At 75.1% G+C, this 56,778-nt stretch carries 53 protein-coding genes (1 of these 53 running past the window's edge); 43 read left to right on the forward strand and 10 right to left on the reverse strand.

The genetic code is table 11. The annotated features are described in order from the left end of the window. On the forward strand, positions 1–732 hold the 3' portion of the coding sequence (locus ACI769_RS02065) for a Vms1/Ankzf1 family peptidyl-tRNA hydrolase (protein ID WP_034655925.1). Its footprint begins 468 nt before the window's first position; only the last 732 of its 1,200 coding nucleotides appear in the window; its start codon lies beyond the left edge, outside the window; the stop codon is at positions 730–732. A gap of 73 nt (positions 733–805) precedes the next feature. On the opposite strand, the gene valS is transcribed toward ACI769_RS02065, so the two are convergent. Then, positions 806–3,613, reverse strand: a complete 2,808-nt coding sequence (gene valS, locus ACI769_RS02070) for a valine--tRNA ligase (protein WP_409141098.1) — start codon at positions 3,611–3,613, stop codon at positions 806–808. A 206-nt stretch (positions 3,614–3,819) separates the two neighbouring features. Between valS and ACI769_RS02075 the strand changes: the two genes are divergently transcribed. From ACI769_RS02075 to ACI769_RS02090, 4 genes are all read left to right on the forward strand, one after another. Further along, positions 3,820–5,748 carry a DUF4914 family protein gene (locus ACI769_RS02075; RefSeq protein WP_085388146.1) on the forward strand — a complete coding sequence of 643 codons (1,929 nt, stop codon included), beginning with the start codon at positions 3,820–3,822 and terminating at the stop codon, positions 5,746–5,748. Positions 5,749–5,850: 102 nt separating this feature from the next. Beyond that, complete coding sequence (locus ACI769_RS02080; protein ID WP_085388145.1) at positions 5,851–6,849, forward strand: TIGR03557 family F420-dependent LLM class oxidoreductase; 999 nt, start codon at positions 5,851–5,853, stop codon at positions 6,847–6,849. Next, complete coding sequence (gene cofE, locus ACI769_RS02085; protein WP_085388144.1) at positions 6,846–7,769, forward strand: coenzyme F420-0:L-glutamate ligase; 924 nt, start codon at positions 6,846–6,848, stop codon at positions 7,767–7,769. Before ACI769_RS02080 ends, cofE begins: the two co-directional genes overlap by 4 nt. Positions 7,770–7,835: 66 nt before the next feature. Next, on the forward strand, positions 7,836–8,225 hold the full coding sequence (locus ACI769_RS02090; RefSeq protein ID WP_085388143.1) for a hypothetical protein: 390 nt from the start codon (positions 7,836–7,838) through the stop codon (positions 8,223–8,225). A gap of 28 nt (positions 8,226–8,253) precedes the next feature. Here ACI769_RS02090 and ACI769_RS02095 read toward each other — a convergent pair whose 3' ends face one another. The 4 genes from ACI769_RS02095 to ACI769_RS02110 all read right to left on the reverse strand — a co-directional run bounded on the left by ACI769_RS02095 (position 8,254) and on the right by ACI769_RS02110 (position 11,019). Next, positions 8,254–8,619: a VOC family protein gene (locus ACI769_RS02095; RefSeq protein ID WP_085388142.1), complete on the reverse strand. Its 366-nt coding sequence runs from the start codon at positions 8,617–8,619 to the stop codon at positions 8,254–8,256. Between the two features lie 102 nt (positions 8,620–8,721). Beyond that, entirely contained in the window at positions 8,722–9,933 is a 1,212-nt protein-coding gene (locus ACI769_RS02100; protein ID WP_171467739.1) for an AI-2E family transporter, read from the reverse strand. 61 nt (positions 9,934–9,994) lie between these two features. Further along, complete coding sequence (locus ACI769_RS02105) at positions 9,995–10,588, reverse strand: HhH-GPD-type base excision DNA repair protein (RefSeq protein WP_043654769.1); 594 nt, start codon at positions 10,586–10,588, stop codon at positions 9,995–9,997. Next, a complete protein-coding gene (locus ACI769_RS02110; protein WP_043654772.1) occupies positions 10,585–11,019 on the reverse strand; it encodes a hypothetical protein in 435 nt (144 codons plus the stop codon). The genes ACI769_RS02105 and ACI769_RS02110 overlap by 4 nt, the downstream gene beginning before the upstream one ends. Positions 11,020–11,069: 50 nt before the next feature. On the opposite strand from ACI769_RS02110, the gene ACI769_RS02115 reads away from it, so the two are divergent. Next, the gene (locus tag ACI769_RS02115) at positions 11,070–11,573 is read left to right on the forward strand and encodes a metallophosphoesterase (protein ID WP_085388140.1); all 504 of its coding nucleotides are present in this window, start codon (positions 11,070–11,072) and stop codon (positions 11,571–11,573) included. A 4-nt stretch (positions 11,574–11,577) separates the two neighbouring features. Here ACI769_RS02115 and ACI769_RS02120 read toward each other — a convergent pair whose 3' ends face one another. After that, positions 11,578–12,528 carry an AraC family transcriptional regulator gene (locus ACI769_RS02120; protein ID WP_085388139.1) on the reverse strand — a complete coding sequence of 317 codons (951 nt, stop codon included), beginning with the start codon at positions 12,526–12,528 and terminating at the stop codon, positions 11,578–11,580. Between the two features lie 131 nt (positions 12,529–12,659). On the opposite strand from ACI769_RS02120, the gene ACI769_RS02125 reads away from it, so the two are divergent. From ACI769_RS02125 to ACI769_RS02140, 4 genes are all read left to right on the forward strand, one after another. Beyond that, positions 12,660–13,595 carry an NmrA family transcriptional regulator gene (locus tag ACI769_RS02125; RefSeq protein WP_232322586.1) on the forward strand — a complete coding sequence of 312 codons (936 nt, stop codon included), beginning with the start codon at positions 12,660–12,662 and terminating at the stop codon, positions 13,593–13,595. Next, positions 13,592–14,059: a DUF1772 domain-containing protein gene (locus tag ACI769_RS02130; RefSeq protein ID WP_409141099.1), complete on the forward strand. Its 468-nt coding sequence runs from the start codon at positions 13,592–13,594 to the stop codon at positions 14,057–14,059. Before ACI769_RS02125 ends, ACI769_RS02130 begins: the two co-directional genes overlap by 4 nt. A gap of 67 nt (positions 14,060–14,126) precedes the next feature. Further along, positions 14,127–14,570, forward strand: a complete 444-nt coding sequence (locus tag ACI769_RS02135) for a CoA-binding protein (protein WP_021483339.1) — start codon at positions 14,127–14,129, stop codon at positions 14,568–14,570. Continuing rightward, positions 14,570–14,995 carry a TIGR03667 family PPOX class F420-dependent oxidoreductase gene (locus ACI769_RS02140; RefSeq protein ID WP_085388137.1) on the forward strand — a complete coding sequence of 142 codons (426 nt, stop codon included), beginning with the start codon at positions 14,570–14,572 and terminating at the stop codon, positions 14,993–14,995. Before ACI769_RS02135 ends, ACI769_RS02140 begins: the two co-directional genes overlap by 1 nt. A gap of 7 nt (positions 14,996–15,002) precedes the next feature. On the opposite strand, the gene ACI769_RS02145 is transcribed toward ACI769_RS02140, so the two are convergent. Genes ACI769_RS02145 through ACI769_RS02155 form a run of 3 tightly spaced genes read right to left on the reverse strand, consistent with a single transcriptional unit; the run spans position 15,003 to position 17,967 of the window. After that, complete coding sequence (locus ACI769_RS02145) at positions 15,003–15,824, reverse strand: putative F420-0 ABC transporter ATP-binding protein (RefSeq protein ID WP_076406592.1); 822 nt, start codon at positions 15,822–15,824, stop codon at positions 15,003–15,005. Further along, the gene (locus ACI769_RS02150; RefSeq protein ID WP_186325287.1) at positions 15,821–16,915 is read right to left on the reverse strand and encodes a putative F420-0 ABC transporter permease subunit; all 1,095 of its coding nucleotides are present in this window, start codon (positions 16,913–16,915) and stop codon (positions 15,821–15,823) included. Before ACI769_RS02150 ends, ACI769_RS02145 begins: the two co-directional genes overlap by 4 nt. Then, positions 16,912–17,967: a putative F420-0 ABC transporter substrate-binding protein gene (locus tag ACI769_RS02155; protein WP_409141100.1), complete on the reverse strand. Its 1,056-nt coding sequence runs from the start codon at positions 17,965–17,967 to the stop codon at positions 16,912–16,914. The genes ACI769_RS02150 and ACI769_RS02155 overlap by 4 nt, the downstream gene beginning before the upstream one ends. A gap of 196 nt (positions 17,968–18,163) precedes the next feature. Here ACI769_RS02155 and ACI769_RS02160 point away from each other — a divergent pair, with 196 nt between their 5' ends. The 32 genes from ACI769_RS02160 to ACI769_RS02315 all read left to right on the forward strand — a co-directional run bounded on the left by ACI769_RS02160 (position 18,164) and on the right by ACI769_RS02315 (position 54,544). Then, a complete protein-coding gene (locus ACI769_RS02160) occupies positions 18,164–19,003 on the forward strand; it encodes an SDR family oxidoreductase (protein WP_085388804.1) in 840 nt (279 codons plus the stop codon). An 88-nt stretch (positions 19,004–19,091) separates the two neighbouring features. Then, positions 19,092–20,660, forward strand: a complete 1,569-nt coding sequence (locus ACI769_RS02165) for a molybdopterin-dependent oxidoreductase (protein ID WP_409141101.1) — start codon at positions 19,092–19,094, stop codon at positions 20,658–20,660. 345 nt (positions 20,661–21,005) lie between these two features. Next, the gene (locus ACI769_RS02170; protein WP_085388135.1) at positions 21,006–21,257 is read left to right on the forward strand and encodes a hypothetical protein; all 252 of its coding nucleotides are present in this window, start codon (positions 21,006–21,008) and stop codon (positions 21,255–21,257) included. A gap of 245 nt (positions 21,258–21,502) precedes the next feature. Beyond that, positions 21,503–24,952 (forward strand): isoleucine--tRNA ligase, encoded by a 3,450-nt coding sequence (gene ileS, locus ACI769_RS02175; protein WP_085388803.1) that lies wholly within the window; start codon positions 21,503–21,505, stop codon positions 24,950–24,952. Beyond that, positions 24,949–26,370, forward strand: a complete 1,422-nt coding sequence (locus tag ACI769_RS02180) for a folylpolyglutamate synthase/dihydrofolate synthase family protein (RefSeq protein ID WP_085388134.1) — start codon at positions 24,949–24,951, stop codon at positions 26,368–26,370. The genes ileS and ACI769_RS02180 overlap by 4 nt, the downstream gene beginning before the upstream one ends. A 144-nt stretch (positions 26,371–26,514) precedes the next feature. Continuing rightward, positions 26,515–27,510 (forward strand): dihydroxyacetone kinase subunit DhaK, encoded by a 996-nt coding sequence (gene dhaK, locus ACI769_RS02185; RefSeq protein ID WP_043658407.1) that lies wholly within the window; start codon positions 26,515–26,517, stop codon positions 27,508–27,510. Between the two features lie 69 nt (positions 27,511–27,579). Then, positions 27,580–28,224: a dihydroxyacetone kinase subunit DhaL gene (gene dhaL, locus ACI769_RS02190; RefSeq protein WP_085388133.1), complete on the forward strand. Its 645-nt coding sequence runs from the start codon at positions 27,580–27,582 to the stop codon at positions 28,222–28,224. After that, positions 28,221–28,958 carry a dihydroxyacetone kinase phosphoryl donor subunit DhaM gene (gene dhaM / locus ACI769_RS02195; RefSeq protein WP_085388132.1) on the forward strand — a complete coding sequence of 246 codons (738 nt, stop codon included), beginning with the start codon at positions 28,221–28,223 and terminating at the stop codon, positions 28,956–28,958. The genes dhaL and dhaM overlap by 4 nt, the downstream gene beginning before the upstream one ends. 97 nt (positions 28,959–29,055) lie before the next feature. Continuing rightward, positions 29,056–29,724: a TetR/AcrR family transcriptional regulator gene (locus tag ACI769_RS02200; RefSeq protein ID WP_232322585.1), complete on the forward strand. Its 669-nt coding sequence runs from the start codon at positions 29,056–29,058 to the stop codon at positions 29,722–29,724. Between the two features lie 133 nt (positions 29,725–29,857). After that, complete coding sequence (locus tag ACI769_RS02205; protein WP_085388130.1) at positions 29,858–31,579, forward strand: MDR family MFS transporter; 1,722 nt, start codon at positions 29,858–29,860, stop codon at positions 31,577–31,579. Positions 31,580–31,583: 4 nt separating this feature from the next. Continuing rightward, the gene (locus tag ACI769_RS02210; protein WP_306303334.1) at positions 31,584–32,078 is read left to right on the forward strand and encodes a DUF4233 domain-containing protein; all 495 of its coding nucleotides are present in this window, start codon (positions 31,584–31,586) and stop codon (positions 32,076–32,078) included. Between the two features lie 77 nt (positions 32,079–32,155). After that, the gene (gene ndk / locus ACI769_RS02215) at positions 32,156–32,608 is read left to right on the forward strand and encodes a nucleoside-diphosphate kinase (protein WP_031317103.1); all 453 of its coding nucleotides are present in this window, start codon (positions 32,156–32,158) and stop codon (positions 32,606–32,608) included. A 135-nt stretch (positions 32,609–32,743) separates the two neighbouring features. Continuing rightward, positions 32,744–36,298, forward strand: coding sequence for a chromosome segregation protein SMC (smc, locus tag ACI769_RS02220; protein WP_198163076.1), 3,555 nt, complete (start codon positions 32,744–32,746; stop codon positions 36,296–36,298). 151 nt (positions 36,299–36,449) lie between these two features. Continuing rightward, the gene (locus ACI769_RS02225; RefSeq protein ID WP_043660617.1) at positions 36,450–36,833 is read left to right on the forward strand and encodes a hypothetical protein; all 384 of its coding nucleotides are present in this window, start codon (positions 36,450–36,452) and stop codon (positions 36,831–36,833) included. Between the two features lie 29 nt (positions 36,834–36,862). Beyond that, positions 36,863–38,044 carry a signal recognition particle-docking protein FtsY gene (ftsY, locus tag ACI769_RS02230; RefSeq protein WP_085388129.1) on the forward strand — a complete coding sequence of 394 codons (1,182 nt, stop codon included), beginning with the start codon at positions 36,863–36,865 and terminating at the stop codon, positions 38,042–38,044. Positions 38,045–38,326: 282 nt separating this feature from the next. Next, positions 38,327–39,640 (forward strand): ammonium transporter, encoded by a 1,314-nt coding sequence (locus tag ACI769_RS02235; protein WP_085388128.1) that lies wholly within the window; start codon positions 38,327–38,329, stop codon positions 39,638–39,640. After that, entirely contained in the window at positions 39,637–39,975 is a 339-nt protein-coding gene (locus tag ACI769_RS02240) for a P-II family nitrogen regulator (RefSeq protein ID WP_021483028.1), read from the forward strand. The genes ACI769_RS02235 and ACI769_RS02240 overlap by 4 nt, the downstream gene beginning before the upstream one ends. A 16-nt stretch (positions 39,976–39,991) precedes the next feature. Continuing rightward, a complete protein-coding gene (locus ACI769_RS02245; protein ID WP_085388127.1) occupies positions 39,992–41,839 on the forward strand; it encodes a [protein-PII] uridylyltransferase in 1,848 nt (615 codons plus the stop codon). Positions 41,840–41,950: 111 nt separating this feature from the next. Next, on the forward strand, positions 41,951–43,564 hold the full coding sequence (gene ffh / locus ACI769_RS02250; protein WP_034652454.1) for a signal recognition particle protein: 1,614 nt from the start codon (positions 41,951–41,953) through the stop codon (positions 43,562–43,564). Between the two features lie 149 nt (positions 43,565–43,713). After that, a complete protein-coding gene (locus tag ACI769_RS02255) occupies positions 43,714–44,835 on the forward strand; it encodes an amidohydrolase family protein (RefSeq protein ID WP_085388126.1) in 1,122 nt (373 codons plus the stop codon). Positions 44,836–45,014: 179 nt separating this feature from the next. Next, the gene (gene rpsP / locus ACI769_RS02260) at positions 45,015–45,452 is read left to right on the forward strand and encodes a 30S ribosomal protein S16 (protein WP_021482888.1); all 438 of its coding nucleotides are present in this window, start codon (positions 45,015–45,017) and stop codon (positions 45,450–45,452) included. Then, entirely contained in the window at positions 45,452–45,691 is a 240-nt protein-coding gene (locus tag ACI769_RS02265) for an RNA-binding protein (RefSeq protein ID WP_021482889.1), read from the forward strand. Before rpsP ends, ACI769_RS02265 begins: the two co-directional genes overlap by 1 nt. Before the next feature lie 136 nt (positions 45,692–45,827). After that, positions 45,828–46,418: a ribosome maturation factor RimM gene (gene rimM, locus ACI769_RS02270; RefSeq protein WP_085388125.1), complete on the forward strand. Its 591-nt coding sequence runs from the start codon at positions 45,828–45,830 to the stop codon at positions 46,416–46,418. A gap of 1 nt (position 46,419) precedes the next feature. Then, positions 46,420–47,238 carry a tRNA (guanosine(37)-N1)-methyltransferase TrmD gene (trmD, locus tag ACI769_RS02275; RefSeq protein ID WP_085388124.1) on the forward strand — a complete coding sequence of 273 codons (819 nt, stop codon included), beginning with the start codon at positions 46,420–46,422 and terminating at the stop codon, positions 47,236–47,238. Positions 47,239–47,511: 273 nt separating this feature from the next. Next, a complete protein-coding gene (rplS, locus tag ACI769_RS02280) occupies positions 47,512–47,871 on the forward strand; it encodes a 50S ribosomal protein L19 (RefSeq protein ID WP_021483307.1) in 360 nt (119 codons plus the stop codon). 143 nt (positions 47,872–48,014) lie between these two features. After that, a complete protein-coding gene (gene lepB / locus ACI769_RS02285) occupies positions 48,015–48,830 on the forward strand; it encodes a signal peptidase I (protein WP_170982093.1) in 816 nt (271 codons plus the stop codon). Next, positions 48,827–49,657 carry a ribonuclease HII gene (locus ACI769_RS02290; protein ID WP_369824901.1) on the forward strand — a complete coding sequence of 277 codons (831 nt, stop codon included), beginning with the start codon at positions 48,827–48,829 and terminating at the stop codon, positions 49,655–49,657. Before lepB ends, ACI769_RS02290 begins: the two co-directional genes overlap by 4 nt. A 50-nt stretch (positions 49,658–49,707) precedes the next feature. Next, the gene (locus ACI769_RS02295; RefSeq protein WP_024840525.1) at positions 49,708–50,007 is read left to right on the forward strand and encodes a DUF2469 domain-containing protein; all 300 of its coding nucleotides are present in this window, start codon (positions 49,708–49,710) and stop codon (positions 50,005–50,007) included. A gap of 113 nt (positions 50,008–50,120) precedes the next feature. Further along, positions 50,121–50,480, forward strand: a complete 360-nt coding sequence (locus ACI769_RS02300; protein ID WP_021483325.1) for a YraN family protein — start codon at positions 50,121–50,123, stop codon at positions 50,478–50,480. Then, entirely contained in the window at positions 50,480–52,018 is a 1,539-nt protein-coding gene (locus ACI769_RS02305) for a YifB family Mg chelatase-like AAA ATPase (protein WP_043653248.1), read from the forward strand. Before ACI769_RS02300 ends, ACI769_RS02305 begins: the two co-directional genes overlap by 1 nt. A 25-nt stretch (positions 52,019–52,043) precedes the next feature. Next, complete coding sequence (gene dprA / locus ACI769_RS02310; RefSeq protein WP_085388123.1) at positions 52,044–53,423, forward strand: DNA-processing protein DprA; 1,380 nt, start codon at positions 52,044–52,046, stop codon at positions 53,421–53,423. A gap of 224 nt (positions 53,424–53,647) precedes the next feature. Next, positions 53,648–54,544, forward strand: coding sequence for a tyrosine recombinase XerC (locus tag ACI769_RS02315; RefSeq protein ID WP_085388801.1), 897 nt, complete (start codon positions 53,648–53,650; stop codon positions 54,542–54,544). A gap of 61 nt (positions 54,545–54,605) precedes the next feature. Here the strand turns inward: ACI769_RS02315 and ACI769_RS02320 are convergent, their stop codons facing one another. Then, entirely contained in the window at positions 54,606–55,295 is a 690-nt protein-coding gene (locus ACI769_RS02320) for a murein hydrolase activator EnvC (protein ID WP_232322584.1), read from the reverse strand. Between the two features lie 431 nt (positions 55,296–55,726). Between ACI769_RS02320 and rpsB the strand changes: the two genes are divergently transcribed. Next, positions 55,727–56,710, forward strand: coding sequence for a 30S ribosomal protein S2 (gene rpsB, locus ACI769_RS02325; protein ID WP_034652460.1), 984 nt, complete (start codon positions 55,727–55,729; stop codon positions 56,708–56,710). Positions 56,711–56,778 lie beyond the last annotated feature (68 nt).

The following is a 56,778-nucleotide window of genomic DNA, read 5'->3' on the forward strand; positions in this document are numbered from 1 at the left end:
AAGGTCCGCACGGGCGGGCTCTCGCACAAGCGCATCGAGTCCCGCGCGGAGGACTCCTGGGAGCGCAACGCCGAGGCGGTCGCCGCGGAGCTGGAGCGCCAGGCGGCCGAGTACCGGCCCGAGCTCGTGCTGCTCACCGGTGACGTGCGTGCCGTGCCGCTCGTGCGGGGCGCGCTCGGGCACGCGATCTCCGAGCTCGTGGTCGAGGTCCCGGGCGGCGGCCGGGGCGCGGGCATCAACGAGGCCTCGTTCGAGGCGAACGTGGCCGACGCGCTCGACAGCTACCGGGAGCGTCGCCGCGAGAAGGTCCTCGCGGAGTTCCGCCAGGAGCAGGGCCGTGAGTCCGGCGCGGTGACGTCCGTGGAGGACGTCGTCGCGGTGCTCGCGCGCGGCCAGGTCAAGGAGCTCGTGCTGGCCGACGAGTACGGGCAGGACGGCGCGCTCGACGGCCGCTCGCTGTGGATCGGGCCCAGCCCGCTGCACATCGCCGCGACCCGCGAGGAGATCGAGTCCCTCGGCGTGACCGACGGCCTGGAGAAGCTGCCCGCCACGGTCGCGCTCGTGCGGGCCGCCGTCGGGCAGGACGCCGGGCTGACGTTCGCGCCCGAGGGCAGCGTCGAGCTCATCGAGGGCGTGGGCGCCACGCTCCGCTGGGCGGACGAGGGGACGCCGCGCGAGGTCGCGGCGACGATGTCCGGCGACGACTCGAGGCTGCGCGGCGAGATCATCTAGGCCCGCCGCCACCGACGACGACGCCCTCCCGGCCGCGGCCGGGAGGGCGTCGTCGTGCTGTCGTCGTGCGGGGTCAGCCCTTCTTGCGGGCCTCGGGCTCGCCGAGCTCGGAGGAGACGACGACGATCCCGCCCTGGACGGCCGGGTCGCCCTGGCCCTCGGCCGCCGCGACGAGGTCGAGCGTGCCGGTGACGCGCCCGCCGTTGCGGACGTCGACGACGGACGCCTCGACGCCGGGGAGCGACGCCGCCGGCACCGCGACCTGCGCCGCGAGGATCGGGGTGCGCATCGACACCTTCGCCTCGGACTTGACCTTGCGCAGCGCCGCGAGCGCGTGGCCCGCCGCGGTGAGGACGGCCGGGTCGGCGTCGCCCGCGGCCGAGCGCGCGACGTCGGGCGTGGGCCACGGCGCGCGGTGGATCGAGCCCTCCGACGCGCGCCACCACGACCACACCTCCTCCGTCGCGAACGGCACGAACGGCGCGAACAGGCGCAGGAGCGTGTCGAGGGCGATGGCGAGCGCGACGCGCGCGGACCGGGTCTCGGGGGAGACGTCGGAGGCCGCGGCGCCGGCGCCGTACGCGCGGTCCTTGACGAGCTCGAGGTAGTCGTCGCAGAACGTCCAGAAGAACGTCTCGGTGACCTCGAGCGCGCGCGTGTGGTCGTACGCCTCGAACGCCTCGGTCGCCTTCTCGACGACGGTCGCGAGGCCCGCGAGCATCGCACGGTCGAGCGTCTCGGTGACGAGCGCCGGGTCGAGGACGATCTCGCCCGTCCCGGTCTCGGCGTCGATCCCGAACGACAGCGCGAACTTCGACGCGTTGAGGATCTTGATCGCGAGGCGACGGCCGATCTTCATCTGCCCGACCTCGAACGCCGCGTCCGTGCCGAGGCGGGCCGACGTCGCCCAGTACCGCACGGCGTCCGACCCGTGCTCCTCGAGCAGGCCCATGGGCGTGACGACGTTGCCCTTGGACTTCGACATCTTCTTGCGGTCGGGGTCGAGGATCCAGCCGGAGATCGCGGCGTTCTTCCACGGCAGCGAGCCGAACTCGAGGTGCGAGCGCACGACCGTGGAGAAGAGCCACGTGCGGATGATGTCCTGGCCCTGCGGGCGCAGGTCCATGGGGAAGACGCGCTCGAACAGGTCGGGGTCGACCTCCCAGCCGCCCGCGATCTGCGGCGTGAGCGACGACGTCGCCCACGTGTCCATGATGTCGTTCTCGCCGACGAACCCGCCCGGCACGCCGCGCTGGTCCTCGGTGTACCCGGCCGGCACGTCGGACGACGGGTCGACGGGCAGCGCGTCCTCGGACGGCACGATCGGGTGGTCGTGGTCGACCTCGCCCGACTCGAGCACGGGGTACCACAGCGGGATCGCGACGCCGAAGAAGCGCTGGCGCGAGATGAGCCAGTCGCCGTTGAGACCGCCGACCCAGTTCTCGTAGCGCACGCGCATGAAGTCGGGGTGGAACGCGAGCTCCTTGCCGCGGTTCAGCAGCTCCTGGCGCAGGTCGCGGGTCGTGCCGTCGGCCGTCGTCCAGTCGCGGCCGCCGTTGCGGATGTACCACTGGCGCGACGTGACGATCTCGAGGGGCTTGTCGCCCTTCTCGAAGAAGTTCGCCTTGCGCTGGGTCGGCACGGGCTCGCCGTCGAGGTCGCCCGCGTCGCGCAGCGCGTCGACGACGACCTGGCGCGCCGAGAACGTCGTCTTGCCCGCGAGCTCGGCGAACACGCCCTGGCCGGCGTGCGAGGTGATCCAGTCCGGCGTCTCGCGCGTGATCCGGCCGTCGCGCGTGATGATCGAGCGCGTCGGGAGCTGCAGCTCGCGCCACCACTGCACGTCGGTCAGGTCGCCGAAGGTGCAGCACATCGCGATGCCCGCGCCCTTGTCGCGCTCGGCGGCCGGGTGGGCCAGGACGGGCAGCTCGACGTCGAACAGCGGCGAGCGCACCGAGGTGCCGAACAGGTGCTGGTACCGCTCGTCGTCGGGGTGCGCGACGAGCGCCACGCACGCCGCGAGCAGCTCGGGGCGCGTGGTCTCGATGAAGACGGGTGCGCCGTCGTCCGGGGTGCCCGGCGCGACGCGGTGGAACGCGACCTTGTGGAAGTGGCCCGGGTACTCGCGCGCCTCGAGCTCGGCCTGCGCGACCGCGGTCTGGAACGTCACGTCCCACAGCCCGGGGGCCTCGGCCTGGTACGCCTCGCCGCGCGCGAGGTTGCGCAGGAACGCGCGCTGCGCCGCGGTGCGGGAGCGTGCGTCGATCGTCTGGTAGTGCTGCGCCCAGTCGACCGAGAGCCCGAGCCGGCGCCACAGCGCCTCGAACTGCTTCTCGTCCTCGGCCGTGAGCCGCTCGCAGAGCTCGATGAAGTTGCGGCGGCTCACCGGCACCTGGTCGGCGGCCTTGACGGACTTGCCCTCGCCGCCCTCGTGCGGGGGCTCGAAGCCCTCGACGTAGGGGAGCGTGGGGTCGCAGCGGACGCCGTAGTAGTTCTGGACGCGCCGCTCGGTGGGCAGGCCGTTGTCGTCCCAGCCCATGGGGTAGAACACCTCGAGGCCGCGCATGCGCTGGAACCGCGCGACGACGTCGGTGTGCGTGTAGGAGAACACGTGGCCCACGTGCAGCGAGCCCGAGACGGTCGGCGGCGGGGTGTCGATGGAGAAGACCTGCTCGCGGGTCTTCGAGCGGTCGAACGCGTACGTCCCCTGCTCGGCCCAGCGCGCGTCGTAGGTGTCCTCGAGCCCGTCGAGGCTCACCCGGTCGGGTACTCCCGCGACCACCGCGCGGACGACGTCACCGGCTACGTGCCCGGCGGAGGAGGTCGTTGCTGCAGCGGGTTCGGCCGCGCCCGTCGGCGCGTTCGTCGGGAAGTCGCTCATGGTCGCCCATTCTCCCAGATCCCGGGGCCGTGCCGGACGCCGTCTCGGCGTCCGGCGGGCGTCGCCGCGGCCGTCCGCGGCGTGCGGACCGAGACGGGTCGAAGGTCCCTGGGTCGAATGGTCATCGAGTCGTAATCTGCACGCAAAGCGACAGGTGCTCGTGGGCGCACCTCGACCCGATCCCCGCGCCGACCCCTGGAGCACCCATGACCGCCACGACCACCGACCGCACGCGCGCCGACGGGGCGATCCCGCCCGGCGTCGTCCTGCCGCCCGCCCTCGCCGCCGCCCTCGCGGCGTGCCCGCGCCTCGTCGTCCCGGCGTCGCGCGACGAGCTCTACCGCCTCGCGCTCGGGCCCGACGGCGGCCCGCGGTTCGCCGTCGAGTACGACGCCGGGGGCGAGCGCGTCGTCGAGGCGGAGGTCGTGCGGTGCCGCAACGGGATCGCGGTGAACTACCCCGAGGACTACATGCGCCGCCGGGACCCGGACTGCATGCGGATCGCCGACGACCTGCCGACCGACAAGCCGCGCTACCGGGACGTCTTCGGTGCGGAGTTCGGCCCGGTCAAGGACGAGACGCTCGCGTGGCTCGCGGCGCAGGAGCTCGTCGTCGTGCCGTTCCGCGCCGGCGGGCGCACGCACGGCTACCCGTCGCTCGCCGTCTGCCCCGTCAACGCGGCGTTCTTCGCGCTCGCCCTCGTCGACCTCCAGGGCTGGGCCACGTTCGACGAGCTCGGCCCGTTCGCGCCGCGCTCGATCCTCTACGTCGCGCCGCCGCTGCGCCACACCCGGTTCGGCGGGCGCCAGGTCGTCGTGCACGACCGCTCCGAGACGCTCCACGAGGTGTTCGCCTACAACCTCTACCCCGGGCCGAGCGCCAAGAAGGGCGTGTTCTCGGTCCTGCTCGACGTCGGCGAGCGGGAGGGCTGGGTCACGGCGCACGCGTCGTCGGTCCGCGTCACCACGCCGTACGAGAACGAGACCGTGATCATGCACGAGGGGGCCTCGGGCGGCGGCAAGTCGGAGATGTGCCAGGACCTGCGGCGCCAGGAGGACGGCAGGATCCTGCTCGGCACGAACGTCGTCACGCGCGAGCCCTACGTCATCACGCTGGGGGAGACGAGCGCGCTCGCCCCCGTCACCGACGACATGACCCTGTGCCACGCCGCGCTCCAGACCGGCGACGGCCGCCTCGTGGTGACCGACGCCGAGGAGGGCTGGTTCGTGCGCGTCGACAACCTCACCGGGTACGGGCAGGACGCGCACCTCGAGCGTGCGTGCATCCACCCCGACGTGCCGCTCGTGTTCTTCAACATCGACGGCGTCCCCGACGCGACCGTGCTGCCCTGGGAGCACTCGCTCGACGCCGACGGCCGACGCTGCCCCAACCCGCGTGTCGTCGTGCCGCGGCACCTGCTCACCGACGTCGCCGGGCCGGCCGAGGTCGACGTGCGCACGTTCGGCGCCCGCATGCCGGCCTGCACGCGCGACCACCCCACCTACGGGATCATGGGCATGACCCACGTGGTGCCCGCGGCGCTCGCCTGGATCTGGCGGCTCGTCGCGCCGCGCGGCGACAAGAACCCGTCGATCGGCGAGTCGCGCACGGCGACGGAGGCGCTCGCCCACGGGGGCATGGTCGCCGAGGGCGTCGGGTCGTACTGGCCGTTCGCGACGGGGACGAAGGTCGCGGCGGCGAACCTCCTGCTGCGCCAGCTCGTGGAGACGGACCGGACGCGCTACGTGCTCACCCCCAACCAGCACATCGGCGCCTACCGGGTGGACTTCGCGGCCGAGTGGCTCACGCGCGAGTACCTCGCGCGCCGCGGCGGGGGCCGGCTGCGGCCGGACGAGCTCACGCCCGCCCGCTGCCCGCTGTTCGGCTACACGCTCACGGAGATGAAGATCGACGGCCAGCTCGTGCGCCCGACCTTCCTGAGGCCCGAGCTGCAGTCCCAGGTGGGGGTCGAGGCCTACGACGCCGGGGCGCGGATCATCACCGACTTCTTCGCGAGCGAGCTCCGGCAGTTCCTCACCGACGACCTCGACCCGCTGGGTCGGCGGATCATCGAGGTCTGCCTGCGCGGCGGCTCGGTCGAGGAGTACGCGGACCTGACGCCGCTGTACGTCTGAGGCGCACCGGTCCGGTCCTCGCCCGGCGAGGGCCGGACCGGTGCGGGACGGGCGCCGGCGCCCGCTCGCCCAGGACGGTCCGCGGAGGGTTAAGGTCGGCCCATGGGTCTGACGATCGGCTACGCCGCCATGCTCGAGCAGTTCCACCCGACCGAGGCCGTCGCGCTCTCGGCCTACGCGGAGGAGCACGGCTTCTCCGGGACCATGGCGGCCGACCACTTCCAGCCGTGGGTCCCGGCGCAGGGCGAGTCGTCGTTCGTGTGGAACGTGCTCACGGCGCTCGGCGAGCGGACCCGGGGCGACCTGGGCCCCGGCGTCACCGCGCCGACGTTCCGCTGGCACCCCGCGATGGTCGCCCAGGCGTCCGCGACGCTCGCCGCGATGTACCCCGGCCGGCACTGGCTCGGGCTCGGCTCCGGCGAGGCGCTCAACGAGCACGTCGTCGCGGGCTACTGGCCCGAGGCGCCCGAGCGCATCAACCGCATGTTCGAGGCGATCGACGTCATCAAGAAGCTGTTCCAGTCCGGGCTCGACAACAAGGACGTCAAGCACTCCGGGCAGTTCTACAAGATGGAGTCCACGCGGCTGTGGACCATGCCCGAGGTCGCGCCCGAGATCCTCGTCGCGACCGCCGGCCCCGTGACCGCGAAGCGCGCGGGCCGCCACGCCGACGGCCTCATCACCGTGGGGGCGCCGCTCGAGAAGATCTCCATGCTGTTCGGCAAGTTCGACGACGGCGTGCGCGAGTCCGGCCGCGACCCCGAGGCGATGCCCAAGGTGCTCCAGCTCCACCTCTCCTGGGCCGCGACCGACGAGGAGGCGCTCGCGAACGCGATGACCGAGTGGCCCAACGGCGGCATGAAGTTCCCCAAGGCGGACATCCGCTCGCCGCACGACTTCGAGCAGATGGCCAAGCTCGTGCGCCCGGAGGACTTCGAGGGTCGCATGGTGATCTCCGCCGACCCGGACGAGCACCGCGCGTACATCCAGAAGTTCGTCGACCTCGGGTTCGACCGCATCTACCTGCACAACGTCGGCCGCAACCAGCGCGAGTGGATCGAGGTCTTCGGTCGCGAGGTGCTCCCGAAGCTCGCGCGATGAGCGAGCACGACGCCGCACCCGGCGGGCCCGACGGCGGCGCGGGCCCCGATCGGTCCGCGCGCCTCACGGTGTGTGCACCCGAGGGCCTCGGCGAGGTCCGGCCGGGCGACGACCTCGCCGCGCTCGTGGGTGACCTGCTGGCGGGGGAGGCGCTCGTGGACGGTGACGTCGTCGTCGTGACGAGCAAGATCGTCTCGAAGGCCGAGGGCCGCGTCGTCGCCGCGGCGGACCGCGAGCAGGCGATCACGGACGAGACGGTGCGCGTCGTCGCGACGCGCGAGCGTCCCGGCCAGCCGCCGCTGCGCATCGTCGAGAACCGGCTCGGCCTCGTCATGGCCGCGGCGGGTGTCGACGCCTCGAACACCCCGGAGGGCACGGTCCTGCTGCTCCCGCTCGACCCCGACGCCTCCGCGCGGGCGCTGCGCGGCGCGCTCCGCGAGCGGTTCGGCCTCGACCGGCTGGGCGTCGTCGTGACGGACACCTCCGGCCGGGCGTGGCGCGACGGCCTCGTCGACATCGGCATCGGGGCAGCGGGGGTCGTCGTCGCGGAGGACCTGCGCGGCGGCGTGGACTCCCACGGGCGGCCGCTGTCGGTGACCGTGACCGCCGTCGTCGACGAGGTGGCGGCCGCGAGCGAGCTCGTGCGCGGCAAGGCGGCGGGGCGACCCGTCGCCGTGGTGCGCGGGCTCGGCCGGTACGTCGGGAGCGAGGACGGTCCGGGCGCCCGCGTGCTCGTGCGCGGCTCGGGCGACGACCTGTTCCGCGAGGGCAGCGCCGAGGCGTACGCCCGCGGGCAGGCCGACGCGCGCCGCGAGCAGGGGGACGACGCCGCGCGGGAGGCCGCGTACGCCGACGGCTACCGGGCCGGGTTCGCCGAGGGGTACCGCGAGGGCTCCGGGAACGAGCCGGTCGCGGACTGAGGCGGGGCGCGCCCGCGGCGGCGAAACCCCTGGCGTGCGCCCCGTCGTCGCCGCTAGCCTGCCCGGATGCTCCCCTCCGACTGGATCGCGCACCGCCGCCCCGACGACCGCGAGCACGTGGGCTGGATCCGCCCCGAGGGCGACGCCTGGGTGGCCGTGTCGCTGCTCGGGCACGAGCTCACCGGCCCGGTCGACTGGCTCGAGGCGGAGGAGGCGCTCGACGCGAGCAGCCTCGCGTGGCTCGCCGACGTCTGGGTGCTCGAGCAGGACGACGCGCCGCCGCTGCGGGTCCGGCTCGTCGAGGTCACGCCGGACGGCGTCGTCGTGCAGACGGACGACTTCGGGGCGATCGACGTCCCCGTCGAGCGCTACGACCTCCCGTGGCCGCCCCCGCCCACGCTGCGGCCGCGCCGGCCCGACGACCCGGACGGCCGCGTGCTGTCGCCCCGACCCTGACGGCCGTGCGGCTGCGCGCCGCGCGCGGTCAGCCCGCGTCCGTCGTGCCCTCGTAGAGACCGATCTGGTTCCCGTCGGCGTCCTCGAACGCGGCCCACCACGAGGTGGGGCTGATCTCCGACTTCTCCAGCACGACCCGCCCGCCGAGCTCACGGACCTTGGCGAGCGTCTCCTCGATGGAGTCGACCTCGACGTAGCTGCGCGGGCTCGTGAACCCCTCGGACCGCGGGGCGAGGCCGCCGCCGCTGATCTTGTTCGGGGCCTGCCACATGGGGTAGCCCTCGAAGCCGGGCACCTCCGCGATCTCCCAGCCGAAGAGCTCGCCGTAGAACTGCGTGGCCCTGCCGTTGTCGCTCACCGGGATGTCGATGTGCGTGATGTCTCCGTGCGCCATGGTTCCTCCCCGTGCCGGTGACGGGCGGACACCCGCCGAGCACCAGCCTAGGGAGGGCGGTGGCGCGCGCACCAGGGCCCGGGGCGGACCGTGCGGCGGGGATCAGCGCTCGTCCGGCGCGGGGGAGCGCTCGACGGCGGAACCCTCAGGCTCCACCTGAGGGTCGGCCTCGGGGCCCGCGGGCTCCGCCGGGGCGGCGTCGTCCTCGTCCGGCACGGCGTCGGCGGCGGGAGGGGAGCCCGTGCCCCGCGGGTCCTCGGCGGGCCGCGGCGCGTCGTCCCCGGAGAGCCAGCGCAGCCAGCCCGAGCCCGGGTCGGGCTCCAGCACGAGGGCCCGGACGAGCAGCGTGAGCGGGATGGCGAGGATCGCGCCGAGCGGCCCGATGACGAACGTCCAGAAGACGACGGAGACGAAGCTCAACGTGAGGCTGAGGTTCACCGCGTCGGCGACGAACTTCGGCTGGACGAGCACCTGGAGCACGACGTTCACCACGCAGTAGACCGCGACGACGGCGAGCGCGAGCTGCCAGCCCCCGACGACGAACGCCATGACGACGGGCGGCACGAGCCCCAGGACGAAGCCGATGTTCGGGATGAAGTTCGTGACGAACGCGAGGATCGCCCACACGGTCGGGGCCGGGACCGACAGGAGCCACAGGGCGACGCCGTCGATCACGGCGACGACGGCGCCGAACGACGCGTTGACCACGAAGTAGCGGCGCACCCCGCCGCTGAACCGCGTCGCCCGGTCGACCGTCGCGGCGCGCTCGGCGCCGAACACCGAGCCGGCGGTGGAGTACCGCGCGGCGTCGGCGGCCATGAAGATCGCGTAGGCGAGCACGAAGAAGAACGCGGTCGCGATGCCCAGGGCCATGCCGGACACGTTGCCCGCGAGGCTGACGACGCGTCCCGGGTCGAGCCACGACGTGGCCGCCTCGGCGATGTCCGTGTCGATGCCGACCGCGGCGAGCTGGTCCACCACGTCGTCGACCGCGCGCACGAGGGCCGGGAGGTACTCGCGGACGAGGTCCACGAACCGGACGCCCGCGAACGCGAGCATCGCGACGAGCGCCGCGAGGATGAGGTACGCGACCGTGACGACGGCGGCCGTCGCTGCCCACCGCGGCCAGCCCCGGCGCTCCAGGGGGAAGCGCACGGGGTGGCAGATGATGACGATGACCGCCGCGAGGAACATCGGGGCGAGGACCTCGCGGGCGGCGTGGACCCCGGCGAGGACGACGACGCCGGCGGCGAGGGCCAGGAGCGTGCGCGTGGCGGGAGGGAGCCCCGGGGCGGGAGGCGTCGTCGTGGTCACGCGCCGACGATAGCCGCCGGGGTGCGTCGCGCACCCGGGCGTCCGCGCGCGGCGCGGCGGGTCAGCCCTTCGCGGCCTTGGCGGCGGCCTTCTGGGCCTTCTTGAACGTGCGGACCTCGGCGAGCGACTCGGGGCTCGTGACGTCGGCGATGGACCGGCGCGAGCCCTCGTCCCCGTAGTGACCGGCGGCCTCGCGCCACCCCGCGGGACGCACGCCCCGCTGCTTGCCCAGGAGCGCGAGGAAGATGCGCGCCTTCTGGTCGCCGAATCCGGGCAGCGCCCGCAGGCGCGCGAGCACCTCCGCGCCCGTCGGCTCGCCGTCCGCGCCCGGCGCGGTCCAGATCCGGGTCGCGTCGCCGTCGTACTCCTCGACGACGACGCGCGCGAGCTCCTGCACCCGGCCCGCCATCGAGCGCCCGTAGCGGTGGATCGCGGGCGGCGTCGTGGCGAGCGTGACGAACGCGTCGGGGTCGGTGTCCGCCACGGTGCGCGGGTCGATCGAGCCGAGGCGGTCGCGGATCTTGCGGGGCCCGGCGAACGCGTGCTCCATCGGGTACTGCTGGTCGAGCAGCATCCCCACGAGGAGCGCGAACGCGTCGTCGCTGAGCAGCGCGTCCGCGTCGGGGTCGCCGGTGATCCAGAGCTGGTCGGTCATGCCCCCATCATGGCAGCCGGCTGGCCGGGTGCCCGGCGCAGCCGTCCGGTCCGGAACTCGTCGACGCCCGCGCGCCGCAGGATCGCGCTCGTCCAGCCGGGCAGGAGCCGCAGGCCGTCCGCGCCGGTCACGCGACGCACGTCGTCGACGACGTACTCCACGCCGCGGCGCTCGAGGACGAACTCCCCGGCCGCCTCGACGTTGCGGACCCAGTCCACGTCGGGGCCGTACGTGAGGGCGAACGCGACGCGGACCGGACCGGTCGGGCCGTCGCGGTAGGCGAACGCGAAGACCGGGGTGCGGTACTCGCGCCCGCTGCGCCGCCCGACGTGGCGGACGACGGCCATCGGCCCGACGCCCGTCGCGACGCGAAGCATGACGGGGTTGAGGAAGCGCCTGTTGCTGCGGGCTACCCAGCGCGGGATCGGCATGGGCCCATCGTCACCCGGCGTGCCCCGGGACCGCGACCTATCGTGGCGGCGTGCCCACCCGACTCCTCCTGCTCAGCGACACGCACGTCCCGGTCCGCGCCCGGGCGCTCCCCGACCAGGTGTGGCGCGCGGTCGACGACGCGGACGTCGTCGTGCACGCGGGCGACTGGGTGAGCGCCGACCTGCTCGACGCGCTGGAGGCGCGCGCGGCGCGCCTCGTCGGGGTCGCGGGGAACAACGACGGCCCCGACCTGCACGCGCGCCTGCCCGAGGTGGCGTGCACCACGGTCGAGGGGCTGCGGCTCGCCGTCGTGCACGAGACGGGCGGGAAGGACGGGCGCGAGCGCCGTGCCGACGCTGCGTTCCCCGACGTCGACGTGCTCGTGTTCGGGCACAGCCACATCCCCTGGGACACGACGTCGCCGGGCGGCCTGCGCCTGCTCAACCCCGGCTCGCCGACGGACCGCCGTCGGCAGCCGGTCGGGACGTTCCTCACGGCCGTCGTCGACGACGGCGCGCTGCGGGACGTCGAGCTCGTGCCCGTCGCGCGCTGAGTGCTCACGCCGCGCCGGCGCGCGCCCGGTGCTCCGCGGGGCTCACGCCGCGCACGCGCTTGAACGCGGCGCTCAGCGCGAACGGCGTCGCGTACCCGACGGCGCGCGCGACCGCGGCGAGCGTCGCGTCCTGCTCCAGGAGGAGGTCGGCGGCCAGGTCGAGCCGCCAGCCGGTGAGGTAGCCCATCGGCGGCTCGCCGACGAGCGCCGTGAAACGGCGCGAGAACGCCGCGCGCGACAGCCCCACCTCCCGCGCGAGCGCGTCGAGCGTCCAGGCGCGCGCCGGGTCGTGGTGGATGAGTCGCAGCGCGGCCCCGACGACGGGGTCGGCGTCGGCGCGGTACCAGCCCGGCGCGTCGTCGCGCGAGAGCCACGTGCGCAGGCACGAGATGAGGAGGAGGTCGAGGAGGCGGTCGAGCACCGCCTCCTGCCCCGGGAGGTCCTGCACGACCTCCCGGGCGAGCATCTCGACGAGCGTCCCGTCCACGTCCCCGCGGCGCAGGACCACGCGCTGGGGCAGCACGCGCAGCACCCGGCGCCCGACCTCGCCGTCGAGCGGGTACGTGCCCGTGACGATGACGGTCTCGCCGTCCGGGTCGTTGCCCCACGACCGCACGCCGAGCACGGTCATGGGGGAGGGGCCGCCGTCGACCGCCCGGCACATGTCGGACGCCGGGCCGACGACGACCTGGGGCGCCGTGGTCGGCGCGTCGGCGACGACGTAGTGGTCCGGGCCGCGCAGGAGCACGACGTCGCCCGCGGCGACGTGCTCGCCCGGGTCGGGCGACGTGCCGTCGGCCCCGGGGCCGACCCACCCGGACCCTCGCAGGACGGGCACGATCGTCAGCGGCGCCTCGTCCTCGATGCGCATGCCCCACGGCGCGCGCAGGTGGCTCCGCAGGAGGAAGGCGCCGCGGGCGCGCGGCCCGTCGAGCAGCCCGGCGACGACGTCCATCGCGCCAGCGTACGCCGGGGCGCGGCGAGACGATCGCGTATGCGTGCGAGCCGGTCGGCCATGGAACGTCTCGCGGCGCGACGGTTGGGTGGGACCCGTACCGCTCCATTACTCGCACCTCGGGAGACACCATGCCTGCCTCGACCCCGCCCACCGCCGCCCCGTCGGCGGCGCCCGCCCGCACGTCGGCACCGACCGCCGCACCGGCACCTGCGCCCGGCACCGTGCTGGTGCTCGGCGCGACCGGCAAGACCGGCCGCCGCGTCGCCGACCGGCTCGACGCGGCCGGCGTCCCCGTGCGCCGGGCGTCGCGCTCCGGCGACGTGCGCTTCGACTGGGACGACGACGCCACCTGGGGGCCCGCGCTCGCGGGCGCCGCGGCCGTGTACGTCGCGTACGCGCCCGACCTCGCGGTCCCCGGGGCCCCGGAGACCGTGGCCCGCCTCGCGGCCCGCGCGCGCGACGCCGGCGCGCACCGCCTCGTGCTGCTCTCGGGGCGCGGCGAGGAGGAGGCGCAGCGCGCGGAGGAGCTCGTCGGCGCGGCGTTCCCGGCGCGCACCGTCGTGCGGTGCGCGTTCTTCGACCAGAACTTCAGCGAGAGCTTCCTCCTCGAGCCCGTGCTCGACGGCGTCCTCGCGCTCCCGGTCGACGACGTCGCGGAGCCGTTCGTCGACCTCGAGGACGTCGCCGACGTCGCGGTCGCGGCCCTCACGGACGATGCCCTCGCGGGGCGCGTCCTCGAGCTCACCGGGCCGCGCGCGCTGACGTTCCACGAAGCGGTCGCGGAGATCGCCGCCGCGAGCGGGCGCGACGTCCGCTACGAGCCCGTCGCCATGGAGGCGTTCGTCGCGGGCCTCGCTGCGGCCGGGCTGCCCGACGACGTCGTCGACCTCATGCGGTACCTCTTCACCGAGGTGCTCGACGGGCGCGGGACCCCCGTGACCGACGGCGTCCGCGTCGCGCTCGGCCGCGAGCCGCGGGACTTCCGCGAGTACGCGGCGCGCGAGGCGGGCGCGTGGGCCGCGGGAACCGGCGCCGGAACGCGCACGGTGGAGACCACGCCATGACCGCGTTCGCGACCCTCGTCGTGGCGGCCGCCGTCGCGACGGGGCTCGCGGGCGGCGTGCTCTTCGCGTTCTCGACGTTCGTGATGGGTGGGCTGCGCCGCCTCCCGCCGGGCGAGGGCGGCGCCGCGATGGTCGCGATCAACCGCGACGCGCTCCGGCCGCCGCTGATGCTCCTGCTCGCCGCGAGCGTCCTGCTCCCCGCGGCGGCGGCCGTCGTCGGGCTCGTCGGCGGCGCGGCCCGGGCGGGGTGGGCGCTCGCGGGCGCGGTCGTCGCGCTCGTCGGGATCCTCGGCGTGACGGCCGTGGGCAACGTCCCGCTCAACGAGCGGCTCGACGCCGCGGCGCGCGAGGGCGACCTGGCGGCGGCGTGGACGGCGTTCCTGCCGCGCTGGCTCGCGTGGAACCACGTGCGGACGGTTGCCGGTGCGGCGTCGAGCGCGCTGCTCGCCCTCTCGCTGGTCTGAGGTGCGCGGGCGCCCGCGCCGGGTCCCGCCGCGGAATAGCCGCGGGCGGGACCCGGTTGCGCACGACATGAGCGACGTCACAGCGGCCGTGCCGGCCGACGAGCAGGACACCGTCCGTCGGGTCCTGGAGGGCACCGAGACCTGGGCCGTCGTCGGCCTGTCGAACAACACCGCGCGCGCCGCGTACGGGGTCGCGCGCGTGCTGCAGCAGCACGGCAAGCGGGTCGTGCCCGTGCACCCGTCGGCGGAGACCGTCCACGGCGAGCAGGGGTACGCGAGCCTCGCGGACGTCCCGTTCCCCGTCGACGTCGTCGACGTGTTCGTGCGGTCCGAGCTCGCGGGCGACGTGGCCGACCAGGCGATCGCGATCGGCGCGAAGGCGGTGTGGTTCCAGCTCGACGTGATCGACGAGGACGCCGCGCGGCGCGTGCGCGACGCGGGCCTCGACATGGTGATGGACCGCTGCCCCGCGATCGAGCTGCCGCGCCTCGCGGCGGCCGAGGAGGCCTGATGCCGGCGGTCGACACCACGACGCGCCTCGGCTCACGCGCTGCGGCGCGGCTCGCCGACGAGCAGGTCGTGTGGCTCGTCACCGTGGACCCGCACGGCACGCCGCAGCCGACGCCGGTCTGGTTCCGCTGGGACGGTGCCGACGAGATCGTCGTGAAGTCCCAGCCGCGCACGGCCAAGCTGCGCAACGTCCGTGCGAACGCCCGCGTCGCGGTGCACCTCAACAGCACCCCGTCGGGCGGGGACGTCGTCGTGCTCACCGGCACGGCGTCGGTCGACGACGACGGTCTCTCGGCCGCGGAGCGCGCGGCGTACGACGCGAAGTACGACGACGGCATCCGCGGCCTCGGCACGACGCCCGACGGCTTCCACGACGACTACGCCGTGACGCTGCGCGTGCGCCTCGAACGGCTGCGCGGCTTCTGAGGCTTCCTCAGGCCGGGGGCTCGAACGTCAGCACCGGCCTGCCGGTGCGCGGGTGCGTGAGGACCTCGCACCGCACGCCGTAGACCGGGTCCAGCACGTCGGGCACGAGCACGTCGTGGACGTCGCCCGCCGCGACGACGCGGCCGTCCGCCAGCACGACGACGTGGTCGCACGTCTGGGCCGCGAGGTTGAGGTCGTGGAGCGCGGCGAGCACGGTGACGCCGTCGTCCGCGAGGTCGCGCAGGACGCGCATCGTGTCGAGCTGCGCGGCGATGTCGAGGTGGTTGGTCGGCTCGTCGAGCAGCAGGAGCGCGGGCTCCTGCGCGAGGGCGCGCGCGAGGTGCACGCGCTGGCGCTCGCCGCCGGAGAGCGTCGCGACCTCACGGTCCGCGAACCCCGCCATCCCGACGCGGGCGAGCGCCGCCCGGGCGAGGTCGCGGTCGGTCGCGGAGTCGCCCGCGAGGAGCGAGCGGTGCGGGATGCGGCCGAGCAGCACGGCGTCGAGCACGGAGAGCGGGAGGTCGGTCGTCGCGTCCTGCTCGACGAGCGCGAGCACCCGCGCCCGCTGGCGGCGCGGCAGCGCGAGCAGGTCGGCGCCGTCGAACCGCACGCGGGCGCCGTCCCGGCCCGGGCCCGCCGACGGCGCCCGGACGCCGGCGAGCACACGCAGGAGCGTGGACTTCCCGGAGCCGTTCGGGCCGAGCAGCCCGCTCACCGCACCCGGGGGCGCGGTGCAGTCGACGCCGTCGAGGACGAGGCGACCGTCGACCGACCACGACACGCGCTCCGCGTCGAGCCCGGTCGTGCCCACGACGGCGGGGGCGCTCACGCGGTCCTCCGTCCGCGCCACAGCAGCAGGGCGAACACCGGGGCGCCGATCGCGGCGGTGACGATGCCGACGGGCAGCTCGCGCGGCGCGAACATCGTGCGCGCGAGCGTGTCGGCCCAGACGAGGAACGTCGCGCCGAACAGCGCGGAGAGCGGCAGGAGCAGCCGGTGCCGCGCGCCGGTGAGGAGCCGGACCGCGTGCGGCAGGATCAGGCCGACGAACCCGATGGACCCCGACTGGGACACGAGCGCGCCGGTGAGCAGCGCGACGCCCACGAGGAGCGTCCAGCGCACGCGCGCGACGTCGACGCCGAGCGCGGAGGCCGCCGTGTCGCCGAAGGTGAAGGCGTCGAGCACCGAGCCGGTCGACGCGAGCAGCGTCCCGAGCACGAGCGTCGCGCCGCCCGCGACCGCGACCGAGGTCCACGTCGCGCCCGCGACGGAGCCCATGAGCCACGACAGGATCTCGCGGTACGAGTCGCCGGTGGCCGACCAGAAGATGACGAAGCTCGTCGCGGCCGCAGCGAGCTGGCTCACCGCGAGCCCGGCGAGCACGGTCCGTGTGGGCGTGAGCGCCCCGAGCGCGCCCGCGAGGCCGAGCGCGGCGACGAGCGCGAGCACCGCGCCGCCGAACGCCGCGACGGGGAGCAGGACCGTCCAGCCCGCGACCAGGACGAGCACCGCGCCGAGCGACGCGCCGGAGGACAGCCCGAGCAGGTAGGGGTCGGCGAGCGGGTTGCGCGTGAGCGACTGCATGACGACGCCGCACACGGCGAGCCCGGCGCCCACGGCCGCCGCCGTGAGCACGCGGGGGAGCCGCAGCTGCCACACCATGCCGTCCTGCAGGGCGCCGAGCGGCTCCAGGCCCAGCGGCCCGCCGAGCCCGAGGTGCGTCGCGACCGAGCGCCACACCTCGCCCACGGCGAGGTCCGCCGGCCCGATCGTCACCGTGACGAGCACCGTCGCGACGAGCGCGACGACGCCGGCCGGCACCCACCAGGCCGCGCCGCGCCGCGCGCGACCGGCCGGGTCGGTGCCGTCCGGGCGACGGTCGGCGGCGGCGGGCGCGGGCCGGGTGCGCAGGGTCGTCACAGGTCGAGCGCCTCCAGCTGCGCGGCGAGGTCCACGACGGCGTCGACGTTGCGCACGCCCGCCTCGGTCGCCGGGAACGGGATCGTCAGGTAGCGGCCCTCGCGGACGGCCGTCATCTCGGCCGTGGCCGGGTTGGACTCGAGCCGCTCGATCTTCGCCTCGGCGGTGTTCCAGGCGGCGTCGACGAGGACGAGCACGTCCGGGTCGGCGGCGACCGCCTCCTCCCACGCGTACGACGTCCAGGTGTCGTGCACGTCGCCCGCGACGTTCTCGAGCCCGACGGCGTCCATGATCATCTGCGGCGCGCCGATGCCCGCCCCGACGTACGGGATGTCGTCGCCCGACGAGTACCACAGGGCGGTCAGGCCGCGGTCGTCGCGGACGACGCCGTCGAGCGTCGCGCGCTGCTCCGCGACGAGGTCCGCCGCGGCGTCCTGCGCGTCGAAGATCGTGCCGACCTCGGTGATCTCGGCGAACACGTCGTCGAACGTCAGCGGGTCCGGCATGTACTCCGGCGCCTTGCACGCGGCGGGGGAGACGTAGGTCGCGACGCCGAGCTGCGCGAGGGTCTCGCGGTCGCCGGCGCCGTCGGCCGTGAGGTTGGACTCCCAGCCCGCGTAGACGAGGTCGGGCTCGGTCTCCAGGACCGCCTCGGCACCCGGGACCTGGTCCGAGAGCGGCTCCACGACGGCGGGGACGTCCGCGGCGGCGTCGGCCAGCGAGTCGGGCACCGGCCCGTCGGCGAACGCGCTCGCGACGATCCGGTCGCCGAGCCCGAGGGCCAGGAGCATCTCCGTGGTGCTCGACTTGATCGTCACGACGCGCTCGGGCGCGGCGTCGAACGTCACCTCGAACCCGCAGTCGTCGAGCGTGAGCGGGTACGCGGTGCTCCCGGGCGTGCTCGACGACGTCGCGCCGCCCGCAGAGGTCGGGTCGCCCCCGGGCGTCGTGCCGGACGGGCAGGCGGCGAGCACGAGGGCGAGGGCCGACGCGCCGACGGCGGCGCGGACGGGTCGGCGGGAGACGGGGGACGGCGTGAGGCGCGAGGGCACGGAGCTGCTCCGGGTGCGAGGCGGGGAGAGAGCCGGACGGCTGCCCCCGGGCGGGGACGCGGGCTCTCCAGGGTCGGACGCGCCATCTCGCGTCGGGCGGACCCGCGACCCAAGGACGAGGTCGCTCCGGCGAACGATCGAGGGGTTCGCGGTCCGTCGTCCAGCCTACACACGCGGCCGTGACAGAGTGTGCGTCGTGACCGAGACGTCGTACCCGCCCGCCCCCGCCCCTGCGACCTCGCCCCTGCGCGCCGTGGTGACCGGCGCGTCGTCGGGCATCGGGGAGGCGTGCGTGCGGTTCCTCCGCGCACGGGGCTGGGACGTCGTGGCGTTCGCGCGCCGCGCGGACCGGCTCGCCGAGGTCGCGGAGCGCACGGGCGCCCACCCCGTGGTGGGCGACGTGACCTCCGACGACGACGTCGCGCGCCTCGTCGCCGAGGCGGGCGCCCGCGGGCCCGTGCACGCGCTGCTCAACATCGCGGGCTTCGGCCTCGGCGTCGACCCCGTCGACGAGGCGAAGATCGACGAGTGGCGCGCGATGTACGAGACGAACGTGCTCGGCACCGTGCGCGTGACCCGGGAGTTCCTGCCGCTCCTGCGCGCGTCGCGCCGCGGCGACATCGTGCTCATGACGTCGACCGCGGGCCACGACACCTACGTCGGCGGCTCCGGCTACGTCGCGTCCAAGCACGCGCTGCTCGGCGTCGCGAAGACGCTCCGCCTCGAGCTCGTGGGCGAGCCGATCCGCGTCATCGAGATCGCGCCGGGCCTCGTGCACACGCCCGAGTTCTCGCTCAACCGCTACCACGGGGACCAGGCCGGGGCCGACGCCGTCTACGCGGGCGTCGTGGACCCGCTCACCGCCGACGACGTCGCCGACGTCGTGACGTTCGCCGTCACGCGCCCGCACCACGTGAACATCGACTCGCTGATCCTGCGGCCCGTCGCGCAGGCCTCCACGTACTCCCTGTGGCGCGCGCCGCTCGTCCCGAAGGGCATGGAGCCCGCGCCCGACGCCGACGCGTCGGCCGGCTGACCCCGACCCGTCCGGGAGCGGAGCCGCTCCGAACCGGCGATGGCGCCCGGGGCCGGCCCGGCGTCTACTGGATCACGGGAGGACGCGCATGACGGGGCAGCGGCAGGCAGCCGGGCACGCGGGTGGCCGGGCGGCGCTCGCGGGCGTCGTCGCGGCGGCCGTCGGGTTCGCCCTCGCCGAGCTCGTCGCGGCCGTCGTCGCGCCCGGGTCGAGCCCGCTGTTCGCCGCCGGTGCGGGCGTCGTCGACGCGGTGCCGGGGCCCCTCAAGGACTGGGCCGTGGCGACCTTCGGCACCGCGGACAAGGCCGTGCTGCTCGGGGTCATGGGCGTCGTGCTCGCCGCGGGCGCGGCCCTGAGCGGCTGGCTCGAGCTGCGCCGTCCGCCGTCCGGCACGCTGCTGCTCGCCGCCGTCGGGGCGGTCGGGGCGGTCGTCGCCGCCGCCCGGCCGGGCGGGGACGTGGCCTGGGCGCTGCCGAGCCTGGTCGGCGTGGGGGTCGCCGTGCTGCTGCTGCGCGCGACGCTGACGACGCTGCGCGGCCCGGCCGCGCTCTCCGGCTCCGACGACGCGACGACGACGTCCGGCGGCGTCGACCGCCGCCGGTTCCTCCTCGTCACGGGCCTGGCGGCGGCGGCCGGCGTCGTCGCGCTCGCGACGTCGCGCGCGGTGTCTGCCGGCTCGCGAGCCGTGACGGCAGCGCGCGACGCGCTGCGGCTGCCCGCCCCCGCGACCCCGGCCCCCGCCGTGCCCGCCGGGGCGGACCTGCGCGTCCCCGGGCTCGCGCCGTACGTCACCCCGAACGCGGACTTCTACCGCATCGACACGGCGCTGCGCGTGCCGCAGGTCGACCCGGCGTCGTGGACGCTGCGCGTCTCGGGGCTCGTCGACGACCCGTTCGAGATCACGCTCGAGGAGCTGCTCGCGCTCCCGCTCGTCGAGCACGATCTCACGCTCACGTGCGTGTCCAACGAGGTCGGCGGGGACCTCGTGGGCAACGCGCGGTGGCTCGGGTACCCGGTCCGCGAGCTGCTCGCGCGCGCCGGAGTGCAGGACGGCGCCGACATGGTGCTCTCCACGAGCGCCGACGGGTGGACGGCGAGCACGCCGCTCGACGCCCTCACCGACCCCGACCGGGCGAGCCTGCTCGCCGTCGGGATGAACGGCGAGGCGCTGCCGGCCGAGCACGGGTTCCCCGCCCGGCTCGTCGTGCCCGGGCTGTACGGCTACGTGTCCGCGACGAAGTGGGTCACCGAGCTCAAGGTCACGACCTTCGCCGACGACGTCGCCTACTGGTCCACGCGCGGGTGGTCGGAGCGCGGGCCGATCAAGCTCGCGTCGCGCGTGGACACGCCGCGCGACGGCGCGGCCGTGGACGCGGGGGACGTCGTCGTCGCGGGCGTGGCGTGGGCCCAGCACACGGGCGTCGAGGGCATCGAGGTGCGCGTGGACGACGGCCCGTGGCGCGCCGCGACGCTCGCCGCGACGGTCGGCCCGGACACGTGGCGGCAGTGGTCGTACGCGTGGGACGCGACGCCGGGGGAGCACCGGCTGACGGTCCGCGCGACCGACGCGGACGGGCGCACCCAGACGGCCGACGTCGCCCCGCCCGCGCCCGACGGCGCCTCGGGCTGGCACGAGGTCGCCGTCCGCGTCCGGTGACCGGCCCGGCCCCTGCCGGAGACAGGGGAGCAGGCGAGGGGTTCCGGGGGACCGGAGGTTGTCCCGCGACGGGCGTGCTGGCACCATGTGCGGGTGACCTCCGCGCGCCCCACGAGCAGCCCGCTCGTCCTCGCGCGCCCGCGGGTCCTCATCGCCACCTGTTGTTGAGGGCTCGCGGCGCCCTGCGCAGCCTCGACCTGGTGTCCGCGAGCAGCCTCCCGCCCCTCCCTCCCTGCGACGGGGCGTGACGGTCGCCGGTCCCGCGCCGCGGCTCAGCGATGAGTCCGACGCCACGACCGGGTCTGCACCCACGGACGCCAGCCGAGCACAGGACGCGAGACCACCATGTACGTTCCCCCGCACTTCCCCCGCTACCGCCCGACCACGGTGCCGTCGTCGGCACCCGCCCTCCCCGCCGCTCCCGCCCCGTCGGCCGCCGCCGGACCGCCGCTCACGCTCGAGTGGCTCGTCGCGCGCGACATCGACGCCTACACCGCGCGCCGCCGGACGGCGGCTACCATGGAGGCACAGGCGTCGACCCGGCCATCACCGGCGAGCCTCCGGAAGAACGGGAACCCCGCCGCGGGGCAGGCCTGACGGCCCGCGGCAGGTCCTCACTAGACCCGGACGGGTGGGCCCGTCACAGCCTGCGACGAGCGGTCGGCGACCGCCCGTGGTGCCCGACGCCGTCGGGCACCTGCGGGCACGGCGCCGGCAAGCGAGGTGGTACCGCGGCGAACCCGCCCCAGGTGGGGGAGTCGTCCTCGCAGGAGAGCACGACCGACCCGTACCACCACGGCGGACACCCCGCCGACCGCTACCTCACCGGAGTCCTCGAGACCATGGCCTACCCGCTGCACCGCGCACCCTCGTCCGCCGCCGACGCGCACCCCGGAGCCGCGTTCGGCGTCCCCGCCTCCCCGGACCTGCCCGCGATCGAGCGCGAGGTCCTCGCCTACTGGGAGGCGGACGACACGTTCCGCGCCTCGGTCGAGCGCAACCCCGCCGGGGAGAACGGCAGCAACGAGTTCGTGTTCTACGACGGCCCGCCCTTCGCCAACGGCCTGCCCCACTACGGGCACCTGCTCACGGGCTACGCGAAGGACGTCGTGCCGCGCTACCAGACGATGCGCGGCAAGCACGTCGAGCGTCGCTTCGGCTGGGACACGCACGGCCTGCCCGCCGAGCTCGAGGCGATGGACCAGCTCGGGATCAAGACCAAGGAGGAGATCCTCGAGCTGGGGATCGAGCGGTTCAACGACGCGTGCCGCGCGTCGGTGCTCAAGTACACGAGCGAGTGGCAGGACTACGTGACCCGCCAGGCGCGCTGGGTCGACTTCGAGCACGACTACAAGACGCTCGACCCGACGTTCATGGAGTCGGTCCTGTGGGCGTTCAAGCAGCTCTACGACAAGGGCCTCGTCTACGAGGGCTTCCGCGTGCTGCCCTACTGCTGGAACGACCAGACGCCGCTGTCCAACCACGAGCTGCGCATGGACGAGGACGTGTACCAGGTCCGCCAGGACCCGGCGGTCACCGTCGGCTTCCGGCTCGAGACGGGCGAGCTCGCGCTCATCTGGACGACGACGCCCTGGACGCTGCCGTCCAACCTGTTCGTCATGGTCGGCCCCGACGTCGAGTACGTCGTCGTGGAGTCGTCGTTCACGGGCGTCAAGGAGCGCTACGTGATCGCCGCGGAGCGCCTCGAGGCGTACGCGCGCGAGCTCGCCGACGAGGGCGTCGAGGACGTGACGACGCAGGTCGTCGAGCGGCTCACGGGCGCCGACCTCGTCGGGCGGTCGTACACGCCGCCGTTCTCCTACTTCGCCGGGCACGCCGGTGCGCACCGGGTCGTCGAGGCCGACTTCGTCACGACCACGGACGGCACCGGTCTCGTGCACAACGCCGGCGCGTTCGGCGAGGAGGACAAGGTCGTCTCCGACCGCGAGGGCGTCGAGCCGGTGCTGCCGGTCGCGTCCGACGGCAAGTTCGTCTTCCCCGTCGTCGACTACGAGAGCCTCCAGGTCTTCGACGCGAACGCGCTCATCATCGACCACCTCAAGGGCCGCACGCGCCACGACGCCGCGGCCGCGCAGGGGGAGGAGACGCCGGACCTCCCGCTCGGCGCGACGAGCCCCGGCACGGTGCTGCTGCGCCGTGAGTCGTACGCGCACTCCTACCCGCACTGCTGGCGCTGCCGCAAGCCGCTCATCTACATGGGCGTGTCGTCGTGGTTCGTCGCGGTGTCGAAGTTCAAGGACCGCATGGTCGAGCTCAACGAGCAGATCTCGTGGACGCCCGACCACATCCAGCACGGCCAGTTCGGCAAGTGGCTGGAGAACGCGCGCGACTGGTCGATCACGCGCAACCGGTTCTGGGGCAGCCCGGTGCCCGTGTGGCGCTCGGACGACCCGCAGCACCCGCGCGTCGACGTGTACGGCTCGTTCGCCGAGATCGAGCGGGACTTCGGCACCCTCCCGCGCAACGAGAAGGGCGAGCCGGACCTGCACCGGCCGTTCGTCGACCGCCTCACGCGCCCCAACCCGGACGACCCGACGGGCCGCTCGACCATGCGCCGCGTCGAGGACGTCATGGACGTCTGGTTCGACTCGGGGTCCATGCCCTACGCGCAGGTGCACTACCCGTTCGAGAACACCGACTGGTTCGAGCACCACAACCCCGGCGACTTCATCGTCGAGTACATCGGCCAGACGCGCGGCTGGTTCTACACGCTGCACGTGCTCGCGACCGCGCTGTTCGACCGCCCGGCGTTCCGCTCGGCCGTCTCGCACGGCATCGTGCTGGGCTCCGACGGCCGCAAGATGAGCAAGTCGCTGCGCAACTACCCGGACGTCAACGAGGTCTTCGACCGCGACGGCTCCGACGCGATGCGCTGGTTCCTCATGAGCTCGCCCATCCTGCGCGGCGGCAACCTCGTCGTCACCGAGGACGGGATCCGCGACGCGGTGCGCCAGGTGCTGCTGCCGCTGTGGAGCACGTACTACTTCTTCACCCTGTACGCGAACACGTCGAAGGCTCAGGCGCGGGCGGGCGAGCCCGTCGAGCCCGCCGGGTACGTCGCGCAGAAGGTGGCCCCCGAGCGCGTGGCCGGGCTCCCGGCCCTCGACCGCTACCTGCTCGCCCGGACCCACGACCTCGTCGTGCGCGTCACGGGGCAGCTCGACGCGTACGACATCGCCGGCGCGTGCGAGACCGTGCGCGAGCACCTCGACGTCCTGACCAACTGGTACGTGCGCACCCAGCGCGACCGGTTCTGGGCGGAGGACGCCGACGCGTTCGACACGCTGTACACGGCGCTCGAGACGCTCACGCGCGTCATGGCGCCGCTCGCCCCGCTGCTCGCGGAGGAGGTGTGGCGCGGCCTGACCGGCGGGCGCTCGGTCCACCTCACGGACTGGCCGGCGTCCACCGAGGAGGTCGGCGAGCGGTTCGTCGGCGAGGACGGCTCGTCCGCCGTGGCCGTGCGTCACGTCCCGGACGCGTCCCTCGTCGCCGACCCGGCGCTCGTCGCCGCGATGGACGAGGTCCGCGCCGTCGCGTCGGCCGCGCTCGGCCTGCGCAAGGCGCACCAGCTCCGGGTGCGCCAGCCGCTCGCGCGGCTCACGGTCGTCGTGGACGACCCGGGGGCGCTCGCGCCGTACACGGACCTGCTGGCGCGCGAGCTCAACGTCAAGGCCGTCGAGCTCGAGCCGACCGACTCGGACGCCGCGGAGCGCTTCGGCATCACGCAGCGCCTCGCGGTCAACGCCCGCGCCGCGGGCCCGCGCCTGGGCCGCGGGGTCCAGGCCGTCATCAAGGCGGCGAAGGCCGGTGCGTGGCGCGTGGACGAGGCCGGGGAGGTCGTCGTGACGACGGACGACGGCGACGTCGCGCTCCTGCCCGCGGAGTACGAGCTGACGACGGTGGTCGCCGACCGCGGCGTCGCCGAGGGCGAGGCGCCGAGCGTCGCCGCCGCGGTGCTCGCGAGCGGCGGGTTCGCCGTCCTCGACCTCGCGCTCGACGACGCGCTGCTCGCCGAGGGCTACGCACGCGACGTGATCCGCGACGTGCAGGACGCGCGCAAGGCCGCCGGGCTCGACGTCGCCGACCGCATCCGGCTCTCGCTCGACGTGCCGGGCGAGTGGCTCGCGGCCGTCGAGGAGCACCGCGACCTCGTCGCGCGCGAGACGCTCGCGGTCGAGGTCGTCGTCGAGACGTCGCCGACCGACGTGCGCTCCGTGCGCGTCGAGAAGGCCGACGGCACCGTCCCGGACACGGCGGTGATCCTGTGAGCGCCCCGCGCAAGGACCCCGGCGCCGCGCGACGGCAGAGCGCGAAGGACGCACGCGCGGCGGCGGAGGACGCCGCCGCGCAGGCGGACCTCGAGCGCGTCTACCAGCACATCGTGTCCCGTGCCCCCGAGCACGACTTCGACCCGACGATCGACCGGGTGCGGCGCCTGTTCGAGCTGCTGGGCGACCCGCAGCACGCGTTCCGGACGATCCACCTCACCGGGACCAACGGCAAGACGAGCACCGCGCGCGTCGCCGAGCGCCTCGTGCGCGAGCACGGCCTGCGCACCGGCCTGTTCACGAGCCCGCACCTGACGAGCGTCACCGAGCGGATCGTCGTCGACGGCGAGCCGCTCTCGCCGCGCCGGTTCGTCGAGGTGTGGGAGGACGTCTACCCCTACGTGCAGGTCGTCGACGCCGAGCTCGCGGAGACCGGGCAGTCGCAGCTGAGCTTCTTCGAGGTCCTCACGGGCGTGGCGTTCGCCGCGTTCGCGGACACGCCCGTCGACGTCGCGATCGTCGAGGTCGGCATGGGCGGCGAGTGGGACTCGACCAACGTGGTCGACGCGGAGGTCGCCGTCGTGACGCCCGTCGCGCTCGACCACGAGCGGTGGCTCGGGAGCACGCTCGAGGAGATCGCGACGGTCAAGTCGGGCATCGTCAAGGAGGGCGCGACCGTCGTCTCGGCGGCGCAGCGCCCCGAGGTCGAGGAGGTGCTGCGGGCCCGGGCGGAGCGCGTCGGCGCCCGCCTGCTGCGCGAGGGCGTCGACCTCGACGTCGCCGAGCGCCAGGTCGCGGTCGGCGGCCAGCTCCTCGACCTGCGCACGCCCGCGGCGCTCTACACCGAGGTGTTCCTCCCGCTGCACGGCGAGCACCAGGCGCACAACGCGCTGCTCGCGCTCGGCGCGGTGGAGGCGTTCCTCGGCGGCCGTGCGCTCGACGGCACGCTCGTCGAGGCGGCGTTCGCGGACGTCACGTCGCCGGGCCGGCTCGAGGTCGTGCGGTCCAGCCCGACCGTCCTCGTCGACGCGGCGCACAACGCCGCGGGGGCCGAGGCGCTCGCGACGGCGCTCGGCGAGGCGTTCGACCTGCGCCACCTCGTCGGCGTCGTCGCGATCATGGCCGACAAGGACGCCGAGCCGCTCCTCGCGGCGCTCGAGCCGGTGCTCGCGGAGATCGTCGTGACGCGCAACAGCTCGGAGCGCTCGGCCGACCCGACGGAGCTCGCCGAGCTCGCGGCCGACGTCTTCGGCGAGGACCGCGTGCACAGCACCGAGCGCCTCGACGAGGCGCTCCAGGTGGCGGTCGACCTCGTCGAGCGCGACGACGCCGTGGGCGTCGGCACGGGCACGGGCGTCCTGGTCACGGGCTCGGTCGTGACGGTGGCCGACGCGCGCGTCCTGCTCGGTCGCGGCTGACGCCCGGACGCCGCGCGGCGCGCGGCGGCCGGGTGTTTGATGGAGGCGACGACGGCGGCGGGCGCGCCGGGCGCGCCCTGCCGACGTCGCGGGGGCTGTCGGCGCCCGGAGGACCGGGCGCACGGACCGATGGAGGGATGACCGGTGAAGAAGCTGCTCAACGATCCCCAGGACGCGGTGACGGAGTCCCTCGAGGGCTTCGGCCAGGCGCACGCCGACCTCGTGCAGGTGCACCTCGCGCCCCCGTACGTGTCGCGCGCCGGCGGCGCGGTGGCCGGCAAGGTCGGGCTGGTCTCGGGCGGCGGCTCGGGCCACGAGCCGCTGCACGCGGGCTTCGTCGGGCCGGGGATGCTCGACGCCGCGGTGCCGGGCGCCGTGTTCACCTCGCCGACGCCCGACCAGATCGTCCCGGCGATCCTCGGCGCCGACTCGGGCGCCGGCGTGCTCGCGATCGTCAAGAACTACACGGGCGACGTGCTGAACTTCGAGACGGCGGTCGAGCTCGTCGAGGCCGAGGGCACCCAGGTCACGAGCATCCTCGTCAACGACGACGTCGCGGTCGAGGACTCGCTCTACACCGCGGGCCGGCGCGGCGTGGCGGGGACGGTCGCGGTCGAGAAGATCGCGGGCGCGGCGGCCGAGCGCGGTGACGACCTCGGGACCGTGACGGAGATCGCCGGGCGCGTCGTGGCGAACGTGCGCTCGATGGGCGTCGCCCTCACGGCGTGCACCGTGCCGCACGTGGGTCGGCCGAGCTTCGACCTCGGCGACGACGAGGTCGAGATCGGCATCGGGATCCACGGCGAGCCCGGGCGGCACCGGATCCCGCTCGCGTCGGCGGACGAGATCACGCAGCGGCTGGTCGATCCCGTGGCCGACGACCTGGGCCTCGCCGACGGCGAGGACGTGTTGCTGTTCGTTAACGGAATGGGCGGTACCCCGCTGTCCGAGCTGTACGTCGTCTATCGTCAGGCTAGGAGGCTGCTCGAAGGGCGCGGCGTACGCGTGACGCGCTCGCTCGTCGGCAACTACGTCACGTCGCTGGAGATGCAGGGTGCGTCGGTCACCGTGCTGCGCCTGGACGACGAGCTCACCGCCCTGTGGGACGCTCCCGTCCACACGGCCGCGCTGCGCTGGTGAGCGGGTGCCCTTTCGTGCAGTCTCCGGGAGCCGGCGCACCGCCGGCTCGACGGCGAGGAGAGGTGGGGCATGACGCTGGACGTGGCCTGGGCCGAGCGATGGACCCGGCTGAGCGCGGAGCGGATCGCGGCGGCACGGGACGAGCTGACGGAGCTGGACCGCCAGATCGGTGACGGCGACCACGGCGAGAACCTCGACCGGGGTTTCCGCGCGGTGGTCGCCAAGCTCGACGGGGCGGCCGCCGGGGACCAGCCGCCCGGTCAGATCGGCGACGTGCTCAAGCTCGTGGCCACGACGCTCATGTCGTCCGTCGGCGGCGCCTCGGGCCCGCTCTACGGGACCGCGTACCTCCGTGCCGCGAAGGTGACCGGTCTCGCGGAGCTCGACGCGCACGGCGTCGTGGCGCTGCTCGAGGGCGCGCTCGAGGGCATCTCCGCGCGCGGCAAGGCGCAGGTCGGCGAGAAGACCATGGTCGACGCCTGGCAGCCCGCGGTCGACGCGGCGGAGGCCGCGGCCGACGCCGGCGGCTCGACGGCCGACGTCCTCGCGGCCGCCGCCCGGGCCGCGCGCGAGGGCGCCGAGGCGACCGTGCCGCTCGTGGCGACGAAGGGCCGGGCGAGCTACCTCGGCGAGCGCAGCGCGGGCCACCAGGACCCGGGCGCGACGTCGACCGCGATCCTGCTCGAGGCCGCGCGCGACGCGGCGGCGGCGTGAGCGGCGTGGCCGGACCGGTCGGCACGCGGGCCCGGGTCGCGCTCGTCCTCGTCTCGCACTCGCAGCGCCTCGCGCAGGGGGCCGTCGAGCTGTCCGCGCAGATGGCGCCCGGCGTCCTGCTGCTCGCGGCGGGCGGGACGGACGACGGCGGCCTCGGCACGAGCTACGACCGCGTCTCCGGGGCGATCGAGGAGGCGCTGCGCGTCGCGGACGGCGTCGTCGTGCTCGCGGACCTGGGCTCGGCCGTGATGACGGTCGAGTCGGTGCTGGACCTGGAGGACGGCTTCGACGGGCGCGTGCTGCTCGCGGACGCGCCGTTCGTCGAGGGCGCCGTCGCGGCGGCCGTCACCGCGCACGGCGGCGGCGACGTGGCCGAGGTCCTCGCGTCCGCGGAGCACGCGGGCGGCACGTTCGCCGTCCCCGCCGCGGCACCGGAGGCGGGGGAGGAGAACCCTGCGGACGGCGCCCCGCCGGCGGGGGAGGCCCGCGCCGTCGTGACGTTGCGCAACCCGCTCGGCCTGCACGCCCGGCCCGCCGCGGTGCTCGCGCGCCTGGTCGCGGGGTTCGACGCGAGCGTCGCGATCGACGGCGTCAACGGGGCGAGCGTCCTCGAGCTCATGAAGCTCGGCGCGACCGGCGGGCAGGAGCTCACGGTCACGGGGGAGGGCCCGCAGGCCGCGGACGCCGTGCGCGCGGTGGTCGAGGCCGTGGAGAGCGGGTTCGGAGAGGTCTGACGCCCACGCCGGTGTGACCTCCGTCACCCGATATTGCAGTTGATGCAAAATTGCAGAGGATGCAAGAATGGTCCTCGTGCCGACGACTCCGCCTGACGTGCCCGATCGCCCCTCCGTGGCCGAGCGGGCGGCGGCGTGCGTCGCGCCGTCGCCGGGCGGGCTGCGGGAGCGCAAGAAGCGCGCGCGCCGCGAGGCCCTCGTCGACGCCGCGCAGACCCTCGTCCTCGACCGCGGCCTCGACGCCGTGACGGTCGAGGACATCTGCGCGGCCGTCGGCGTCTCGCCCCGCACGTTCTTCAACTACTTCCCCGCGAAGGACGACGCCGTGCTCGGCCTCGAGGACTTCTCGGTCCGACCCGACGTCGTCGCGGCCTTCGTCGCCGGCGGCCCGACGGGCGCGCTCCTCGACGACCTCGAGGTCGTGGTGGCCGACGTGCTCGCGCACGAGGTCGTCACCCCCGAGCGCATGGCGCGCACGCTCGAGCTCGTGCAGCGCGAGCCGCACCTCGTCGCGCGGCACGTCGCGTGGGTCGAGGGCCACCGCGCGGAGCTCGTCGAGATGCTCGTCGCACGTCGCGCGGTCCGGCCGTTCGTCCCGGACCCCGAGCTCTTGGCGCTCGTCGTCATGAGCCTCCTGCGCGCGAGCACGGTCGAGTGGCAGCAGCGGGGCCGGGAGGGCGAGCCGGTGGACCACCTGCCGGGCGTCGTCGACCAGCTCCGCGCGCTGCTCCGCGACACGCGCGCCCCCGATCCCGCGGCCACCTGACCGCACCCCTCGCTCCGCGCGAGGACTCCACCGGCTCGGGCCCCCACCCGACCGGCCGCACCTCCAGCCTCCACCCGACGACGGGCCGCGCCCGTCGGCGCGCGCCCGCCCGTCCCGACCGAACCGGATCCTCATGGCCTCCTCCACCGCAGCACCGCCCGTCGACGGCGGCAAGCCGCTCGTCGTGCTCACCCCGCGCACCGTGTGGGTGATCTTCGGCGCGCTCATGGCGTCGATGTTCCTGTCCTCGCTCGACCAGTCGATCGTCGGCACCGCGATGCCGACGATCGTCGGCGAGCTCCACGGCGTCGAGCACCAGGGCTGGGTCATCACGGCCTACATCCTGGCGATCGCCATCGTCATGCCGCTCTACGGCAAGTTCGGCGACCTCTGGGGCCGCCGCTGGCCGTTCCTCGTCGCGATCGGCCTCTTCACGGTCGCGTCGGCCGGCGCCGGGTTCGCGCAGTCGTTCCCCGAGCTCGTCGCCTGGCGCGGCGTGCAGGGCCTCGGCGGCGGCGGCCTGATGATCCTGTCGCAGGCGATCATCGCCGACATCGTCCCCGCCAAGGACCGCGGCAAGTACATGGGCCCCATGGGCGCGCTCTTCGGCATCGCCGCGGTCATCGGGCCGCTCCTCGGCGGCTGGTTCACCGAGGGCCCGGGCTGGCGCTGGGCGTTCTGGATCAACGTGCCCATCGGCGTCGCCGCGTTCGTCGTGGCGTGGGTCGCGCTCAAGCTCCCCTCGCACCGCGCGGGCCGCAAGATCGACGTCGCGGGCATCTTCTTCCTCGTCGTCGCGACGTCCGGCATCGTCCTGGTCACGAGCTGGGAGTCGCTGACGACGTCGTCCGGCTACGACTGGTCCGACCCGTGGCTGCTCGGCCTCGTCGCGGCCGTCGTGGTGTCGGTCGTCGCGTTCGTCCTCGTCGAGAACCGCGCCGAGGAGCCGCTGCTCCCGCTGCACCTGTTCAAGAACCGGACCTTCACCATCGCGACGCTGATCGGTCTCGTGCTCGGCATGGGCATGTTCTCGGCGCTCGCGTTCCTGCCGACGTTCCTGCAGATGTCCACGGGTGCCGGGGTCACCGAGTCCGGGTTCCTCATGCTCCCGATGATGGTCGGCGTCATGATCACGGCCATCGGGTCCGGTATCGCCATCACCAAGACCGGGCGGTACAAGATCTACCCGGTGGTGGGTCTCGCGATCACCGCGGCGGGGATGGTCTGGCTCACGCGCATCACGGGCGACATGTCGATGTGGCTCTTCGGCGCAATGATCTTCGTCATGGGCGCCGGGATGGGCCTCGTCATGCAGACCATCGTGCTCGCCGTGCAGAACTCGGTCGACCCGCACGAGATCGGGACCGCCACGAGCGCGAACAACTTCTTCCGCGAGATCGGCGCGGCCGTCGGGACGGCGCTGTTCAGCACCATCTTCACGTCGCGGCTCGCCGACAACCTCGAGGGCGTCTTCGCGGGCGTGCCCGGAGGTGCGGCCCCCGCCGGCGCGGAGGGCTCCTCGCTCACGCCCGAGATGGTGCAGCAGCTCCCGGAGCCGATCCACACGGGCGTCGTCGACGCGTTCACCGACGCGCTCGCCCCCGCGTTCTGGTACCTGGTCCCGCTCGTCCTCGTCGGGTTCGTGCTCGCGCTGTTCCTGCGCGAGGTCAAGCTCTCCGACGTCGCCGGGATGGTCGCGCGCGGCGAGGCCGTCGCCGACCACGGCGACCTGCGCGAGGACGCCCCCGCGACGGGCGAGGCTGAGGGCGCCGCGGTCGTCGTGCCCGCGGGCGGCCGGGGACCGGACGACGAGCGCCCCGGGAGCCGGGACCGCGACGGCGCGCCGGTATCCTGACCGGGTGAGCACCTCGCCGTCGCAGCCCGCCGCGCAGCCGTCCCGCCACGGCCGCGCGGCGGGCCCGGTGCGCCCGTCCCCGGGCGACCGCATCAAGCCCAAGAAGCCCGCGAAGGTCCAGTTCGCGTCGACCACGCTCCTGCTCGAGGCGTTCCTCGTCGTGTTCGCGACGCTCGTGGCCTACGGCCTGCGCGACGTGCCGTACTCGCGCGGCCCGCTCGAGCTGCCCTCCGCGACGTCGATCTGGGTCGTGGGCGGGGTGCTCGCCGTCGTGCTCGTCGTGCTGTCGCGCATGGTGGGCACGCCCGGCGGGTACGTCGCCGGGTCCGTGGTCCAGGTGCCCGTGCTCGCGCTCGGGCTGGTGGTGCCCATGATGTTCCTCGTGGGCGGCCTCTTCGTCGTCCTGTGGATCGTCTCGATCCGCCTCGGCGGGCGCATCGACCGCGAGCGCGCGGCCTACGACGCCGAGCACCCCGAGACCGCGCCCAACGCCGGCTGACGGCGCGGCGCGCACGCGGCCGGGCGGCCGCCCGCCGGGCGCGGCGCACGGGCCCGCGGCCGGTAGGCTCGGCGACCATGACCGACGTCGCACCCGCACTGACCGAGACCATCGAGCGCACCCTCATCCTCGTCAAGCCCGACGGCGTCCGCCGCGGCCTGTCCGGCGAGATCCTCCGGCGCGTCGAGGCCAAGGGCTACACGCTCGCCGCCGTGCGCCTGCTCGACGCGACGCCCGAGCTGCTCGCCGCCCACTACGCCGAGCACGAGGGCAAGCCGTTCTTCCAGCCGCTCGTCGACTTCATGCTCTCGGGCAAGATCCTCGCGGTCGTGGCCGAGGGCCAGGGCGTCGTCCCCGGCTTCCGCTCGCTCGCCGGCGCGACCAACCCGACCGAGGCGCTGCCCGGCACGATCCGCGGCGACCTCGGCCGCGACTGGGGCCTCAAGGTCCAGCAGAACCTCGTGCACGGGTCGGACTCGCCCGAGTCCGCCGCGCGCGAGATCGCGCTCTGGTTCCCCGAGCTCGGCTGACCCGCACGCGCACGTCCGCCCCGTCCCGGGCCTCCGGGGCGGGGCGTTCGCGTGCCCGCCGCGGTGTGCGCGGTCCGCCACGGCCGGTCGCGGACGTCCGCAGGATCGTGGGAGCGCCGCACTAGGCTCGGGTCCGTGCACCTCAAGACCCTGACGCTGCGCGGCTTCAAGTCGTTCGCGTCCGCGACGACGCTGAGCTTCGAGCCCGGCGTGACGTGCGTCGTCGGGCCGAACGGCTCGGGCAAGTCGAACGTCGTCGACGCGCTCGCGTGGGTGATGGGGGAGCAGGGCGCCAAGACCCTGCGCGGCGGCAAGATGGAGGACGTCATCTTCGCCGGCACGTCGGGCCGGCCCCCGCTCGGGCGCGCCGAGGTGTCCCTGACGATCGACAACACCGACGGCGCCCTGCCGATCGACTACACCGAGGTGACGATCTCCCGCACGCTGTTCCGCAGCGGCGGGTCCGAGTACGCGATCAACGGCAGCGCGTGCCGCCTGCTCGACATCCAGGACCTCCTCTCCGACTCGGGCCTCGGCCGGGAGATGCACGTGATCGTCGGCCAGGGGCAGCTCGACGCCGTCCTGCGCGCGACGCCCGAGGACCGCCGCGGCTTCGTCGAGGAGGCCGCGGGCGTCCTCAAGCACCGCAAGCGCAAGGAGAAGGCGCTCCGCAAGCTCGACGCGATGCAGGCCAACCTCACGCGGCTCGCGGACCTCACGACGGAGATCCGGCGCCAGCTCGGCCCGCTGGGGCGGCAGGCGGAGATCGCGCGCAAGGCCGCGACGATCCAGGCCGACCTGCGCGACGCGCGGGCCCGGCTCCTCGCCGACGACCTCGCCCAGCTCACCGCGACGCTCGAGCAGGAGATGGCCGACGAGGCGGCCCTGCGCACGCAGCAGGCGGAGGTCGAGCGCGCGCTCGCGACGGCGCGCGACACGCTCGGCCGGCTCGAGCGCGAGGCCGCGGAGGCCGCGCCCGCCCTCGGGGCCGCGACCGACGTCTGGTTCCGGCTCTCGTCGCTGCGCGAGCGGCTGCGCGGCACGCGCACGCTCGCCGAGGAGCGCGTGCGTCTCCTCGGGCGCCCCGAGGCGGCGCCCCGCGGGCAGGACCCGGACGAGCTCGAGGCGCAGGCGGAGCGCGTGCGCGCGACCGAGGCGGAGCTCGAGGCGGAGGTCGCCCGCGCGCGGGACGCGCTCGCCGCCGCGGTCGCCGACCGGGAGGACTCCGAGCAGGCCGCGGGGGAGGCGGAGCGGGCCGTCGCGACGCTGCTCCGCGGTGCCGCGGACCGCCGCGAGGGTCTCGCGCGGCTCGCCGGGCAGGTCGCGGCGCAGCGCACGCGCATCGAGGCCGCGGAGGCCGAGATCGGGCGGCTGCGCGAGTCGCTCGCGGAGGCCGAGCACCGGGGCACGCAGGCGCGCACCGAGTTCGCGGTGCTCGAGACCCAGGTGGTCGGCGCCGAGGAGGGCGAGGAGGGCCTCGACGCCGAGCACGAGGCCGCGGCGGACGCGGTCGAGCGCACGACCGCCGCCGTGACGGGCCTGGAGGCGGACGCGTCCGCCGCGGACCAGGAGCGCGCGACATGGAGCGCGCGCATCGAGGCCCTCGAGCTGAGCCTCGACCGCAAGGACGGCGCGGGCGCGCTGCTCGCGGCGGACGGCGTCGGCGTCGTGGGGTCGCTCGCGGCCCTGCTCGGCGTCGAGGCGGGATACGAGGACGCGGTCGCCGCGGCGCTGGGCCCGGCCGCCGACGCGGTCGCGGTCGAGTCGGTCGACGCCGCGGTCGACGCGCTGCGGTACCTGCGCACGGAGGACGCCGGGCGCGCGGGCCTCGTCGTGGCGACCGCGGAGCCCGGCCCGGGCCCCGCCGCCGTCGACCTGCCCGACGGCGCGCGCTGGGCCGTCGACGTCGTCACCGCCGCCGGGGGCGTCGGCCAGGCGGTGCGGTCTCTGCTGGCGGGGGTGGCCGTCGTCGACGACCTGGGCCAGGCGCGCGCGCTCGTGGCGCGGCACCCGGGCGTCGCCGTCGTGACGCGGGGCGGGGACCTCCTCGCGACGACGCGCGCGTGGGGTGGGTCGGCGTCGGCGCCGAGCGTGCTGCACCTGCAGTCGGCGCTCGACGAGGCGCGCACCGCGCACGCCGACGCGACGGCCCGCGCCGAGCGTGCCCGGTTCGCGCTCGTGGGCGCGCGCGAGGCGGCGCAGGAGGCGCGGGCCCGGTACGAGGACACGCTCGACCGGCTCAACGAGTCCGACGCGCAGCTCGCCGCGGTCGCGGAGCAGCTCGGGCACCTGGGGGCGACCGCGCGCTCGGCCGCCGCGGAGGCCGAGCGCGTGCGCGCGTCGCTGGAGCGGGCGTCCCAGGGTCTCGACGACGCGCGCGAGACGCTCGCCGGGCTCGTCGAGCGGCTCGAGGTCGCCGAGACGGCGCCGGAGCAGTCCGAGGACGCGGTGGCGGAGGCGAGCGCCGAGCGCGACCGCCTCCTCGCACGTGCTTCGGCGGCACGCACGGCCGAGACCGAGGCACGGCTCGCCCTGCGCACGAGCGAGGAGCGCTCGCGGGCGGTCGCGGGCCGGGCCCAGTCGCTGGCCCGGGCGGCCGCCGCGGAGCGCGACGCGCGCGAGCGGGCCGCGCGGCGCGAGGCGGCGCGGGTGCGGCAGGCGGGCCGAGCGTCCGCGGTGCGCGACGGCGCGACGCTCGCCCTCGCCGCGATCGACCGGTCGCTGGCCCGGGCGGGCGCGGAGCGGGACGCCGCGGAGGCGGCACGGGCCGAGCGCGACACCGCGGTGACCGCCGCGCGCCGCGAGGTCGACGACCTGGCGGCGCGCCTGCGCGAGCTGACCGACGTCGCGCACCGCGACGAGGTGGCGCGCGCCCAGCAGCAGCTGCGCATCGAGCAGCTCCAGGCACGCAGCGTCGACGAGCTCGGGCTCGACCCGGCCGTCCTGGTCGAGGAGCTCGGCCCGCACCGCGAGGTCCCCGTCCCCTCCAACGACGGCGAGCCCCGCACGGTCCCGTACGACCGCGCCCAGCAGGAGAAGCGCCTGCGTGCCGCGGAGCGTGACCTCGGCCGCCTCGGCAAGGTGAACCCGCTCGCGCTCGAGGAGTTCGCCGCGCTCGAGGAGCGGCACAAGTTCCTCGCCGACCAGCTGGCCGACCTCAAGAAGTCGCGCGCCGACCTGCTGGAGATCGTCAAGGAGATCGACGAGCGCGTCGAGCGGGTGTTCTCGGACGCGTACCGCGACACCGCCGAGCAGTTCGAGCGCGTGTTCGCCCGCATGTTCCCGGGCGGCGAGGGGCGCCTGGTCCTCACCGACCCGGACGACATGCTGACCACGGGCATCGAGGTCGAGGCCCGTCCCGCGGGCAAGAAGGTCAAGCGCCTGTCCCTGCTGTCCGGCGGCGAGCGCTCGCTCACGGCGGTCGCGCTCCTCGTCGCGATCTTCAAGGCGCGGCCCTCGCCGTTCTACGTCATGGACGAGGTCGAGGCCGCCCTGGACGACGTGAACCTCGGTCGCCTGCTCGAGATCTTCCGCGAGCTCCAGGAGGACTCGCAGCTCATCGTCATCACGCACCAGAAGCGCACCATGGAGATCGCCGACGCGCTCTACGGCGTGACGATGCGCGGCGACGGCGTCACGACGGTCATCAGCCAGCGCATGTCCGAGGCGCGCGAGGAGGTCTCCGCCTGACCGGCGCGGGGCGGTCCGTCCGCCTCGTCCGCACCTGGGCGGAACCTCCAGGATCGTTGCAATTCCGGGCCTTGTGAAGATGTGGTGCTGATCGCCGAGCCCCGGCGTGGCTGCGGTCGCGACGCATTCCGGCGCCCGGATACTGGAGGGCATGGTCTGGATGTTCGTGTGGCTGGGGCTCACGCTCGGCGTCGCCGCCGTCGTGTTCCTGTTCGCGAGCGTCGTCGCGCGCGCCGAGGCGCAGTCGACCGGTGCGACGGGTGACCGACGGGACGGCGAGCAGGGGATGCGCGCCTTCTGGCGCGACTTCCGCTCGGGGCTGCGGCGGCGTCGCCGCCGGGGCGACAACCCGGGCCAGCACGTCGCGACCGTGCGCATGCCGCGGCCGGTGGACACGAGCATCGACGACTTCTTCACGGCCACGCAGGTGTCGTCCAACGCGTACGTCGACGCCGAGGAGCTCACCGACGTCCTGCACCGCGCGCGCGAGCGCGTGCGCCCGCTGCACCCGGGGGAGCGCCCTCCCGAGGCGTGAGCACCGCGTCGGTCTGAGAGACTTCCGGGGTGAACGACCTCCTCCCGCTCTGGATCGTCCTCGGCGTCCTCCTGGTCGTCGGCCTCGTCACCGCCGGGACCGTGTCGGTCCGTCGCCGCGGTCGCCGCGACATCGTCGAACCCCCGCCCACGGCCCCTGCCGCGCCCCCCGCGACGGCGCCGGACGCCGTGGAGGCGCCGCCCGGCACGGCGACCGTGGAGGCGCCGCCGGAGCCCGACGTCGCCGCCCCGCCCGCGCTCGAGCGCCCGGAGCCGGTCGGTGGTCGGCTCGTCCGGCTGCGCGAGCGCCTGGCGCGCTCCGGGTCTCCGCTCGGTGCCCGCCTGCTGTCCGTCCTCTCGCGGGACCACCTCACCGAGGACGACTGGGACGAGCTCGAGGAGACCCTCCTCCTCGCGGACGTCGGCGCCGGGCCGGCCGGCGAGCTCATCGACGCGCTGCGCACCAAGGTCCGCGTCCTCGGGGTGCGCGACGCCGCGAGCGTGCGCGACCTCCTGCGGACCGAGCTCGTCGCGCTCGTCGACCCGACGCTCGACCGCTCGCTCGCGACGTCCCCGCGCACCGCCGAGGACGGGTCGACGGTGCCCGCCGTCGTGCTGGTCGTGGGCGTGAACGGCACCGGCAAGACGACGACCGTCGGCAAGCTCGCGCGCGTGCTCGTCGCCGAGGACCGCAGCGTCGTGCTGGGCGCGGCCGACACGTTCCGCGCCGCGGCCGCCGACCAGCTCGAGACCTGGGGCTCGCGCGTCGGCGTCCCGACCGTGCGGTCCGACCGTGACGGCGCCGACCCGGCGGCGGTCGCGTTCGACGCGGTGCGCCGCGGCCGCACCGAGGGTGCGGACGTCGTGCTCGTCGACACCGCCGGGCGCCTGCAGAACAAGCAGGGCCTCATGGACGAGCTGGGCAAGATCCGGCGCGTCATCACCAAGGAGGCCCCGCTGTCGGAGGTCCTCCTCGTGCTCGACGCGACGACGGGGCAGAACGGCCTCAACCAGGCACGCGTCTTCGGCGAGGTCGCGGGCGTCACGGGCATCGTCCTGACGAAGCTCGACGGCACCGCGCGCGGCGGCATCGTCGTCGCGGTCCAGCGCGAGCTGGGCGTGCCCGTCAAGCTCGTCGGCCTGGGGGAGGGGCCCGACGACCTCGCCCCGTTCGACCCGGAGCAGTTCGTCGACGGGCTCCTCGGCGCCTGAGGCACGGGCGCGGCCGGGCGCGACGCCCGGCCGCAGTGCCCGGCAGGGTGCCCCGCCGGGTGCCGGTCCGGGTCGCCCCGCCGGGTCACGGTCGTGTCACGGCGCGATCACGGCACGGTCGCGGCGCCGCGCTCCAGGCGCCCGCGCGGTGCGACGAAACCGAACGTTTACGTCCAGCCTGCCCTTGTCACGCCGGCGTAACGCGGCGACACCGCCGGGGAAACCCGCCCGCACCACCGTAGTCCCCGACCGGCCGCCCGGCCGGCGAGGGGAGATGATCCGATGGAGTGGGACACCGGGGCGACCGCGTGGATGCTGACCTCAGCATCCCTCGTGCTCCTGATGACGCCCGGACTGGCGTTCTTCTACGGCGGCATGGTCCGCGCCAAGTCCGTGCTGAACATGATGATGATGTCCTTCGGCGCGATGGCCGTCGTGGGCGTCGTCTACGTGCTGTGGGGCTGGTCCATGTCCTACGGCGAGGCCGGCACGGGTGGCCTGTTCGCCAACCCGTTCGCGCAGTTCGGTCTCTCGGGGGCGATCACGGACGCCGACGGCAGCGCCGTCGCGAGCACGCTCGGCAACTACCCGAACGTGGTCGACATCGCGTTCCAGGTGACGTTCGCGATCATCACGGTCGCGCTCATCTCGGGTGCGCTCGCCGACCGCGTCAAGTTCGGCACGTGGCTGACGTTCACGGCGATCTGGGTCACGGTCACGTACTTCCCGCTCGCCCACATGGTGTGGGGCGGCGGCTTCCTCTCGGCCAACGAGAACGGACTCGCCGCGAAGGTGTTCGGGGTGACCGACGGCGCCGCCACGGTCGCACCGATCGACTTCGCGGGCGGCACCGTCGTCCACATCAACGCCGGTGTCGCGGCGCTCGTGCTCGCGCTCCTCATCGGCAAGCGCAAGGGCTTCGGCACCGAACCGATGCGCCCGCACAACCTGCCGTTCGTCATGCTGGGCGCGGCCCTGCTGTGGTTCGGCTGGTTCGGCTTCAACGCGGGCTCGGCGTTCGGCGCGAACGAGACGGCCGGCCTCGCCTGGATCAACACCACGAGCGCCACGGCGGCCGGCATCATCGGCTGGCTCGTCACGGAAAAGATCCGCGACGGTCACGCCACGTCGCTCGGCGCCGCGTCCGGCGTCGTCGCTGGCTTGGTGGCGATCACGCCCGCGGCCGGCGCGCTCAACCCGGTCACGTCGATCGTCCTGGGCCTCGTCGCCGGCGCGCTCTCCGCGCTCGCGGTCGGCCTGAAGTACCGCTTCGGCTACGACGACTCGCTCGACGTCGTCGGCGTCCACCTCGTCTCCGGGCTCTGGGGTACCGTCGCGATCGGCTTCCTCGCGACCGACACGGGCCTCTTCTTCGGGGGCGGCGCGCAGCAGCTCGTCGTCCAGGTGCTCATCGCGCTCGTCGCGATCGTCTTCACCGCGATCACGACGACGGTCATCGGCCTGATCCTCAAGGTCACGATGGGCTGGCGCGTGAGCGAGGACGCGGAGGTCGGCGGCATCGACCTCGCGGTCCACGGCGAGACGGCGTACGAGTCCATCCAGCAGGGCAGCGTCATCAGGGAGGTGCGGGCATGAAGCTCGTCACGGGAATCATCCAGCCGCACCGGCTCGACGACGTGAAGTCGGCGCTCGAGGCCGCGGGCGTGCGGGGCATGACGGTCAGCGAGGCCAGCGGGTACGGCCGCCAGAAGGGCCACACCGAGGTCTACCGGGGCGCCGAGTACACGGTGGACCTGGTCCCCAAGGTCCGCATCGAGGTCCTCGTCGACGACGCCGACGCCACCGCGGTCACCGAGGTGATCGTCAAGGCGGCGCAGACCGGCAAGATCGGCGACGGCAAGGTCTGGACGGTGACCGTGGACGACGTCGCCCGGGTGCGCACGGGCGAGCACGGCCCCGGCGCCCTGTGAGGAGACGGACCCTCGGATGACCCACCACGCCGACACCCCGACCACGGGCGGGGTCGCAGGGGGATCGGCGGGGCGCCCGGCAGGGCCGGGAGAGCACGGCACGCAGGTCCCGCACCCCGACGGGGTGCGGGACCTGCGTGCGCGGATGCTCGACGTCGCGCGGTCCATGAGCGGACCGGGCCGCAGCGGGGTCGCGCGCCGCGCCGCCGTCGTCGACCTCGTCACGTCCTCGCTCGCGGGCCTCTGGCTCGAGGCGACCGACGGCGTCGCGCCCGAGGGGCTCGCGCTCGCCGCGGTCGGCAGCCTCGGGCGGGGCGACATGGGCCCGGCGAGCGACCTCGACCTCGTCCTCGTCCACGACGGCCGCACCCACACCGCCGACGACGTCGCGCGCGTCGCCGAGCGGCTCTGGTACCCGCTGTGGGACGCGGGCGTCGACCTCGACCACGCGGTGCGCTCCCTGTCGCAGTGCCGCCAGGTGGCGTCGAAGGACGTCCCCGCCGCCGTCGGGTGGCTCGACGTGCGCGCGGTCGCGGGGGACGCGCTCGTCGTGCACCGCGCGTCCTCCGCGGTGCTCACCGACTGGCGCTCCGCGTCGCGCCGCCGCCTGCCCGACCTGCTCTCCTCGACGCGCGAGCGCGCGGAGCGGTCCGGCGAGCTCGCGTACCTCATCGAGCCCGACCTCAAGGAGTCGCGCGGCGGCATCCGGGACGCGGTCGTGCTCTCGGCGCTCGCGGCGACCTGGCTCACCGACCGCCCGCACGGGTCGGTCGACCGCGCGCACTCCCACCTGCTCGACGTCCGCGACACGCTCCAGGTCGTCACCGGTCGGCACACGAGCCGCCTGCTGCTCGCCGACCTCGACGAGGTCGCCGCGCTGTCCGGGTACGACGACCCCGACGAGCTGCTCGCGAGCCTCGCCGCGGCGGGCCGCGAGATCTCCTACGCGCTCGACACCACGGTCCGCCGGGCCCGCCAGGCGCTCCAGCGGCCGTCGGTCGCCCGGCGCCCGGTGCTCGTGCGGGGACGTCGCGCGGCGCCGCGGCTGCGGCCGGTCGGCGACGGGCTCGTCGAGCACGACGGCGAGCTCGTGCTCGCCGTGGACGCCCACCCGGAGTCGGACCCGCTCCTGTCGCTGCGCGCCGCGGCGACCGCGGCGCGCACGGGCCTGACGCTCTCGCCCGTGTCCGTCGCCAGCCTCGCGCGCTGCCCCGCCCTGCCGGAGCCGTGGCCGCGCGCCGCGCGGTCAGCGTTCCTCGCCCTGCTCGGGTCCGGCCAGGCCCAGGTCGCGGTGTGGGAGGCGCTCGACCTCGCGGGCGTCGTCACGACGTGGATCCCCGAGTGGGCGGGCGTGCGCAACCGGCCGCAGCGGGCGGCCGTGCACCGGCACACCGTCGACCGGCACCTCGTCGAGGTCGTGGCGCGCGCCGCGCGCGCCCGCAAGGAGGTCGAGCGCAGCGACCTGCTGCTGCTCTCCGCGGTGCTGCACGACATCGGCAAGCGGGCCGGCGCCGCCGACCACTCCGTCGAGGGCGCGCGGCTCGTGCCCGCGATCCTCGGCCGCATGGGCTTCGAGCCGGACGTCGTGGCCGACGTCGAGCGCCTCGTGCGCCACCACCTCACCCTCTCGCGCCTCGCCGTGAGCGAGGACCCCGACGACCCGGCGACGGTCGCGGAGCTCGCGGACGCCGTCGACCACCGCGCCGACCTGCTCGTGGTGCTGCGCGCGCTCACGGAGGCGGACGCGTCGTCGCTCGGCCCGAGCGCGTGGACGGCATGGCGCGCGCGCCTCGTGGACGACCTCGTGGGCGAGACGCTCCGTGCGCTGGGCGCCGTGCCGGGGGGACCGGGCGCCGCCGGGTAGGCTGGACCCTCGCGGACGGCCCGTCCCGTGCCCGCTCCACGTCTGCCGGGGAGCGGGGACGACGGAGGGCCGACGCGCACGAGACTTCCGACGACTGGTGAGGATGACGCGGTGTTCAACACGCTGTCGGACCGACTGACTTCGACCTTCAAGAACCTGCGTGCGAAGGGCCGGCTGTCCGAGGCGGACATCGACGCGACGATCCGGGAGATCCGGCGCGCGCTGCTCGACGCCGACGTCGCGGTGCCCGTCGTGCGCGAGTTCAGCGCGACCGTGCGCGAGCGCGCGCTCTCGGCCGAGGTCTCGGGGGCGCTCAACCCGGCGCAGCAGGTCGTCAAGATCGTCAACGAGGAGCTCGTCGGCATCCTCGGCGGCGAGAGCCGCGGGCTGCGCTTCTCCAAGACGCCCCCGACCGTCATCATGCTCGCGGGCCTCCAGGGCGCGGGCAAGACGACGCTCGCGGGCAAGCTCGCCCTGCACCTGCGCGAGCAGGGGCACACGCCGCTCCTCGTCGCCGCCGACCTGCAGCGCCCGAACGCCGTCACCCAGCTCTCGGTCGTCGCGGAGCGCGCCGGCGTCCCCGTGTTCGCGCCGCACCCCGGCAACCAGAGCGGCGTCGAGGTCGACGACGTGATCGGCGACCCGGTCGCCGTCGCGCGCGAGGGCGTCGAGACGGCGCGGCAGCGCCAGCACGACGTCGTCATCGTCGACACCGCGGGCCGCCTCGGCCTGGACGCCGTCCTCATGCAGCAGGCGTCGGACATCCGCGACGCCGTGCAGCCCGACGAGGTCCTGTTCGTCATCGACGCGATGATCGGTCAGGACGCCGTCGCGACCGCGAAGGCCTTCGAGGAGGGCGTCGACTTCACGGGCGTCGTGCTCACCAAGCTCGACGGCGACGCGCGCGGCGGTGCCGCGCTGTCGGTCCGCGGGGTCACCGGTCGCCCGATCCTGTTCGCGTCCACGGGCGAGAAGCTCACCGACTTCGAGGCGTTCCACCCGGACCGCATGGCGTCGCGCATCCTCGACATGGGTGACGTCCTCACGCTCATCGAGCAGGCCGAGAAGGCGTTCGACGCCGAGCAGGCCGCGAAGATGGCCGAGAAGGTCGCCACGGGGCAGGACTTCACGCTCGCGGACTTCCTGGTGCAGATGCAGCAGATGAAGAACATGGGCTCGATGAAGAAGATGCTCGGCATGCTGCCGGGCATGGGCCAGATGCGCGAGGCCATCGAGAACTTCGACGAGCGCGAGGTCGACCGCATCGAGGCCATCATCCGGTCGATGACCCCCGCGGAGCGGGACAATCCGAAGATCATCAACGGCTCGCGGCGCGCGCGCATCGCCCGCGGCTCGGGTGTGACGACGAGCGACGTGAACCAGCTCCTCGAGCGCTTCGCGGGCGCCCAGAAGATGATGCGGCAGATGAGCCGCGGCGGCGGGATGCCGGGGATGCCGGGCATGGGCAGCCTCCCGGGCATGGGCGGCAAGAAGGCGCGGGGCCGCCAGGCGCCGCAGCGCAAGGTCAAGGGCAAGTCGGGCAACCCGGCGAAGCGAGCCGCGCAGGAGCGCGCGGCTGCCGCGCGCGCGGCGGGGGAGCTCACGGGTCCCGCGGCGCCGTCGGGCTCCGCGTTCGGCGTGGGGGGCACGGACGCGCCGTCCACCCCGACGCCGGACGACCTCCAGCTCCCGCCCGGCTTCGAGAAGCTGCTCGGCGGCCGCTGAGCCGCGGCCGTCCCGGACGGCCGTCCTCGAGCCCGGGTGCGACCCGCAGCCGCCCGGGCGCTAGGTTATGTCCGTGGCACCGCCCGGTGCCGCACCGCGCCCCCGACCGGGCCGTCTCCCCGTCCCGTCCGTCCTCACCCAGGAGCCGCATGTCCGCGCTGGAAGGCCCCACGCTGCACGTCCGCGGCCACGTCATCGTCGGCGACGACCGCGAGGTGGGCGACCTGTGGGTCAAGGACGGGCGGATCAGCCTCACCCGGCCGTCGGCGCAGGGCACCAACATGGTCGAGCTCGAGGGCTGGGCCCTGCCCGGCCTCGTCGACGTGCACTGCCACGTCGGTCTGGGCGCCCAGGGCGCCGTCGACGCGACGACCGCGCAGGAGCAGGCGCTGACGGACCGGGACAGCGGGGTGCTCCTGGTGCGCGACGCCGGCTCGCCGCTCGACACCCGGTGGGTGCACGGCCGTCGCGACCTGCCGCGCCTCGTGCGGGCGGGGCGCCACCTCGCCCGGCCCAAGCGCTACCTGCGGCACTACGGGCTCGAGCTCGACGACGTCGCCCAGCTCCCCGAGGCCGTGCGCCGCGAGGCGCGCCAGGGCGACGGGTGGGTCAAGATCGTGGGGGACTGGATCGACCGCGACCTCGGTGCCCAGGGCGACCTGCGGCCGCTGTGGCCCGACGACGTCCTCGCCGAGGCGGTCGCGGCCGCGCACGCGGAGGCCGCCCGTGTGACCGTTCACGCGTTCTCCGACGAGGTGATCCCGTCGCTGCTCGCCGCGGGCGTCGACGGCATCGAGCACGGGACGGGGATCCACCCCGACCTCATGTACGAGATCTCCGAGCGGGGCGTCGCGGTCACCCCGACGCTGCTGCAGATCGGGCAGTTCGAGAGCATCGCGCGCCAGGCGGACGCCCGGTACCCGGTGTTCGCGGCCCGCATGCGGCGCCTGCACGAGCGCCGGTACGAGCAGGCCCGGGCGCTGTACGAGTCCGGCATCCAGATCCTCGTCGGCACCGACGCGGGCGGGACGATCGGGCACGGCCGCCTCGCCGACGAGTGCGCCGAGCTCGTCGCCGCGGGCATCCCCGACGCCGCCGTCGTCGCGGCCGCGAGCTGGCAGGGCCGCGAGTACCTCGGCTACACGTCGCTCGTCGAGGGCGCGTCGGCCGACTTCGTCGTCTACCCGCAGGACCCGCGCAAGGATGTCGGCGTCCTGCGCGCCCCCACCGCCGTCGTGCTGCGCGGCGAGATCGTCGCGCCCGCCGCCTGACGCGGTCCGGCGCCGCCCGCAGGTTGGTCGATGCCCTCGCCGTCTGGCACAATGTCCCGGTACTCGGCGTGCCCCGGCCCCTCTCTCCGGCGCGTGCCGTGTCCTGAACCCCTTCCTCGTCCTGTCCCCACGGGACGATCGCGGGTTCGCCCGAACCAGAACCAGGAGAGACCACCACTGTGGCCGTCAAGATTCGTCTGAAGCGTCTCGGCAAGATCCGTGCGCCGTACTACCGTGTCGTCGTCGCCGACTCGCGCACCAAGCGCGACGGTCGTGTGATCGAGGAGATCGGCAAGTACCACCCCACCGAGGAGCCCTCGTTCATCGAGATCACCTCGGACCGCGCCCAGTACTGGCTCGGCGTCGGCGCGCAGCCGACGGAGCAGGTGCTCGCGCTCCTCAAGGTCACCGGCGACTGGCAGAAGTTCAAGGGCCTGCCCGGCGCCGAGGGCACGCTCAAGGTCAAGGGCGAGAAGGTCGACCCGACCGCCGCCATCGAGGCCGCCGCCGCGGACGCCGAGAAGGTCAAGGCCAAGGCTGCCGAGAAGAAGACCGAGGCTCCGGCCGAGGAGACCGCCGACGCGGCCGACGAGGCCGCTGCCGACGAGCAGGCCTGATGATCGCCGAGGCCCTCGAGCACCTCGTGCGCGGCATCGTGGACAACCCGGACGACGTCCGCGTGGCCACGAAGACGCTGCGTCGCGGTGACCTGCTCGAGGTCCGGGTGCACCCGGAGGACCTCGGCCGCGTCATCGGTCGCGGCGGGCGCACCGCCCGTGCCCTGCGCACGGTCGTCGGCGCGCTCGCGACCGACGGGCCGGTCCGTGTCGACGTCGTGGACGTCGACCGCCGCTGAGGCCCGCACCGACGACGCCCCGCGAGGGGCGACGGGCAAGGCCCGGCCCGCCACCGGCGGGCCGGGCCTTCCTGCGTCCGTCGCCGGAGGACCGGCGTGCACCGTCCCATCCAGCACCACACGAGGAGTCACGACGATGGAGCTGACCGTCGCGCGCGTCGGCAAGGCGCACGGGCTGCGGGGCGAGGTAGCCCTCGACCTGCGCACCGACGACCCCGAGGAACGCCTCGCGGTGGGTGAGCGTCTGGAGACGCGGCCCGCCGACGCCGGCCCCCTGACCGTCGCCACCGTGCGCGTCCACCAGGGCCGCTGGCTCGTCGGGTTCGAGGGCGTGCGCGACCGCACGGGCGCCGAGGCGCTGCGCGGCGTCGAGCTCGTCGTCGAGGCCGAGGCGTCCGACGAGGAGGACGCGTGGTACCCGCACGAGCTCGCCGGGCTGCGCGCCGAGGGGACGGACGGCCGCGTGCTGGGCCGCGTCGAGGGCCTCGAGCACCTGCCCGCGCACGACGTCCTCGTGCTGCGCGAGCCGGACGGCGCCCGCACGCTCGTGCCCTTCGTCCGGCAGATCGTGCCGGTCGTCGACGTGGCCGGCGGCCGGGTCGTGCTCGACCCGCCCGGCGGGCTGCTCGCGTCGGACGCGGAGCACCTGGAGGTCGCGGCGCCGAGCGCCGGCGACGCGGCGGGCGGGCCCGGGCTGCAGGACGCCTCCACCGACGGCGAGGCCTGACGTGCGGATCGACGTCGTCACGATCTTCCCCGACTACCTCGCCGCGCTGGACCTGTCGCTCGTCGGCAAGGCCCGCACGGCCGGGATCCTCGACCTGCGCGTCCACGACCTGCGCGACTGGACGACGGACCGGCACCGCACGGTCGACGACACGCCGTTCGGCGGCGGCGCGGGCATGGTCATGCGCCCCGACGTGTGGGGGCGGGCGATCGACGACGTGTCCGGTCTGTCGACCGACGCGGTCGCGGGAGAGGCGAGCGCGGTGCACCTGGTCGTGCCGACGCCGTCGGGCGCGACCTTCACCCAGCGCACCGCCGAGGAGCTCGCGACGGAGGAGCACCTCGTCGTCGCCTGCGGACGCTACGAGGGCATCGACGCGCGCGTGGCCGAGCACTACCGTGCCGCCGGGATGCGCGTCAGCGAGCTCTCGATCGGTGACTACGTGCTCAACGGCGGCGAGGTCGCGGCGCTCGTGATGATCGAGGCCGTCGGGCGCCTGCTGCCGGGCGTCGTGGGCAACCCGGAGTCGCTCGTCGAGGAGTCGCACGGGGCCGCGGGGCTCCTGGAGTACCCGGTCTACACGAAGCCGCCCGTGTGGGGCGACCTCGAGGTGCCCGACGTCCTGCTGTCCGGGCACCACGCCCGGATCCGGCGCTGGCGCCGGGACCAGGCCCTGCGTCGTACCGCCCGCCGCCGCCCGGACATGGTGCGTGCGCTCGACGTCGCAGCGCTCGACCGGCACGACCTGGAGGTCCTCGCGGGGGCCGGCTGGGGCGTCGTCGACGGCCACCTGGAGCGCACCGCCCCGGCCGACGGCTGAGCGGGGACCCTCCCGGCGCGCGCCCGCGGCCCGCGAGGACTGCCGCCCGGGCCGACGGGTGTGGCAGAATGGTCGATCGGTGTGTGCCGCCCCGGACCTCTGCCACAGGGGAGCCCGCGCCCGATCCTCGGGCGGACTGGCACGACGGACCCGACGACCGCGAGGTCGACGACCGTCCACGCGCAGCACGGCACACCCCACCGATACGACGACGGCCCGGTCTGCCCGGGCCACGAGCACGCGTCCGACCTGTGGCGGGCGAGGAGAAGCACCATGCACACGCTGGACAGCGTCGACGCAGCATCGCTGCGCAGCGACGTCCCGGAGTTCCGCCCCGGTGACACGCTCAAGGTCAACGTCAAGGTCGTCGAGGGCACCCGCTCCCGCGTCCAGGCGTTCCAGGGTGTCGTCATCGCCCGTCAGGGCAGCGGCGTCCGCGAGACGTTCACGGTCCGCAAGATCAGCTTCGGCGTGGGTGTCGAGCGCACGTTCCCCGTGCACTCGCCGTCCATCGAGTCCGTCGAGGTCGTGACGCGCGGTGACGTGCGTCGCGCCAAGCTGTACTACCTGCGCGCGCTGCGCGGCAAGAAGGCGAAGATCAAGGAGAAGCGCGAGACCGCGCCCAACCGCTGATCGGCTGTCGGCGACACCGCCGCTCCGCTCGTTCCGACGGCGGCCGTCCCTCCCGGGACGGCCGCCGTCGGCGTACCCGGGGGGCGCTGTCCGCGGGCCGGTTCCGTTTCCCGGATCGCCCCCCGAGGTGGCATTGTGAACGCGTGACCGACAGCGCCCCGCCCCGCGGCCCGCACCCCGACGCCGGCACCGAGCGCGCGGCGCTCGGCCCCGAGGACGACGGGCGCCCCCCGCACGGCCAGCACCTCGCGGCCGAAGGGGACGAGGTCGCCCCGCGCGAGCGCCCGCGCAGGTCGTCGCTGCTGCGCGAGACCGCGATCATCGTGGTCAGCGCGCTGGTGCTGTCCCTGCTCATCAAGACGTTCCTCGTCCAGGCGTTCTTCATCCCGAGCGCCTCGATGGAGGACACGCTCGTCGAGGGCGACCGCGTGATGGTGTCCCGCCTCGTGCCCGGCGCGTTCGACGTGCACCGGGGCGACGTCGTCGTGTTCAAGGACCCGGGCGGCTGGCTGCCGCCGCAGGAGCCTCAGGACCAGAGCGCGGTGTCCGAGGCCGTCCGTGCGGCGCTGACGTTTGTCGGCCTCCTGCCGCAGGACACGGGGGAGCACCTCATCAAACGCGTCATCGGCGTGCCGGGCGACCACGTCGTGTGCTGCGACGCCGAGGGCCGCGTGAGCGTCAACGACGTGCCGATCGACGAGACGTACATCAAGCCGGGGTCGATCCCCAGCCAGGACGCGTTCGACCGCACGGTCCCCGCCGACATGCTGTTCGTCATGGGCGACAACCGGCAGAACTCCCTGGACTCGCGCTACAACACGGGCAAGCCTGGAGGCGGGTTCGTGCCGATGAGCAACGTCGTGGGGACGGCGTTCGTCAAGGTGTGGCCGCTGTCGCACGTCGGTCTGCTGCGTAACCCCGGCGACGTGTTCGCCGACGTCCCCGAGGTGGAGCCGTGACGCTCGACGCCGTCGCGCGTCCGGAGCCCGCGCGGGCACCGGCGCGCCGGGCACCCGCGCGTCGTCGGCCGGACCTGCGCCAGGAGCGCGCCATGCTGCGCGACGGCGCGCGGCTCGTCGCCGGGATGGACGAGGTCGGTCGCGGCGCGCTCGCCGGGCCGGTGTCGGTCGGGGTCGTGGTCGTCGACCTCGCGACGAAGCCGTGCCCGCCCGGGCTCACGGACTCGAAGCTCCTCACCGCGGCGGCGCGCGAGGCGCTCGTGCCCCTCGCGCGGTCGTGGTGCGTCGCGTGGGCGGTGGGCCACGCGGGTCCGGCCGAGATCGACGCGCACGGGATCGTGGGCGCGCTGCGGCTCGCGGGCCGCCGTGCGCTCGCCCAGGTGCGCCGGACGGTCGGCGACGTCGATGCGGTCCTGCTCGACGGCAAGCACGACTGGCTGAGCCGCCCCTCGGCGGTGGACCTCTTCGAGGCGTTCGACCTCGACCCGCACGACGACGTCCGGCTCGTCGACCCGCGCGTGCGCACGCTCGTCAAGGCGGACCTGCAGTGCGCGTCGGTCGCCGCCGCGAGCGTGCTCGCGAAGACCGAGCGCGACGGCCTCATGACGAGCCTGGCGCGCCAGTACCCCGCCTTCGGGTGGGACCAGAACAAGGGCTACGGGGCGGCGGCGCACGTCGAGGCCCTGCGCGAGCACGGCCCGACGCCGCAGCACCGGCGGTCCTGGCGCCTGCCCGAGCGCGGTGACGAGGGCATCGGCGTCCCGGCGTACGGCGACCCGGTCGACGTGCTCGAGCTCGACCCCGAGGCCGGTCTGCCGACGAGCTGACCGGTGCCCTCCGTCCGGTCCGGTGGCCGCCGATGGTCCATGATGGAGCCGTGAGCGCCGAAGACCTGGAGAACTACGAGACCGAGATGGAGCTCGCGCTGTACCGCGAGTACCGCGACGTGGTGGGCCTGTTCTCGTACGTGGTGGAGACCGAACGCCGCTTCTACCTGGCGAACCAGGTCGACCTGCAGGTGCGTTCCGCCGCCGGTGAGGTCTACTTCGAGCTGCGGCTCGCCGACGCGTGGGTCTGGGACGTGTACCGCTCCGCGCGGTTCGTGAAGTCCGTGCGCGTCGTGACGTTCAAGGACGTCAACGTCGAGGAGCTCGCGAAGGCCGAGCTCCAGCTCTGACGCCGTTTGTGGCCGTGCACAGGACCACTGGCTGACGGCGGTCCCACAGGCCGCCCGGCGCCCCTGGCGCCGCTCCCGCGCCGTGCCCCACGGTGGGCCGCGGAGGTGAGCCCATGGGAGCGAACGACGCCGTCGGGCGGTACGGGGAGAAGGTGGCCGCGGCCCACCTGGTCGAGGCGGGCTGGACGCTCCTCGACCGCAACTGGCGCGGGACGCGCGGCGAGCTCGACGTCGTCGCGCTCGACGGCGACGTGCTCGTGGCCGTCGAGGTCAAGACCCGGCGCGGCACGGGGTTCGGGCACCCGGCGCAGGCCGTCACGCCCGCGAAGCTCGGCCGTCTGCGCCGGCTCACGGGGGAGTGGCTCGCGACGCACGACGTCCGCGCCCGGTCGGTCCGGATCGACGTCGTCGCGGTCCTCGTGGCGCGCGCCGGCGCGGCACGGGTCGAGCACCTCGTCGGGGTGAGCGCCTGATGGGGCTCGGGACCACGCGCGCGGTCGCGCTCGTCGGGCTCTCCGGCCACGTCGTCGAGGTGCAGGCCCACCTCGCGGCGTCCGTCCCCGGCTTCGTCCTCGTCGGGCTGCCGGACACCGCGCTGAGCGAGTCGCGCGACCGCGTGCGCGCGGCCGTGACGTCGTCGGGCATCGCCTGGCCCCAGCGCAAGGTCACGATCAACCTGTCGCCGGCGGCGCTGCCGAAGTCCGGGACGGGCTTCGACGTCGCGATCGCCGTCGCGCTGCTCGCCGGTGCCCAGGTGCTGCCCGCGGGCGCGGCGGACGGCGTCGTGCACCTCGGCGAGCTGGGCCTCGACGGCCGGCTCCAGCCCGTGCGCGGCGTCCTGCCCGCCGTGGCGGCCGCGGTCGCGGCCGGGTTCCCGGACGTCGTGGTGCCGGCGGCCGACGTGGCGGAGGCGCGCCTCGTGCCCGGGGCCCGGGTGGTCGGGGCGGCGAGCCTCGCGGACGTCGCGCGGCTCCACGGCGCGTCGCTCGAGGGCGCGGACGAGTCGGCCGTGCCGGTCGTGGTCCCGCGCCCCGTCGTGCCGGTGGCCCGTCCGGGGGATCTCTCGGAGGTCGTCGGCCAGGACGAGGCGCGGCACGCGCTCGAGGTGGCGGCCGCGGGCGGCCACCACCTGCTCCTCGTCGGGGCGCCGGGCGCGGGCAAGACGATGCTCGCGTCACGGCTTCCCGGGATCCTGCCGGACCTCACGGAGAGCGAGGCGGTCGAGGTCACCGCCGTCCACTCGGTGGCCGGGGTGTTCGACCCGGGCGCGGGGCTGGTCCACCGCCCGCCCTACGAGGACCCGCACCACACCGCGACGCCCGCCGCCATCGTCGGCGGGGGCAGCGGCCTGCCCCGACCCGGGGCCGCGTCGCGGGCGCACCGGGGGGTGCTCTTCCTCGACGAGGCGCCCGAGTTCGGCGCGCGCGTGCTCCAGACGCTGCGCCAGCCGCTCGAGCACGGCGAGCTCGTCATCCACCGGGCGGGCGGGACGGCGCGCTACCCCGCCCGCTTCCAGCTCGTGCTCGCCGCCAACCCGTGCCCGTGCGGCCAGGGCGTCGGCAAGGGGCTCGAGTGCACGTGCTCGTCGGTGGCGCAGCGACGGTACTTCGGTCGGCTCTCCGGCCCGCTCCTCGACCGCGTGGACGTGCAGGTCGAGGTCCGGCCGGTGACGCGGGTCGAGCGCGCGCGAGCCGCCGCCCCCGAGCCGAGCGCGGTCGTCGCGGCCAGGGTCGCCGCGGCCCGGGAGGCGGCCGCGTCCCGGCTCGCCGGCACGCCGTGGCGCACGAACGGCGAGGTGCCCGGCACGTGGCTGCGCGAGCAGCTCGGCCCCGACGCGGGCCTCCTGGCCGACGTGGACCGCGCGCTCGACCGCGGCACGCTCAGCCTGCGCGGCGCGGACCGCGTCCTGCGCCTCGCCTGGACCGTCGCCGACCTCGCCGGGCGCGCCGCGCCCACGAGGGCGGACGTCGGGACCGGGCTCGCGCTGCGCACGCGGGGCTACCGTGCCTGAACGCGGGTCCGGGGACGGGCGTCCCGTGTTCGACGTCCTCGACGAACGCCTCGCGCGCGCGGCGTGGTCGCGCGTCGCGGAACCGGGGGACCAGGTCGCGGTCGCGCTCGTCGACCAGCTCGGCGCCGGTCCGGCGCTCGAGTGGCTCCACGAGGCGGCCCGTGACCCGGCCGGCGCGCGCCGCGCGCTGGTCCGGCTCGCCGACGACGGCGCGCCGGGCGGTGCCGCTCCGGCACGGGAAGGACCGACGGGCGTCCCCGTGGTCGGTCCCGCTCCCGGCGCCCGCGAGGACGCGCCCGACCCGGCGGCACGGTCGACCGGCCGGCGCGCGGCTGAGCACGACGCGGTGGGACGGTCGACCGACGCACGCGTGGCGGACCACGACCCGCGCGCCCGGTCTGTGGCGCGGCTCCTGCGGGCCGTCGGGCGCTGGGCTCCCCGCCTCGACGGGCTGGACCCGCGCCGCGAGCTGCGTGTGCTCGAGCGCCTCGGCGGCACGCTCGTCGTGCCGGGCGACGACCGGTGGCCGTCCGGCCTCGACGACCTCGGGCCCGTGCGCCCGCTCGCACTGTGGGTGCGGGGGAGCGCAGCGGTGCAGGACCTCGCGGCGCGCTCGGTCGCGGTGGTCGGCGCCCGCGCCTGCACCGACTACGGCCGCCACGTGACGGGCGAGATCGCGGCGGGCCTCGCGGCGCGAGGGTTCACCGTCGTGTCCGGGGGCGCGTACGGGATCGACGCGGCGGCGCACCGGGCCGCGATCCTCTCGGGCGGACCGACGGTCGCGTTCCTCGCGGGGGGCGTGGACCGGTTCTACCCGGCCGGGAACGTCGAGCTGCTCCGCTCGGTCGTCGAGTCGGGCGGCTCGGTCGTCTCGGAGGTCCCGCCCGGGTCCGTCCCGAGCCGGGTGCGGTTCCTGCTGCGCAACCGGCTCATCGCGGCGTTCGCGCGGGCGACGGTCGTCGTCGAGGCGGCCTGGCGCTCGGGCTCGCTGAGCACGGCGTCGCGCGCCGCGGAGCTCTCGCGGCCGGTCGGTGCCGTGCCGGGCCCCGTGACGTCGATGGCGTCGACCGGGTGCCACCGGCTGCTGCGCGACGGCGTGGCGGTGTGCGTCACCGACGCGGACGAGGTCGTCGAGCTCGCGGGCGACCTCGCGCGGGACGCGGCACCCGCCGCTCCCGCCGCGACCTCGTGGCGCGCACCCCACGACGCCCCGTACGACGACCTGGACCCCGTCGAGACGCGCACGTGGGACGCGCTCCCGCTGCGTGCGGGAGCCTCGACCGAGGCGATGGCCCGGGCCGCAGGTCTTGCCGTGGCGGACGTGGTCGGTGCGCTGGGGAGGCTCGAGGCCCGGGGGCTCGCCGAGCGCGTGCCCGGCGGTTGGCGGCGCGTGCGTGAGCCCTGAGTCACGAGCCGTGCGAGGTGTGCCGAGCCGGCGTGAGCCATGAGTCATGGGACGTGCGAGGCGCGCTGAGCGTGCGTGGGCCCTGAGCGGCGAGCAGAGCGGAGCGCCTCCCCGAGCCAGGGCTCGTCGCGCGCGAGACTGGGGGCGTGACACGAGCAGACACCTCCGAGGAGCACCCCGCGGACGAGCGCGTCGCCGAACCCGCCGTCGCGCTGCCCGAGGCGATGCGTGCGGCGCTCGCGGACTTCGCGGTGCACCTCGAGGTGGCGCAGGGGACGTCGGCGCACACGGTCCGCGCCTACACCGGCGACGTCGAGTCGCTGCTGCGGCACGCCGTCCGCCACGGCGCGTCGGCCCCGCGCGACGTCGACCTCACCGCGCTGCGTGCGTGGCTCACGACGCAGTCGGAGCGCGGGCTGGCCCGGGCGACCCTCGCCCGACGCGGCGCGGCGGCGCGCGCGTTCTTCGACTGGGCGCGGCGCACGGGGCGCGTCGACTCCGACCCGGCGGCGCGGCTCGCGAGCCCGCGCGTGCCCCGCACCCTGCCGACCGTCCTCGCGGTCGACGCGGCGGCGCGCCTGCTCGACGACGCGCGCGAGGCCGCCGTCGAGGGTGAGCCGGCCCGGTTGCGCGAGTGGGCCGCCGTCGAGCTCCTCTACGGGGCAGGGATCCGAGTCGGCGAGCTCGCGGGGGTCGACGTCGACGACGTGGACCTCGCGCAGCGCGTGGTGCGCGTGCTCGGGAAGGGCGACAAGGAGCGCGTCGTGCCGTTCGGCGTGCCGGCGGCGCGGGCGGTGACCCGCTGGCTCGACGTGGGCCGGCCCGCCCTCGTCACCGCGCGCTCGGGCCCCGCGCTCCTGCTGGGCGACCGCGGGGGACGCTGGGGGCAGCGGCAGGTCCGCGAGGCGGTGCACCGCCTCGCCGCGGCGGCGGGCGTCGACGACGTCGCCCCTCACAACCTGCGGCACAGCGCCGCGACGCACCTCCTCGCCGGGGGCTCGGACCTGCGCAGCGTGCAGGAGATCCTCGGGCACTCCTCGCTCGCGACGACGCAGCGCTACACGCACGTGACCGCGGAGCGGCTGCGCACCTCGTTCGAGCAGGCGTTCCCGCGCGCCTGACGCTGGCCGTGGTCCGCCGTGGTCCGCCGTGGTCCGCCGTGACCCGCCGCGGCCCGCGCGGTCAGCCCTCCCCGAGGGGAAGCAGCACGATCGGCGGCCGGTCGCCGAGGAGAGCCAGCGGGTCGAGGTAGCGCTCGCCGCGTCGCACGCCCCAGTGCACGCACGTGGCGGCGCAGTGGCTTCCCGCGGCGCTCTCCGCGGCCTGCACCGTGCCGAGCACGGACCCGGACGTCACGCGCTCGCCGCGCCCGACCGACGCCGTCACGGGCTCGAGGGAGGTGCGCAGCCCGTCGTCGTGCAGGACGACGACCACGTCGCGCCCCGCGACGGGCCCGGTGAACGACACCACGCCGGGGGCGGGGGAGCGGACGGTCTCCGCAGGGGCGGCCGCGAGGTCGACGCCGCGGTGCCCCGGGAGCCAGTCGTGCTCGGGCGGGTCGAACGGCGCGAGCACGCCCAGGTCGGCGACGTCCCGGTCGAGCGGGGGAACCCACCCGCTCGATGCGGCTCCCTGCCCGGGCCCGGGAGCCGACGCCGCTCCTGCCACGGGTGCGGCGAGGACCACGAGCGCGCCGAGCACGAGGGCGGCGCCGCGGACCCGGGCACGACGCGTGGTCGTGCCGCCGGACGGCCCGACGGCCGGATGCTCGGGCAGGTGGTCGGTCGTGCGGCCGGACGGCCCGTCGGCGAGACGGACCGCACGGCGGGCGGGCGGGTGAGCGGACGGGAGACGAGCGCGGTCGAGGGTCACGGGGTCAGGGTGCCGGAGTCACGTCGACGGGCGCGGACGCGGCGGGCTCGGCTGTGGACGAGCGGCCCGCACGACGGCGCGCGACGGCGGCTGTGGTCGGCCCTGCCGTCGGGTAGACTTGCCGCTGCGACCGGCGCGTTCGCCGTGCCCGGCCCGAGGGACCACCTCGGCCGAGGACGGAGCCGGTCGACTTCGCGCGTCACGTCCTCGCCCTCGTCTCCCGGTCCGTCCGGGTCGGGGTGGGGCCGCGTCCGGCGTCGGTCCTGCTCGCACCGTCCACGGTGCGTCGCAGGCGTCGGCACGGGTGGCGCCAGGGGTGCGACCACCAGGGTCGTCACCGACAACCGCACCGCGGCCCGTCCCACGGGAGGGGCCGCCAGAAGCGTGCGCGCACCGGGTGGATCCCGGGCCGCACGGCGAAAGGACGTGTCATGGCCGTCGTGACCATGCGCCAGCTCCTCGAGAGCGGTGTCCACTTCGGGCACCAGACCCGCCGTTGGAACCCGAAGATGAAGCGCTTCATCTTCACCGAGCGCAACGGCATCTACATCGTCGACCTCCAGCAGTCGCTGTCGTACATCGACCGCGCGTACGAGTTCGTCAAGGAGACCGTCGCGCACGGCGGCTCCATCCTCTTCGTCGGCACCAAGAAGCAGGCCCAGGAGCCCGTGGCCGAGCAGGCCGCGCGCGTCGGGATGCCCTACGTGAACCACCGCTGGCTCGGCGGCATGCTCACCAACTTCACCACGGTGCACAAGCGTCTCCAGCGCCTCAAGGAGCTCGAGGAGATCGACTTCGACGACGTCGCCGGCTCGGCGCTCACGAAGAAGGAGCTCCTCGTCCTGCGTCGCGAGAAGGACAAGCTCGCCCGCACGCTCGGCGGCATCCGCGACATGGCGAAGGTCCCCTCCGCCGTGTGGATCGTCGACACGAACAAGGAGCACCTCGCGGTCGACGAGGCGCGCAAGCTCCACATCCCGATCGTCGCGATCCTCGACACGAACTGCGACCCCGACGTCGTGGACTACAAGATCCCGGGCAACGACGACGCGATCCGCTCCGTGACGCTGCTCACGCGGGTCATCGCGGACGCCGTCGCCGAGGGTCTGCTCCAGCGTCACTCGGGCCGTTCGGGCGCCGAGGCCGAGGCGGGCGCCTCCGCCGAGCCGCTGGCCGAGTGGGAGCGCGAGCTCCTCGCCGGCGCCGAGCAGCAGCTCGAGGCGGACGAGAAGGCCGCCGAGGCGAACGTCGAGGCCGCCGCGGCCGAGGGCGTGGCCGAGGCTGCCGCCGAGGTCGCCGCCGAGGAGCCGGGTGACGCCACCGCCGAGGTCGTCGAGGAGGCCGCCGCCGAGGCTGCCGTCGTCGCGGACGCCGAGGCCGTGGTCGCCGACGCCGAGGCCGACGAGACCAAGTGACGTCCCGGGGTGCGCGACGGGCGACCGTCGCGCACCCCGTGCCGTACCACCGGCGTACCGGGCACCCA

Source organism: Cellulosimicrobium sp. RS (assembly GCF_046159675.1).
Classification (GTDB): domain Bacteria; phylum Actinomycetota; class Actinomycetes; order Actinomycetales; family Cellulomonadaceae; genus Cellulosimicrobium; species Cellulosimicrobium funkei.

Excerpts from the sequence above, each read along its gene's own strand:
- valS (WP_409141098.1), bottom strand. The coding sequence starts at position 3,613 with ATGAGCGACTTCCCGACGAACGCGCCGACGGGCGCGGCCGAACCCGCT.
- ACI769_RS02075 (WP_085388146.1), top strand. The coding sequence starts at position 3,820 with ATGACCGCCACGACCACCGACCGCACGCGCGCCGACGGGGCGATCCCG.
- ACI769_RS02080 (WP_085388145.1), top strand. The coding sequence starts at position 5,851 with ATGGGTCTGACGATCGGCTACGCCGCCATGCTCGAGCAGTTCCACCCG.
- cofE (WP_085388144.1), top strand. The coding sequence starts at position 6,846 with ATGAGCGAGCACGACGCCGCACCCGGCGGGCCCGACGGCGGCGCGGGC.
- ACI769_RS02090 (WP_085388143.1), top strand. The coding sequence starts at position 7,836 with ATGCTCCCCTCCGACTGGATCGCGCACCGCCGCCCCGACGACCGCGAG.
- ACI769_RS02095 (WP_085388142.1), bottom strand. The coding sequence starts at position 8,619 with ATGGCGCACGGAGACATCACGCACATCGACATCCCGGTGAGCGACAAC.
- ACI769_RS02105 (WP_043654769.1), bottom strand. The coding sequence starts at position 10,588 with ATGACCGACCAGCTCTGGATCACCGGCGACCCCGACGCGGACGCGCTG.
- ACI769_RS02110 (WP_043654772.1), bottom strand. The coding sequence starts at position 11,019 with ATGCCGATCCCGCGCTGGGTAGCCCGCAGCAACAGGCGCTTCCTCAAC.
- ACI769_RS02120 (WP_085388139.1), bottom strand. The coding sequence starts at position 12,528 with ATGGACGTCGTCGCCGGGCTGCTCGACGGGCCGCGCGCCCGCGGCGCC.
- ACI769_RS02125 (WP_232322586.1), top strand. The coding sequence starts at position 12,660 with ATGCCTGCCTCGACCCCGCCCACCGCCGCCCCGTCGGCGGCGCCCGCC.
- ACI769_RS02130 (WP_409141099.1), top strand. The coding sequence starts at position 13,592 with ATGACCGCGTTCGCGACCCTCGTCGTGGCGGCCGCCGTCGCGACGGGG.
- ACI769_RS02135 (WP_021483339.1), top strand. The coding sequence starts at position 14,127 with ATGAGCGACGTCACAGCGGCCGTGCCGGCCGACGAGCAGGACACCGTC.
- ACI769_RS02140 (WP_085388137.1), top strand. The coding sequence starts at position 14,570 with ATGCCGGCGGTCGACACCACGACGCGCCTCGGCTCACGCGCTGCGGCG.
- ACI769_RS02165 (WP_409141101.1), top strand. The coding sequence starts at position 19,092 with ATGACGGGGCAGCGGCAGGCAGCCGGGCACGCGGGTGGCCGGGCGGCG.
- ACI769_RS02170 (WP_085388135.1), top strand. The coding sequence starts at position 21,006 with ATGTACGTTCCCCCGCACTTCCCCCGCTACCGCCCGACCACGGTGCCG.
- ileS (WP_085388803.1), top strand. The coding sequence starts at position 21,503 with ATGGCCTACCCGCTGCACCGCGCACCCTCGTCCGCCGCCGACGCGCAC.
- dhaL (WP_085388133.1), top strand. The coding sequence starts at position 27,580 with ATGACGCTGGACGTGGCCTGGGCCGAGCGATGGACCCGGCTGAGCGCG.
- ACI769_RS02205 (WP_085388130.1), top strand. The coding sequence starts at position 29,858 with ATGGCCTCCTCCACCGCAGCACCGCCCGTCGACGGCGGCAAGCCGCTC.
- ndk (WP_031317103.1), top strand. The coding sequence starts at position 32,156 with ATGACCGACGTCGCACCCGCACTGACCGAGACCATCGAGCGCACCCTC.
- ACI769_RS02225 (WP_043660617.1), top strand. The coding sequence starts at position 36,450 with ATGGTCTGGATGTTCGTGTGGCTGGGGCTCACGCTCGGCGTCGCCGCC.
- ACI769_RS02235 (WP_085388128.1), top strand. The coding sequence starts at position 38,327 with ATGGAGTGGGACACCGGGGCGACCGCGTGGATGCTGACCTCAGCATCC.
- ACI769_RS02240 (WP_021483028.1), top strand. The coding sequence starts at position 39,637 with ATGAAGCTCGTCACGGGAATCATCCAGCCGCACCGGCTCGACGACGTG.
- ACI769_RS02245 (WP_085388127.1), top strand. The coding sequence starts at position 39,992 with ATGACCCACCACGCCGACACCCCGACCACGGGCGGGGTCGCAGGGGGA.
- ACI769_RS02255 (WP_085388126.1), top strand. The coding sequence starts at position 43,714 with ATGTCCGCGCTGGAAGGCCCCACGCTGCACGTCCGCGGCCACGTCATC.
- ACI769_RS02265 (WP_021482889.1), top strand. The coding sequence starts at position 45,452 with ATGATCGCCGAGGCCCTCGAGCACCTCGTGCGCGGCATCGTGGACAAC.
- rimM (WP_085388125.1), top strand. The coding sequence starts at position 45,828 with ATGGAGCTGACCGTCGCGCGCGTCGGCAAGGCGCACGGGCTGCGGGGC.
- rplS (WP_021483307.1), top strand. The coding sequence starts at position 47,512 with ATGCACACGCTGGACAGCGTCGACGCAGCATCGCTGCGCAGCGACGTC.
- ACI769_RS02300 (WP_021483325.1), top strand. The coding sequence starts at position 50,121 with ATGGGAGCGAACGACGCCGTCGGGCGGTACGGGGAGAAGGTGGCCGCG.
- ACI769_RS02305 (WP_043653248.1), top strand. The coding sequence starts at position 50,480 with ATGGGGCTCGGGACCACGCGCGCGGTCGCGCTCGTCGGGCTCTCCGGC.
- ACI769_RS02315 (WP_085388801.1), top strand. The coding sequence starts at position 53,648 with ATGCGTGCGGCGCTCGCGGACTTCGCGGTGCACCTCGAGGTGGCGCAG.
- rpsB (WP_034652460.1), top strand. The coding sequence starts at position 55,727 with ATGGCCGTCGTGACCATGCGCCAGCTCCTCGAGAGCGGTGTCCACTTC.